Annotated in this window: 52 protein-coding genes and 1 riboswitch (1 of these 53 cut by a window edge); of the genes, 35 read left to right on the plus strand and 17 right to left on the minus strand. The window is 65.0% G+C overall.

Going from position 1 to position 57,671, the window contains the following annotated elements; translation table 11 throughout:
• The 3 genes in view from ACIGGF_RS14870 to ACIGGF_RS14880 are tightly spaced (at most 2 nt apart) and all read left to right on the plus strand, a layout consistent with a single transcriptional unit that may run on beyond the window.
• Positions 1–104 carry the 3' end of a type VII secretion target gene (locus tag ACIGGF_RS14870; protein WP_397522030.1) on the plus strand. It extends 202 nt beyond the left edge of the window, so 104 of the gene's 306 nt are visible here — the last part of the coding sequence; the start codon falls outside the window, past its left edge; its stop codon occupies positions 102–104.
• On the plus strand, positions 101–2,122 hold the full coding sequence (locus ACIGGF_RS14875; protein WP_397522031.1) for a hypothetical protein: 2,022 nt from the start codon (positions 101–103) through the stop codon (positions 2,120–2,122). Before ACIGGF_RS14870 ends, ACIGGF_RS14875 begins: the two co-directional genes overlap by 4 nt.
• A gap of 2 nt (positions 2,123–2,124) precedes the next feature.
• Positions 2,125–2,397 (plus strand): hypothetical protein, encoded by a 273-nt coding sequence (locus ACIGGF_RS14880; RefSeq protein WP_397522032.1) that lies wholly within the window; start codon positions 2,125–2,127, stop codon positions 2,395–2,397.
• Positions 2,398–2,419: 22 nt separating this feature from the next.
• Here the strand turns inward: ACIGGF_RS14880 and ACIGGF_RS14885 are convergent, their stop codons facing one another.
• Positions 2,420–3,280: a dienelactone hydrolase family protein gene (locus ACIGGF_RS14885; protein WP_397522033.1), complete on the minus strand. Its 861-nt coding sequence runs from the start codon at positions 3,278–3,280 to the stop codon at positions 2,420–2,422.
• Between the two features lie 99 nt (positions 3,281–3,379).
• Here ACIGGF_RS14885 and glmS point away from each other — a divergent pair, with 99 nt between their 5' ends.
• From glmS to tsaD, 8 genes are all read left to right on the plus strand, one after another.
• Positions 3,380–5,242 (plus strand): glutamine--fructose-6-phosphate transaminase (isomerizing), encoded by a 1,863-nt coding sequence (glmS, locus tag ACIGGF_RS14890; protein WP_397522034.1) that lies wholly within the window; start codon positions 3,380–3,382, stop codon positions 5,240–5,242.
• A gap of 8 nt (positions 5,243–5,250) precedes the next feature.
• The gene (locus ACIGGF_RS14895) at positions 5,251–6,693 is read left to right on the plus strand and encodes an NAD(P)H-hydrate dehydratase (RefSeq protein ID WP_397522035.1); all 1,443 of its coding nucleotides are present in this window, start codon (positions 5,251–5,253) and stop codon (positions 6,691–6,693) included.
• Between the two features lie 89 nt (positions 6,694–6,782).
• Positions 6,783–7,955 (plus strand): alanine racemase, encoded by a 1,173-nt coding sequence (gene alr / locus ACIGGF_RS14900; RefSeq protein ID WP_397522036.1) that lies wholly within the window; start codon positions 6,783–6,785, stop codon positions 7,953–7,955.
• 3 nt (positions 7,956–7,958) lie between these two features.
• Positions 7,959–8,978: an alpha/beta fold hydrolase gene (locus tag ACIGGF_RS14905; protein WP_397522037.1), complete on the plus strand. Its 1,020-nt coding sequence runs from the start codon at positions 7,959–7,961 to the stop codon at positions 8,976–8,978.
• Positions 8,971–9,507 (plus strand): tRNA (adenosine(37)-N6)-threonylcarbamoyltransferase complex ATPase subunit type 1 TsaE, encoded by a 537-nt coding sequence (gene tsaE / locus ACIGGF_RS14910; RefSeq protein WP_397522038.1) that lies wholly within the window; start codon positions 8,971–8,973, stop codon positions 9,505–9,507. The genes ACIGGF_RS14905 and tsaE overlap by 8 nt, the downstream gene beginning before the upstream one ends.
• A gap of 68 nt (positions 9,508–9,575) precedes the next feature.
• Entirely contained in the window at positions 9,576–10,244 is a 669-nt protein-coding gene (gene tsaB, locus ACIGGF_RS14915; protein ID WP_397522039.1) for a tRNA (adenosine(37)-N6)-threonylcarbamoyltransferase complex dimerization subunit type 1 TsaB, read from the plus strand.
• A complete protein-coding gene (gene rimI / locus ACIGGF_RS14920; RefSeq protein WP_397522040.1) occupies positions 10,241–10,732 on the plus strand; it encodes a ribosomal protein S18-alanine N-acetyltransferase in 492 nt (163 codons plus the stop codon). The genes tsaB and rimI overlap by 4 nt, the downstream gene beginning before the upstream one ends.
• The gene (gene tsaD, locus ACIGGF_RS14925; protein WP_397522041.1) at positions 10,729–11,763 is read left to right on the plus strand and encodes a tRNA (adenosine(37)-N6)-threonylcarbamoyltransferase complex transferase subunit TsaD; all 1,035 of its coding nucleotides are present in this window, start codon (positions 10,729–10,731) and stop codon (positions 11,761–11,763) included. The genes rimI and tsaD overlap by 4 nt, the downstream gene beginning before the upstream one ends.
• On the opposite strand, the gene ACIGGF_RS14930 is transcribed toward tsaD, so the two are convergent.
• Positions 11,748–13,388 (minus strand): Hsp70 family protein, encoded by a 1,641-nt coding sequence (locus ACIGGF_RS14930; protein WP_397522042.1) that lies wholly within the window; start codon positions 13,386–13,388, stop codon positions 11,748–11,750. The two genes, tsaD and ACIGGF_RS14930, sit on opposite strands and share 16 nt — an antisense overlap.
• A 551-nt stretch (positions 13,389–13,939) precedes the next feature.
• Between ACIGGF_RS14930 and groES the strand changes: the two genes are divergently transcribed.
• Together groES and groL are read left to right on the plus strand one after the other, a co-directional pair.
• The gene (gene groES, locus ACIGGF_RS14935) at positions 13,940–14,239 is read left to right on the plus strand and encodes a co-chaperone GroES (RefSeq protein ID WP_008718149.1); all 300 of its coding nucleotides are present in this window, start codon (positions 13,940–13,942) and stop codon (positions 14,237–14,239) included.
• 97 nt (positions 14,240–14,336) lie between these two features.
• Positions 14,337–15,950 carry a chaperonin GroEL gene (groL, locus tag ACIGGF_RS14940; RefSeq protein WP_397522043.1) on the plus strand — a complete coding sequence of 538 codons (1,614 nt, stop codon included), beginning with the start codon at positions 14,337–14,339 and terminating at the stop codon, positions 15,948–15,950.
• A gap of 80 nt (positions 15,951–16,030) precedes the next feature.
• Here groL and ACIGGF_RS14945 read toward each other — a convergent pair whose 3' ends face one another.
• Entirely contained in the window at positions 16,031–16,324 is a 294-nt protein-coding gene (locus tag ACIGGF_RS14945; RefSeq protein ID WP_027496361.1) for a WhiB family transcriptional regulator, read from the minus strand.
• A gap of 655 nt (positions 16,325–16,979) precedes the next feature.
• Here ACIGGF_RS14945 and ACIGGF_RS14950 point away from each other — a divergent pair.
• From ACIGGF_RS14950 to ACIGGF_RS14960, 3 genes are all read left to right on the plus strand, one after another.
• Positions 16,980–17,804 carry a hypothetical protein gene (locus ACIGGF_RS14950; protein WP_397522044.1) on the plus strand — a complete coding sequence of 275 codons (825 nt, stop codon included), beginning with the start codon at positions 16,980–16,982 and terminating at the stop codon, positions 17,802–17,804.
• A gap of 136 nt (positions 17,805–17,940) precedes the next feature.
• Positions 17,941–18,519: a sigma-70 family RNA polymerase sigma factor gene (locus ACIGGF_RS14955; protein WP_032376740.1), complete on the plus strand. Its 579-nt coding sequence runs from the start codon at positions 17,941–17,943 to the stop codon at positions 18,517–18,519.
• Positions 18,512–19,528, plus strand: coding sequence for an anti-sigma-D factor RsdA (locus ACIGGF_RS14960; RefSeq protein ID WP_397522045.1), 1,017 nt, complete (start codon positions 18,512–18,514; stop codon positions 19,526–19,528). Before ACIGGF_RS14955 ends, ACIGGF_RS14960 begins: the two co-directional genes overlap by 8 nt.
• Before the next feature lie 84 nt (positions 19,529–19,612).
• Here ACIGGF_RS14960 and ACIGGF_RS14965 read toward each other — a convergent pair whose 3' ends face one another.
• Positions 19,613–20,017: a DUF5319 domain-containing protein gene (locus tag ACIGGF_RS14965; RefSeq protein WP_397522046.1), complete on the minus strand. Its 405-nt coding sequence runs from the start codon at positions 20,015–20,017 to the stop codon at positions 19,613–19,615.
• A gap of 299 nt (positions 20,018–20,316) precedes the next feature.
• Between ACIGGF_RS14965 and guaB the strand changes: the two genes are divergently transcribed.
• The 4 genes from guaB to guaA all read left to right on the plus strand — a co-directional run bounded on the left by guaB (position 20,317) and on the right by guaA (position 26,596).
• Entirely contained in the window at positions 20,317–21,840 is a 1,524-nt protein-coding gene (gene guaB / locus ACIGGF_RS14970) for an IMP dehydrogenase (protein ID WP_397522047.1), read from the plus strand.
• 56 nt (positions 21,841–21,896) lie between these two features.
• The gene (locus ACIGGF_RS14975; RefSeq protein WP_397522048.1) at positions 21,897–23,036 is read left to right on the plus strand and encodes a GuaB3 family IMP dehydrogenase-related protein; all 1,140 of its coding nucleotides are present in this window, start codon (positions 21,897–21,899) and stop codon (positions 23,034–23,036) included.
• 185 nt (positions 23,037–23,221) lie between these two features.
• Entirely contained in the window at positions 23,222–24,976 is a 1,755-nt protein-coding gene (locus ACIGGF_RS14980; RefSeq protein WP_397522049.1) for an FAD-dependent oxidoreductase, read from the plus strand.
• 30 nt (positions 24,977–25,006) lie between these two features.
• Positions 25,007–26,596 carry a glutamine-hydrolyzing GMP synthase gene (gene guaA, locus ACIGGF_RS14985; protein WP_397522050.1) on the plus strand — a complete coding sequence of 530 codons (1,590 nt, stop codon included), beginning with the start codon at positions 25,007–25,009 and terminating at the stop codon, positions 26,594–26,596.
• Positions 26,597–26,619: 23 nt separating this feature from the next.
• On the opposite strand, the gene ACIGGF_RS14990 is transcribed toward guaA, so the two are convergent.
• A complete protein-coding gene (locus tag ACIGGF_RS14990; protein ID WP_397522051.1) occupies positions 26,620–26,880 on the minus strand; it encodes a hypothetical protein in 261 nt (86 codons plus the stop codon).
• Entirely contained in the window at positions 26,877–28,274 is a 1,398-nt protein-coding gene (locus tag ACIGGF_RS14995) for a PspC domain-containing protein (RefSeq protein ID WP_397522052.1), read from the minus strand. The genes ACIGGF_RS14990 and ACIGGF_RS14995 overlap by 4 nt, the downstream gene beginning before the upstream one ends.
• A gap of 148 nt (positions 28,275–28,422) precedes the next feature.
• Here ACIGGF_RS14995 and ACIGGF_RS15000 point away from each other — a divergent pair, with 148 nt between their 5' ends.
• On the plus strand, positions 28,423–29,886 hold the full coding sequence (locus tag ACIGGF_RS15000) for a PspC domain-containing protein (RefSeq protein WP_397522053.1): 1,464 nt from the start codon (positions 28,423–28,425) through the stop codon (positions 29,884–29,886).
• Entirely contained in the window at positions 29,883–30,530 is a 648-nt protein-coding gene (locus ACIGGF_RS15005; RefSeq protein ID WP_317801141.1) for a response regulator transcription factor, read from the plus strand. The genes ACIGGF_RS15000 and ACIGGF_RS15005 overlap by 4 nt, the downstream gene beginning before the upstream one ends.
• Positions 30,531–30,535: 5 nt before the next feature.
• Here the strand turns inward: ACIGGF_RS15005 and ACIGGF_RS15010 are convergent, their stop codons facing one another.
• Positions 30,536–30,910: an HNH endonuclease gene (locus tag ACIGGF_RS15010; RefSeq protein WP_397522054.1), complete on the minus strand. Its 375-nt coding sequence runs from the start codon at positions 30,908–30,910 to the stop codon at positions 30,536–30,538.
• A gap of 172 nt (positions 30,911–31,082) precedes the next feature.
• Here ACIGGF_RS15010 and ACIGGF_RS15015 point away from each other — a divergent pair, with 172 nt between their 5' ends.
• Positions 31,083–32,090, plus strand: a complete 1,008-nt coding sequence (locus tag ACIGGF_RS15015; RefSeq protein WP_397522055.1) for a MerR family transcriptional regulator — start codon at positions 31,083–31,085, stop codon at positions 32,088–32,090.
• A gap of 20 nt (positions 32,091–32,110) precedes the next feature.
• Here the strand turns inward: ACIGGF_RS15015 and ACIGGF_RS15020 are convergent, their stop codons facing one another.
• Entirely contained in the window at positions 32,111–33,340 is a 1,230-nt protein-coding gene (locus ACIGGF_RS15020) for a serine/threonine-protein kinase (RefSeq protein WP_397522056.1), read from the minus strand.
• A 199-nt stretch (positions 33,341–33,539) separates the two neighbouring features.
• Between ACIGGF_RS15020 and ACIGGF_RS15025 the strand changes: the two genes are divergently transcribed.
• From ACIGGF_RS15025 to ACIGGF_RS15040, 4 genes are read left to right on the plus strand one after another with little or no spacing between them, the layout of a single operon-like run.
• A complete protein-coding gene (locus tag ACIGGF_RS15025) occupies positions 33,540–34,358 on the plus strand; it encodes a hypothetical protein (RefSeq protein WP_397522057.1) in 819 nt (272 codons plus the stop codon).
• The gene (locus ACIGGF_RS15030; protein WP_397522104.1) at positions 34,355–35,944 is read left to right on the plus strand and encodes a DNA polymerase Y family protein; all 1,590 of its coding nucleotides are present in this window, start codon (positions 34,355–34,357) and stop codon (positions 35,942–35,944) included. The genes ACIGGF_RS15025 and ACIGGF_RS15030 overlap by 4 nt, the downstream gene beginning before the upstream one ends.
• Positions 35,945–35,966: 22 nt before the next feature.
• On the plus strand, positions 35,967–36,725 hold the full coding sequence (locus ACIGGF_RS15035; protein WP_397522058.1) for an alpha/beta fold hydrolase: 759 nt from the start codon (positions 35,967–35,969) through the stop codon (positions 36,723–36,725).
• Between the two features lie 9 nt (positions 36,726–36,734).
• Complete coding sequence (locus tag ACIGGF_RS15040) at positions 36,735–37,244, plus strand: hypothetical protein (protein WP_397522059.1); 510 nt, start codon at positions 36,735–36,737, stop codon at positions 37,242–37,244.
• Positions 37,245–37,258: 14 nt separating this feature from the next.
• On the opposite strand, the gene ACIGGF_RS15045 is transcribed toward ACIGGF_RS15040, so the two are convergent.
• On the minus strand, positions 37,259–38,233 hold the full coding sequence (locus ACIGGF_RS15045; RefSeq protein ID WP_397522060.1) for an ArsR/SmtB family transcription factor: 975 nt from the start codon (positions 38,231–38,233) through the stop codon (positions 37,259–37,261).
• 55 nt (positions 38,234–38,288) lie between these two features.
• Between ACIGGF_RS15045 and ACIGGF_RS15050 the strand changes: the two genes are divergently transcribed.
• Positions 38,289–39,053: a class I SAM-dependent methyltransferase gene (locus ACIGGF_RS15050; protein ID WP_397522061.1), complete on the plus strand. Its 765-nt coding sequence runs from the start codon at positions 38,289–38,291 to the stop codon at positions 39,051–39,053.
• An 8-nt stretch (positions 39,054–39,061) separates the two neighbouring features.
• Here ACIGGF_RS15050 and ACIGGF_RS15055 read toward each other — a convergent pair whose 3' ends face one another.
• Both ACIGGF_RS15055 and ACIGGF_RS15060 read right to left on the minus strand, forming a co-directional pair.
• On the minus strand, positions 39,062–41,062 hold the full coding sequence (locus ACIGGF_RS15055) for an SDR family oxidoreductase (RefSeq protein WP_397522062.1): 2,001 nt from the start codon (positions 41,060–41,062) through the stop codon (positions 39,062–39,064).
• Positions 41,063–41,096: 34 nt separating this feature from the next.
• Entirely contained in the window at positions 41,097–43,226 is a 2,130-nt protein-coding gene (locus ACIGGF_RS15060) for an MMPL family transporter (RefSeq protein ID WP_397522063.1), read from the minus strand.
• 123 nt (positions 43,227–43,349) lie between these two features.
• On the opposite strand from ACIGGF_RS15060, the gene ACIGGF_RS15065 reads away from it, so the two are divergent.
• On the plus strand, positions 43,350–46,625 hold the full coding sequence (locus ACIGGF_RS15065; protein WP_397522064.1) for an error-prone DNA polymerase: 3,276 nt from the start codon (positions 43,350–43,352) through the stop codon (positions 46,623–46,625).
• Between the two features lie 23 nt (positions 46,626–46,648).
• The gene (locus tag ACIGGF_RS15070) at positions 46,649–47,149 is read left to right on the plus strand and encodes a metallophosphoesterase family protein (RefSeq protein WP_397522105.1); all 501 of its coding nucleotides are present in this window, start codon (positions 46,649–46,651) and stop codon (positions 47,147–47,149) included.
• A gap of 15 nt (positions 47,150–47,164) precedes the next feature.
• Here ACIGGF_RS15070 and ACIGGF_RS15075 read toward each other — a convergent pair whose 3' ends face one another.
• Positions 47,165–47,890, minus strand: a complete 726-nt coding sequence (locus ACIGGF_RS15075; protein WP_397522065.1) for an SDR family NAD(P)-dependent oxidoreductase — start codon at positions 47,888–47,890, stop codon at positions 47,165–47,167.
• A gap of 75 nt (positions 47,891–47,965) precedes the next feature.
• Between ACIGGF_RS15075 and ACIGGF_RS15080 the strand changes: the two genes are divergently transcribed.
• The gene (locus ACIGGF_RS15080) at positions 47,966–48,805 is read left to right on the plus strand and encodes a helix-turn-helix transcriptional regulator (RefSeq protein WP_397522066.1); all 840 of its coding nucleotides are present in this window, start codon (positions 47,966–47,968) and stop codon (positions 48,803–48,805) included.
• A gap of 115 nt (positions 48,806–48,920) precedes the next feature.
• Complete coding sequence (locus tag ACIGGF_RS15085) at positions 48,921–49,850, plus strand: SDR family oxidoreductase (RefSeq protein ID WP_397522067.1); 930 nt, start codon at positions 48,921–48,923, stop codon at positions 49,848–49,850.
• Between the two features lie 33 nt (positions 49,851–49,883).
• On the opposite strand, the gene ACIGGF_RS15090 is transcribed toward ACIGGF_RS15085, so the two are convergent.
• The 3 genes from ACIGGF_RS15090 to ACIGGF_RS15100 all read right to left on the minus strand — a co-directional run bounded on the left by ACIGGF_RS15090 (position 49,884) and on the right by ACIGGF_RS15100 (position 52,708).
• Complete coding sequence (locus ACIGGF_RS15090; RefSeq protein ID WP_397522068.1) at positions 49,884–50,828, minus strand: HAMP domain-containing protein; 945 nt, start codon at positions 50,826–50,828, stop codon at positions 49,884–49,886.
• A 163-nt stretch (positions 50,829–50,991) separates the two neighbouring features.
• Positions 50,992–51,546 carry a DUF6764 family protein gene (locus ACIGGF_RS15095; protein ID WP_397522069.1) on the minus strand — a complete coding sequence of 185 codons (555 nt, stop codon included), beginning with the start codon at positions 51,544–51,546 and terminating at the stop codon, positions 50,992–50,994.
• A gap of 697 nt (positions 51,547–52,243) precedes the next feature.
• Positions 52,244–52,708 carry a tRNA (cytidine(34)-2'-O)-methyltransferase gene (locus ACIGGF_RS15100; RefSeq protein ID WP_397522070.1) on the minus strand — a complete coding sequence of 155 codons (465 nt, stop codon included), beginning with the start codon at positions 52,706–52,708 and terminating at the stop codon, positions 52,244–52,246.
• Positions 52,709–52,741: 33 nt separating this feature from the next.
• Here ACIGGF_RS15100 and ACIGGF_RS15105 point away from each other — a divergent pair, with 33 nt between their 5' ends.
• The 3 genes from ACIGGF_RS15105 (at position 52,742) to ACIGGF_RS15115 (ending at position 54,612) form a co-directional block, all read left to right on the plus strand.
• Positions 52,742–53,350, plus strand: coding sequence for a pentapeptide repeat-containing protein (locus ACIGGF_RS15105; RefSeq protein ID WP_397522071.1), 609 nt, complete (start codon positions 52,742–52,744; stop codon positions 53,348–53,350).
• Positions 53,351–53,419: 69 nt separating this feature from the next.
• Positions 53,420–54,286 carry a bifunctional methylenetetrahydrofolate dehydrogenase/methenyltetrahydrofolate cyclohydrolase gene (locus ACIGGF_RS15110; RefSeq protein WP_397522072.1) on the plus strand — a complete coding sequence of 289 codons (867 nt, stop codon included), beginning with the start codon at positions 53,420–53,422 and terminating at the stop codon, positions 54,284–54,286.
• 11 nt (positions 54,287–54,297) lie between these two features.
• Complete coding sequence (locus ACIGGF_RS15115) at positions 54,298–54,612, plus strand: DUF3017 domain-containing protein (RefSeq protein ID WP_397522073.1); 315 nt, start codon at positions 54,298–54,300, stop codon at positions 54,610–54,612.
• Positions 54,613–54,650: 38 nt separating this feature from the next.
• On the opposite strand, the gene ACIGGF_RS15120 is transcribed toward ACIGGF_RS15115, so the two are convergent.
• Together ACIGGF_RS15120 and ACIGGF_RS15125 are read right to left on the minus strand one after the other, a co-directional pair.
• Complete coding sequence (locus ACIGGF_RS15120) at positions 54,651–55,796, minus strand: homoserine O-acetyltransferase (protein ID WP_397522074.1); 1,146 nt, start codon at positions 55,794–55,796, stop codon at positions 54,651–54,653.
• Entirely contained in the window at positions 55,793–57,142 is a 1,350-nt protein-coding gene (locus tag ACIGGF_RS15125) for a bifunctional o-acetylhomoserine/o-acetylserine sulfhydrylase (RefSeq protein ID WP_397522075.1), read from the minus strand. The genes ACIGGF_RS15120 and ACIGGF_RS15125 overlap by 4 nt, the downstream gene beginning before the upstream one ends.
• A gap of 201 nt (positions 57,143–57,343) precedes the next feature.
• Positions 57,344–57,467: riboswitch (SAM riboswitch) on the minus strand.
• Between the last annotated feature and the right edge of the window lie 204 nt (positions 57,468–57,671).

A 57,671-nucleotide genomic window follows, 5' to 3' on the forward strand; every position in this document is an offset into this window, starting at 1 on the left:
GGAAGTCCTCGGTCGAGGACGTCGCCGTTGCCCTCACCTCTGCGATGAACGACTACGAACGTCAGGACGACGCTGCGTCACACGCACTCGAGTTGCGTCGATGACTCCACTTCCCGCTTCGCTGAGTCAGGATTCGTCTATCGACGAGATCCTGGATGCGTACGCGACCGGGCTACTGCACTTCGAGCGATTCCTGCCACTCGTTGCGCGGGTGCCGGGTGGCGAGGGTTTTCCGGAGTACGAGCAGGTGCGCGCGAGGTACGAAGAACAGCGTGGGTTGAACCTCGGCGCGCTCGGCGACGATGCCGATGCAGTGGAAGCGTTGTGTGCGGTACTTCGCGATCATCTCGAAGAACACATTCAGCTGCGCAGAGTTCTGCAGATCCGATGGCACGGCGAGGCAGGCGACGCCGTGCAGACCTATCTCTCGGCCGACCAGGTCGCAGCGTCCGAGTTCCTGGCAACGGTCGAGGACTGCCACCAGTCGATGTCGGCTGCCGTCGATGTTCTTCGCGACGCCGTCACCGACAAGGCCGAACTGTTCGGCGCACTCGACATCCATGCCGTGGAGGGTCGAACCGTCGACGAAATCGACGCGATTCTGCTCGCGTCGGGAATCGAGTGTGTTCCCATCGATCGCGAGTCGGTGTTTCCTCGGCTGGCACCGGCCTTCGGGGACCTGGCGCAGCAGGCTCGCGGTGGAGACGTATCGGACGAGTTCGCAGCTCGAGTGGGTGAGCGATGCAGGAACTGGATCCGCGACCAGTTCCTCCCGAGTATGAAGGCCACCTGCGACGCTGTGCTCGACGCGTGCACGGCGACGGACACGGCCGTGCGAGAGATCCTGGCGTTGATGGTCGACGTCGTGCGCAGCGTGCACAACCCGCCGTTCGGCGATCTCGACGAGGACAGGTGGGCAATCACGCCCAGCGCAGCGGCTGCCGAACCGTGGGCGGTATCCGACTGCCCGCCGACAACGTCCCCGGCGACGTCCCCGGCAGTGGCATCGGGTTCTACGGCTGCGGCAGCCATTCCGGCACCGATAATCGCGGAGCGAAATTCCGACGGGCCCGTGGCTGCGGGAGGTATCGACTCGCTCGGTCCACGTAACACCGACGACGCATCCGGCGTCCGGCCCGGTGAACTCTCCGGACTCGTGGATCGCGTGGTCGCGGAAATCGTGGAGCGAGTGGACGAAGCCCTGGGTGGTGCGGTCCCGGACAACGCGGGTGCTGGCGACCGCAGCGCCGATGACCGCAGTACCGATGACCGCAGTACCGATGACCGCAGTACCGATGACCGCCGTACCGATGACCGCAGTACCTACAAAGACAGTGCCGACGACGACGCGGGTCCGTCCCCGGCAGAACTTCCGGGCGGATCAGCGGTGCAGGATGATCCCGCTGTTCCGCCGAGTGAGTCGGTGCCGTCGGAGCAGTCGGAGCAGTCGTCACCGGCCGTCCCACCGGCAGCCGGGGCCACCGGCGAGCGCGGCCATCTCGAAGCCGAGCTCGATGGGCACAGCGCCCGGATCGCGCTCGAACACGATGGTGCGGTAACGCTCCGGCTCGACACCCCTGGGCTCGGAACACGCTTGTTCGAGTTGAGAATCGGACCGTCCGGCCTACCCGAGATCGTCGAGACACCCGGTGCCGCACAAAGTGTGGACGCACCCGAGCCGTCGATGACCGCGTCGGGACCTGTGCTGCCGGCCGAGCCGCCACCCCCACCGCCACCTGCGCCGGCCGAGCCTGCGCCGCCACCGACACCTGTGTCGGCCGAGCCGGCACCAGCACCGGAACCGCCACCCACCGAGCCAACACCGAGCGGTGAGTCGACCGACGCGATTCCGGACGACGCGATTCCGGACGATGCGCAGCCGCCGTGCGTGCCGGAATCGCTCGTGCCTGAATCGCCCGTGCCTGAATCACCCGTGCCTGAATCACCCGTGCTGGAATCACCCGTGGACGAGTCGGCCGCCCGTCAGAGTTCGGACGAGGAAGCGGCCGGACATGATCCGTCTGCAGAGCAGCATCCGATGTCGGCAGATCGCCCGGGTCCTGGTGTCGAAGCACCCGTTTCGCGCTCCGGTGCCGGCCTGAGTGAGGCCGGGACACTGTGACAGTGGAGAGCGTGTGGCGGCGCGAGCTGCATCGGATACGCGATGAGCACCGGCAGGCCATGGCGCGTGCGGCCGTGGCCATGAGGCAGGCTCAGGTTGCAGCGCCGGTGTCGGGCCGACGTGACTCGGACTCGGCCGCGCAGTCGGACGATTCGCAGTCGGAAGAGGAGCCCGGTCGAGGCTCGGTGTTGCAGCCCGCTCACCTGGACCGGAGAAAGCCTGTACCGCACGTCGTCACCGAGCCGGAGGAACGGCCCCGATCCTGGCTGGTCTGACGTAGGGCGACGTAGAGCAGAATCAGCCTCGACCGAGCAGGGCCTTGATCGACGCGGAGGCCTTGGGCTTGGGCTGGGCGTCGAGCGGTGCGTGCGGATCGACGGCTCTGGTCCCGTCGATCTCACCTGCCGTCCCGGCCAGCTCCTCGTAGTCGGAGTCTCCCGTCAGGTGGAAGAGCAGAAATGCGGTGAGCACCGCTCGGGTGCGCTGCTGGGTCTTGCGATCGGGCTTGTTGATGCCCAAGGCGCCGAGGAGCCGCCTGCCTTCGACGAATCCGTCCGCGGTCGAGCCGTCGACGCGACGCAGGACTGATGGGCCGTGCCAGGCCTGGGCGAGAGCCAGAGAATTATCGGTGAGCGAATCGGCATTCGAGTTGTCTCCGACGACGAGCCCGGGCACGTCCAGTCCTGCGGCGGCGTCCTCGGATGACGGTGCCGTCGGGGCGGGAAACAGTGCGGCGACGGCCTTGATGTCCGATCGCGAGGAGGCAGCGAGTACTGCGGTCCCGGCACCCATCGCGTGGCCTGCAGTGGCGAGTTTCTCGGGATGCACGCTGATGTTGCCCGGTCCCAGCCGTACGCCGGTCATGACGTCCAGCACAGTGCCGAGGTCGGCCGCGAGTCCGCGGTGCGAGGGTACGAGGCCTCGCTCGGTGTCCGGCGCCGCAACGACGATTCCCCAGGACGCCAAGTGCTTCAGTGTGTCGGTGTAATGGTCGGGGCGAAGCATCCAGCCGTGTGCGAAGGCCACGCCGGGCAGGCCGAAGCCCTCGGCCGGTGTGTAGACGACGCCAGGTTGTCCGGCCAGGGCAAGGTTGCCTCGGAGCACCTTGTGCGGGCCACGCTTGGAGAGAGCAGATGCCAGCTTCTTCGGTTTCGCCACGAGAGATGACGCTACCGAACGTGGGCCGGTGACGCGTACGGGGACACGACGACCCGAGCGAATGGGTCGTCCGCGCCTTGCCGAGTACCCTGAACCACCATGTGCGGAATCGTGGGTTATGTCGGCCACCGCCCAGCTCTGGGTGTGGTGGTCGAGGCGCTTCGGCGTATGGAATATCGGGGTTACGACTCTGCGGGAATCGCGATCCTCGACGGCGCGGGTTCGACAGCCGTCGAGCGCAAGGCCGGCCGTTTGGCGAATCTCGAGGCCGAACTGGACGACATCGGCACGGAGACGTTCGTCGGCACAACGGGCATGGGCCACACCCGCTGGGCGACGCATGGCCGTCCCACAGACCGCAACGCTCACCCGCATCGAGACGCGTCCGGAACCGTCGCGGTGGTACACAACGGCATCATCGAGAACTTCGGTCCGCTGCGTGCGGAGCTCGAAGCCGACGGTGTCGAGTTCCTGTCCGACACCGACACCGAGGTAGCGGTCCATCTCGTGTCCCGCGCGTACGCGCAGGGTTCGACCGCGGGTGATTTCGTGGCCAGCGCGAAAGCAGTACTCCGCCGCCTCGAGGGTGCGTTCACCCTGGTGTTCACCCATTCCGATCACGCCGACACGATCGTCGCGGCGCGCCGGTCCACACCATTGGTGTTGGGCGTCGGAGACGGCGAGATGTTCCTCGGTTCCGATGTCGCCGCATTCATCGAGCACACGCGCGATGCCGTCGAACTCGGCCAGGATCAGGTTGTCGTCATCACCGCCGGCGGATACGAGATCAGTGACTTCGAGGGCAACGAGGCGCAGGGGCGTCCGTTCCGAATCGATTGGGATCTGGCGGCCGCCGAGAAGGGCGGTCACGACTACTTCATGCTCAAGGAGATCCAGGAACAGCCGGCCGCCGTGGCCGATACGTTGCTCGGTCATTTCGACAACGGTCGAATCGTGCTCGACGAGCAGCGGCTGTCCGATCAGGAACTGCGCGACGTCGACAAAGTCTTCGTCGTGGCCTGCGGTAGCGCGTACCACTCAGGTCTGCTCGCCAAGTACGCGATCGAGCACTGGACCAGGCTGCCGGTGGAAGTGGAGCTGGCCAGCGAATTCCGCTATCGCGACCCTGTCTTGGACCGATCGACCCTGGTCGTCGCCATCTCGCAGTCGGGGGAGACCGCCGACACTCTCGAGGCCGTGCGGCACGCCAAGGATCAGAAGGCGCGAGTCCTCGCCGTCTGCAACACCAATGGCTCGCAGATTCCGCGCGAAGCCGACGCCGTCCTGTACACCCGGGCGGGTCCGGAGATCGGCGTCGCGTCGACCAAGGCATTCCTCGCGCAGGTGACTGCGAACTACCTGGTCGGTCTCGCTCTGGCACAGGCGCGCGGCACGAAGTACCCCGACGAGGTTGCCCGTGAGTTCGCCGAACTCGAAGCCATGCCCGATTTGGTGCAACGGGTGCTCGAGACGGTCGAGCCGGTCCGAGCGCTCGCGCGAGAGCTGTCGACTTCGTCGACCATCCTGTTCCTCGGCCGACACGTCGGATATCCCGTTGCCCTCGAAGGCGCGCTCAAGCTCAAAGAGCTTGCGTACATGCATGCGGAGGGCTTCGCGGCGGGCGAGCTCAAGCACGGCCCGATCGCACTGATCGAGGACGGTGTCCCGGTGATCATCGTGATGCCCTCGCCGAAGGGGCGCGCGGTGCTGCACTCGAAGATGCTGAGCAACATTCGTGAGATCCAGGCGCGCGGTGCTCGCACCGTCGTCATCGCGGAGGAAGGTGACGAGGCAGTACGGCCTTTCGCCGACAACTTGATCGAGATTCCGGCTGCCTCGACGCTGTTACAACCGTTGCTCTCGACGATCCCGCTGCAGGTGTTCGCGGCCGAGGTTGCTCAGGCCCGTGGCTACGACGTGGACAAGCCGCGCAACCTGGCCAAGTCCGTCACCGTCGAGTAGGCCTCGGTATGCGCGGCTACTACACACCTGAGCAGATTCGCAAAGCCGAAGTGCCGCTGCTGAAGTCCCTGCCGAACGGCGTTCTCATGCGCCGCGCCGCCTACGGATTGGCTGCCGTCGTGGCGGCCGAACTCGCGGAGCGTACGGGTGGCGTGATGGGACGGCGCGTCACAATTCTGGTGGGCACGGGCGACAACGGCGGCGACGGTCTGTGGGCCGGGGCATACTTGCGTCGACGGGGAGTCTCGGTGTCTGCGCTCCTGTTCGACCCGGCGCGTGCGCATCCGGAAGGGCTTGCAGCACTGCGTGCGTCGGGCGGTCGAGTGGTGACCGAGTGCGGACCTGCCGACATCGTGGTCGACGCCATCGTGGGGATTTCCGGTAAAGGTCCGCTACGGCCCGATGCCGCTGCGGTGGTCGAGCGAATCACCGCGCCCATCGTGGCCGTCGACGTTCCGAGCGGAGTCGATGCCGAAACCGGTGCCGCACCGGGACCGGCGGTGACGGCCGATGTGACCGTCACCTTCGGTGCCCGCAAGCCCGTGCACGTTCTCGCCGTACCTCGTTGTGGCCGAATCGAACCGATCGACATCGGGTTGACGCTGACGGATCCGGCAGTCCGATCGTTCGAGCCGCGCGACGTGGGGGAGCTCTGGCCGATTCCGACAGCGACGGACGACAAGTATTCGCAGGGTGTCGTGGGCATCCTGGCCGGAAGCGACACGTACCCCGGTGCGGCACTGCTCTGCGTGCGAGCCGCGGTGGCGGCCACCTCCGGAATGGTTCGCTATGTGGGAAGTGCTGGTGCAGAGGTGGTTTCGCACTGCCCCGAGGTGGTCACCGCCCCCGATCTCGACGCCGCTGGGAGAGTGCAAGCGTGGGTGGTCGGTCCCGGTTTCGGGACCGGCGAGCAGTCGGAGGGCGTCGTACGCAGGGTCCTGGAATCGGACCTTCCGGTCGTCGTCGATGCAGATGCGTTGACGATCCTCGCGCGTCATCCCCACTGGGCCACCGGACGGACCGCGCCTACTCTGTTGACCCCGCATGCAGGCGAATTCGCCCGGTTGACCGGATCGGAGCTGGGGCCGGATCGGGTGGGAGCGGTGCGCGATCTCGCCGCACGCTGGGGTGTGACGGTGCTGCTCAAGGGACGCGCGACGGTCATCGCCGATGCCGACGGCACCACTTTCGTCAGCGACGCGGGGGGATCGGCCGCATCGACCGCCGGATCCGGTGACGTTCTCTCCGGCATCCTCGGAGCCTTGCTCGCGTCGGGAATGGCTCCCTCCACTGCGGCCGCCTGCGGGACCCGGGTGCACGCGCTGGCCGCAGCCCACGCTGCACACGGTGCCGGCGGGGAGTTCGCAGCACCTGTCTCGGCGAGTCCGCTGTGCGCGTCCATCTCGGATGCCATCCGTACCGTGCGCTCACTCACAGAGGTAGCCGGATAGTTCGAGCCCCACTCCGGGCACCGAGTGTGTCAGGAGTTGTGGCACCCTGATCCGTCGTTTTGCCGCCGCGGATGGCACTATCGAATGTTGTGAGTAACGGCGGTGGTGACGAGAGGATCGATTCGGGCGCGGTGGCGTCCGTCGACCTCGACGCGGTCGGCCACAACGTTCGTCTGTTGCGCCAGTTCGCAGGCGATGCTGCCGTGATGGCGGTGCTGAAGGCCGACGGGTACAACCACGGTGCCGTCGAGGTCGCACACGCAGCTGTGGAAGCAGGAGTGCAGGAACTCGGCGTCACGACCATCGGCGAGGCCCTCGAACTGCGGGCCGCGGGGATCGGCGTTCCGGTGCTGGCGTGGTTGCACCGAACCGATTCCGATTACGACGCCGCGATCGCCGCCCAGGTGGGTATCGGGGTGTCCACTGCCGCGCAGCTCGACGCCGTGGTGGCAGCGGCTCGTCGAGTCGGTCGCACGGCCGACCTCTCGCTCAAGATCGATACCGGGCTCAATCGCAACGGCGTTGCGGAAGAAGAACTCGACGTCGTTCTCGACGCGACTGCGGCCGCCGTCGCAGAGGGCGTTGTTCACCTGACCGGCATGTTCTCGCACCTGGCCTGCTCCGACGAACCGGAGCACCCGGCCAACGACGCACAGGCCGACCGACTTCGTGACGCCGTGCATCGCGCCACCCGACGCGGCGCGCCTCCCGCCGTCGTTCATCTGTCCAACTCGGCTGCCACGTTGACCAGACCCGATCTTCGATTCGACATGGTCCGTCCGGGTATTGCCCTGTACGGTTTGTCGCCCGTACCGCAGTTGGGGAAGTTCGGCCTGCGCCCGGTGATGACCGTGTCGGCTCAGGTGACGAACATCAAGAAGGTGAGCGAAGGGGAGTCCGTGTCCTATGGATACACCTGGACCGCCCCGGCCGACACCGTGGTTGCACTCATTGCTCTCGGATACGCCGACGGTGTGGTGCGCCGACTCAGCGGGCAGTTCGAGGTGACGATCGCAGGTCGGCGGTTTCCGTCAGTGGGCAGAGTCTGCATGGACCAATTCGTCATCGACCTCGGCGGCGACGGCTCGGGTGTCGCGCTCGGCGACGAGGCACTACTGTTCGGGCCAGGGGACAGGGGAGAGGCGCACGCCCAGGATTGGGCAGATGCGCTCGACACGATCAGCTACGAGGTCGTCACCGGCATTCGTGGACGTGTGCGACGACGGTTCGTCGGCGCGCGCTCAGGGGAGGCGACGGAATAGACCATGCTCGGACTGCTGGAAAGTATTGCAATCGTGGTGCGCGAGACGGCGTTTCGATCCAACAAGGATCCGCTGGCCACCGAGAACCTCGATCTCATGAACGCCGACCGCGGCAGTATCGTCACCGCCGACGACGGGGTGCCCCTGGCGGTGCGCGAAGTCGGCCCGAGTGACGCCGAGCTGACCGTGATCTTCGTGCACGGTTACTGTCTGCGCACGTCTTCCTGGCACTTTCAACGTCGTGTACTCGAACAGCAGTGGGGTTCGAGGGTGCGGATGGTCTTCTACGACCAGCGCGGTCACGGTCGCTCGGGGGTGCCGAGTCCGGACAGTTGCACCATCGGCCAACTCGGCCTCGATCTCGACGCAGTGATCCGCTCGGTGGTGCCCAAGGGGCGCATCGTCCTCGTCGGTCACTCGATGGGCGGCATGTCGATTCTGTCCATGGCGCGGCAACGGTCGGACGTGCTCCGTCAACGAGTCATCGGCGCGGTTCTCATTTCGACGACAGCGGCCGGTCTGGCGCAATCCGGCGTCGGTCGCAGTCTGCAGAATCCGGCAGTCGACGCCTTTCGCCTGGCTGTTCGGACCTCACCCGGTTTCGTCCAGTTCGGCCGCGGAGCCGTGCGCGCTCTCATCTCACCGATACTGCGCGCGGCGTCGTACGGGACCCGGGTTTCTCCACGGCTGGTGGCGTTCTCCCAATCCATGATCGACGACACATCCGTCGTCACGATCGTCAATTTCCTCGAGACCCTGGAGCTGCACGACGAGTCGGAGGCCCTTGCAGAATTCGAGAACATCCCGGTGTCGGTGGTGTGCGGCGACGAGGATTGGATCATCCCGTTCGCCAGTTCCGAGGCGTTGGCGGCGGCTCTCCCGCGATCGGAGATGGTGCGCGTCCGGCAGGGCGGACATCTGGTTCAACTCGAGTTTCCGGAGCAGGTCAACGGGGCGATACTGCGACTGGTGGACCGGGCGGCGGAAGCCTCGGGCAAAAAGCGGCGGTGGGGTGTTGTCTGACGTGCCGCTCGCCTTGCCGGCAGACGCCGAGTTGGCCACTGCCGCAGATACTGCCGAGTTCGGCGCACGGCTGGCGAACGTTCTGGTGGCGGGCGATCTGGTGATCCTCGACGGTCCGTTGGGCGCAGGAAAGACGGCAATGACCAAGGGTATTGCGGCAGGACTCGGCGTGCAGGGCCGGGTGACGTCGCCTACGTTCGTCATTGCCCGCGAGCATCGACCCGGGCCGCGTCCCCACGGTTTACCGCCGGTTGCGCTCGTGCACGTCGATGCCTATCGGCTCGGAATGACGGGACAGTCCGCCCTCGACGAACTCGATGCGCTGGACCTCGACACCGACCTCACCGATGCGGTGGTCGTGGTCGAGTGGGGTGAGGGATTGGTCGAGAAGCTGACGGACGGACACGTCTCTGTTCGGTTGATGCGCGATCCGGAATCGGATGTTCGACGCGTGACCGCTCGTCGTATCGGCGGTGCCCCGGCCGTCCCGCTGTCCGGACCCGACCCCGACATGCGCGGAGTGTCGTAGCGAAGTCGGCACTTGCGCGCACCACGGGAGTGCGTGCGCGAACGCGCGGACGCGTAACCTGAACCCTCGTGCTTGTACTTGCCGTCGACACCTCGACCCCCGCCGTCACCGCAGGTGTGGTGCGCCTGGCGGAGGGTGCCGGTGACCCGATCGAGACTCTGGCCACGCGAATTCGGGTGGATGCGCGATCGCACGCGGAGATCCTGACGCCCAATATCCTGGAGTGTCTCACCGACGCCCACATCACCGCGGCCGATCTCGATGCCGTCGTCGTAGGCGTGGGCCCCGGTCCCTACACCGGACTGCGAGTGGGCATGGCGACGGCCGCCGCGTTCGGTGATGCACTCGGCGTACCGGTCCACGGGGTCTGCAGCCTCGACGCCATCGCGGCCGATGTCGCAGAGCCCGGATCCCTTCTGGTGGTGACCGATGCACGTCGTCGCGAAATCTATTGGGCACGGTACGAAGCCGGAGTGCGCACCGCGGGTCCCGACGTTCTCGCCCCCGCCGAACTCGACCACCTCGGTGTCGATGCTATAGCCGGTTCCGCTCCACACGCCGCGCAATTCGATCTTCCGGTTCGCGATGTTCAGGCACCGTCGCCGGCCGGTCTGCTCCGGGTTGCGGTGGCCGACATCGCGAGCGGAATCCCCCCGGGTCCGCTCGTCCCGCTGTACCTGCGCCGCCCCGACGCCAAGACGCTCGACGAGCGCGCCGCAGCGAAGGCTCGGCAATGACCGCGTCGATCGAGCCCATGACCGCGCAGGATGCTCCCCGGTGCGCGTACCTCGAGACCGTTCTCTTCGAGGGCGACGACCCGTGGTCCGCGGATGCATTCATCGCGGAACTCGCTGCACCGCACAATCATTACGTGACCGCGCGGGAAGACGGTGAGGTCGTAGGCTATGCAGGCATCTCTCTGCTGGGCAAACCGAGTCGGGGTGCGTTCGTGGTCGGTGAATCCGAGGTGCACACCATAGGAGTGGACCCGACTCATCATCGCCGCGGTATCGGCGGTCGGCTGCTCGGCGAATTGCTTCGCGCCGCCGACGAGCACGGAGGACCGGTCTTTCTCGAGGTTCGCACCGACAACGAGCCTGCCATCGAGTTGTATCGACGCGAAGGATTCGAGATCGTGGGCACCAGAGCGAAGTACTACCAGCCGAGTGGAGCCGACGCCTTCACCATGCGTCGGCCCGTACGAACCGAAGGATCCGCCCGATGATCGTCATGGGTATCGAGAGTTCCTGCGACGAAACCGGGGTCGGAATCGTCCGGTGGAACGACGGACAGTGCGAGCTGTTGGCGGACGAGGTGGCATCGAGTGTCGACGAGCATGCGCGCTACGGCGGAGTGGTGCCCGAGGTGGCGTCACGGGCGCACCTCGAAGCCATCGTTCCGACCATGCGGCGCGCGCTGGCGGCCGCGGACATCGATCGTCCCGACGCCGTCGCGGTGACGATCGGGCCGGGATTGGCCGGCGCACTACTGGTCGGGGTCGCTGCGGCCAAGGCCTATGCCGCAGCCTGGGGTGTGCCCTTCTATGCGGTGAACCATCTCGGTGGACACGTCGCGGTCGACACGCTCGAACACGGTCCTATGCCGTCGTGTGTTGCCCTGTTGGTGTCCGGCGGACACACGCATCTACTGCACGTCGACAACCTCTCGAAGCCGATCGCCGAGCTCGGTACGACGGTCGACGACGCTGCGGGCGAGGCCTTCGACAAGGTGGCGAGACTACTCGGATTGGGGTATCCGGGCGGACCCGCTCTGGATAATGCTGCGCGGCTGGGTGATCCGACCGCAATCGCGTTTCCCCGCGGAATGACCGGCCCGCGCGACGCCCGGTACGACTTCTCGTTCTCCGGAGTCAAAACCGCGGTCGCCAGATTCGTCGAGGCCAGGCAACGCGCCGGAGATGCTGTGCCGGTGGCGGATATCGCTGCATCGTTCCAGGAGTCCGTCGCCGATGTACTGACGATGAAAGCCGTTCGTGCGGCAACCGACGTCGATGTCGACACGATCGTCCTGGGCGGGGGTGCGACCGCCAACTCGCGCATTCGATCGTTGATCGAAAGTCGTTGTACCGAGCAAGGTTTGACATTGAGGATCCCGAAGCCGCGGCTGTGTACGGACAACGGAGTCATGATCGCAGCTCTGGGCGCCCACCTCGTCGCAGGCGGGGCTGTGCCGTCCGCGCTCACCGCCGTGACCGACCCCGGGCTGTCGGTCGCGACCAGTCAGGTGCCCGGCTGAGGGGTCTGTGTCACGGACCCCGCGGGCTCTGTCATCGACTCGGTGGATGAGCGTGGCGCGGTGGTCAGGCCCGACTCCTCGGGCGTCGAAACCGGCGGAGACCACACCGTGGGCGGCGCAGTCAGCTCCGGCGTCGGTGCCGAAGCGCCGGTGTCGGTGGTCGGAATGCTGATCGACTCGGTCGGTACCGGGGTGTACTCGGGGGTCGATTCGGGGGTCGGTTCGGGCGTCGGTTGGGTGCTGATCGGGGCGGACTCGCTGGGCTCCGGAGAACTCTCCGGCTCGGATGGCGGGGTAGGAACCGTGGTTGCTGCGGGAGGCGGTTCCAGTGAGGGTCCGGGCCTGTCGCCGGGAGATGGAACGACCGATGTGGGGTCGATCGGCCACTCGATCGACGGCAGATCGGGTGCCGGACGCAGCGTCGGCGTGGTGGTCGGCGGGGCGGAGGAGGTCACCCGCGCCGACGATCCGGTGGAATCGAACGAGGTCGGGGGTGCGTCCGAACGCTCCCCGGTAGTACGTCCCGGCGTCGGTGACTGGTTTCCGGTCGCGACACCCTCTGCGACAGGCAGATCGACATCGGTTGCTGTGTCGGCAGCGGACTCCGCGACACTCCCGACCGGTGAGACACCGGGGTCGTCGGCAGGGGTCATCGTCTGCACGCCGTAGGCGAGCACCAACCCACCCGCCACGACGGCGGCGGCGATGGCACCGGAGTATCGACTCACCCGGCGTGCGGTGGTGTGCGTCGCCGGCACGAGGCGGTAGGCGTAAGCGTCCGACGAAGCGGCGACAGTGGCCACCCCGACGGCCAGAACGGCATCGGGCTCCGGTAGTCGTATCACCGGAACCTGGAACCGGTCACCGAGCGTGGCGGCCAGCAGGGGGATCTGCGCTCCGCCGCCGATCACGACGATGGCCTCGGGTTGCTCGGCACTGTCACCGAACACCCCACGAGCGAACTGAGCTGCCGTATCGAAGATCGGTGTCGCGGCTGTATCGAAGGCATCTCGAGTGACAGTCAGTGGTAGTCCGGTGTAACGCTCGATCCGGACATCGTCCTCGCGGGTGAGCTGCTCCTTGATCGATCGGTAGCGCGCCGACCCGATTCCGCGGTCGTCTCGAATGTCGTCTCGAAGGTTGTCGCGGGTCATGTCCTGGACGAGATTCTTGACGAGCGAATCCAGTGCGTTGCCGCTGACGACGTCGGACCGGCCCTGCGCCGACACCGTTCCGGTGGTTCGGTCGGTGACAGTGACCGACAGGCCGGACGCTCCGAGGTCGATCAGGGCGATCGAGTCGTAGCCGTCGACCAGGCCGGTCGTGGTCAGGTGCGCGAGGGCGGCTGCCGACTCGGGCACCAGTCGGACCTCGCGTGTGGTGTGCATGAATGCGCTGCGGATTTCTGCAGCGTGGTCCTCGGAGCGGTACGTGACGGCTATCGCGTCGGGAGACCTGTGTCCGGGAATCATCGATGTCATGAGTTCGATGGCGGAGGTGACGAGGTCGCCCATATCGGCGTTGGCTTGGCGATCGGCCGAAACGGTGCGGTATTCCACCGTGCGACTGCCGTCGAAGTCGACAGTGACGAGGGCAGCGCACACGACTTCGGACCCGGTGGACACTCCGACTCCTACCCGCATTGTGCACCTCCCGCCCCTGATTGCCTGTCCGGTTCGACCGTTCTCTCGTCACATGTCGCGACAATGCTGTCGATCGTTATCGTTCGGACAGCCCCGTTATCGTAACGTTACTTGCCGCTCGTACGCGAACGCTATATTCCTTACCGTTGGATATAGGGCAGGCGCTGAGGTCCTTCTACCTGGTATTTCATCGAAAACGAACGCAGGGCGAAATGCATCGGAATAGGCGGTGGAATTCGGGCGTTTCGGGTCCTGAATTCTTCCTTCATCGATTGATTCGATACCGAGAAACCGATGTGGCCCTACCTCAGCGGACCGGCCGAATCGGCGCTGTTCCGAATCTGGCGAACCCAGCCCTTGAGTGCTGGCACTCTCGTGTATAGAGTGCTAGTTGGCATCGAGCGAGTCCCGGCACCCGCGACGACGGGAACGAGTTCGAGCCGTGTTTGTCAGGACCGCACGAGAAGTACTTACACACAGCTGTCCGGGGATCCGACCCCGGGCGCGTACCCCATAACTTTGGAGGGCTCAACGTGGCGAGCGTGAAAATCAAGCCGCTCGAGGACAAGATCCTCGTCCAGGCCAACGAGGCCGAGACGACGACCGCCTCCGGTCTGGTCATCCCCGACACAGCCAAGGAGAAGCCCCAGGAAGGCACCGTCGTCGCCGTCGGCGAAGGCCGTGTCACTGAAAAGGGCAACCGCATCCCGGTCGACGTCAAAGAAGGTGACACCGTCATCTACAGCAAGTACGGCGGCACCGAGATCAAGTACGCCGGCGAGGAGTACTTGATTCTGTCCGCACGCGACGTGCTGGCAGTCATCGCCAAGTAGGCCACAACGCACCCCGCCCCGGAAGCCGATCTCGTGTCGGTCCCGGGGCGGTGTGCGTTCGATCGAGTTTCTTTACTCGAAGGAGTAACACCGAAACATGGCAAAGCAAATCCAATTCAACGAGGAAGCGCGCCGATCACTCGAGCGCGGCGTCGACAAGCTTGCCGACGCAGTCAAGGTCACTCTCGGACCGCGAGGACGTCACGTCGTTCTGGCCAAGGCCTTCGGCGGACCCACCGTCACCAACGACGGTGTGTCGATCGCTCGTGAGATCGACCTCGAGGATCCATTCGAAAATCTGGGCGCACAGCTGGTCAAGAGTGTCGCCACCAAGACCAACGACGTCGCAGGAGATGGAACCACCACCGCGACCGTCCTTGCGCAGGCTCTCGTGCGGGGCGGACTGAAGAACATCGCTGCCGGTGCGAACCCGATCGCACTGGGTGTCGGGATCTCCAAGGCCGCAGACAAGGTCGCCGAAGCTCTGCTCGCCGCCGCTACTCCGGTCGAGGGCAAGCAGGCCATCGCTCAGGTCGCGACCGTGTCCTCACGCGATCCCGAGATCGGCGAACTCGTCGGTGAGGCGCTCACTCGCGTCGGAGCCGACGGCGTCGTCACTGTCGAAGAGTCTTCGACGTTGCTCACGGAACTGTCGGTCACCGAAGGCGTGCAGTTCGACAAGGGCTACCTCTCGCCGTACTTCGTCACCGATGTCGATACGCAGGAAGCCGTTCTCGAAGATGCGTACGTCCTGCTGTACCGCGAGAAGATCACTTCGCTTCCGGACTTCCTTCCCCTCCTGGAGAAGGTGGCCGAGAGCGGCAAGCCGTTGCTCATCCTCGCCGAGGACACCGAGGGCGAAGTACTTTCGACGCTCGTCGTCAACTCGATCCGCAAGACCATCAAGGCCGTTGCTGTCAAGGCACCGTTCTTCGGTGACCGCCGTAAGGCATTCCTGGACGACCTCGCCGTCGTGACGGCCGGACAGGTCATCACTGCCGATGTCGGTCTGAGCCTGAAGGAAGCCGGACTCGAGCTCCTCGGGCGCGCCCGCCGCGTGGTCGTCACCAAGGACGACACGACCATCGTCGACGGTGCCGGTTCTCAGGAGGACATCGATGCTCGCGTCGGCCAGTTGCGACGCGAGATCGAGAACACCGAGTCCGAGTGGGATCGCGAGAAGCTCGAAGAGCGTCTGGCGAAGCTCTCCGGCGGCATCGCCGTCATCAAGGTCGGCGCAGCCACCGAGACCGAGCTCAAGGAACGCAAGTTCCGTGTCGACGACGCAGTGGCAGCAGCCAAGGCAGCCGTCGAGGAGGGCATCGTCCCCGGCGGCGGCTCCGGTCTGACACAGGCAGCGTTGTCGTTGGCCGACGATCTGGGCCTGACCGGCGACGAAGCGACCGGTGTCGCCGTGGTGCGCAACGCGCTGAACGCGCCGCTGTTCTGGATCGCCACCAACGCCGGCATCGATGGTTCCGTCGTTGTCAGCAAGGTCGCCGAGTTGCCGAAGGGCCACGGATTCAACGCCGCGACCTTGACGTACGGCGACCTGCTGGCAGACGGCGTCGTCGATCCGGTGAAGGTGACCCGTTCCGCTGTCGTCAATGCCGCATCCGTGGCACGGATGATCCTGACGACCGAGAGCTCGATCGTGGAGAAGCCGGAAGAGGCCGTAGAGCCTGCTGCCGGTCACGGTCACGCTCACTGACGTTCGGTACTACGACGAAGCCCCCAACCCGTGTCGGGTTGGGGGCTTCGTTGTGTCTGCAGTCGTGAGGAGCGCGCTGATTACACCGCGATACGGCGACGGTTGTGACGAGCATGGAGCTCTCGCTCGGTTTCGGACATCCCGCCCCAGATGCCGTACGGCTCGCTGACGTTGAGTGCGTGCGTGCGGCACTGTGCGAGGACGGGGCAGCTGCGGCACATTTCCTTGGCTCGCATTTCGCGCTGCGCCCGTGCGCGGCCCCGCTCGCCGTCCGGGTGGAAGAACATGGACGAGTCGACCCCACGGCAGAGGCCGTGCATCTGCCAATCCCAAATATCGGCGTTCGGCCCAGGGAGGTGATTCGGCTGCGGCATGGAAACTCCTAGGGTGAAGTGGCTTCTCGGATTCGTGATCCGAATGCCGACAACGTTATGTGCGTCGAGGAAATCGAGTCAATAGTTCTCCATCGTGGGCAAATGCATAGTTACGAGGCCAAGAATTAACACGCGCGATATTTACTTGGACCTCACCGCGTGCGTGTCCTTCCTGTTGAAGAATTCGCCGACAGGAGGGACGATAGGTGGGGCTTTACCTGGTCTGCCGCCGCGTGACCGCTGCATTTCGGTGCGGTGCACTACCACTTCGTGAGACGAGCGATCTTGGTTTCTGCTGCTCAGCGGGTTGTGGTGGTACCAACGACCCGTCCGCTGCGGTCGGTTCGATCGGCGTCACCGGTGGGGGCGTGACGGACGAAGTTGCGCGAAGACTGTCTCGCTTCCGGCGTGATTCGGGTCGGTGGATCACGCGGTGACCGCACACTTTTCGCTACACGATTCGCCGGTTCGCTACGCCGTTTAACCTATTCGCCACACAATGTTCAGACCGTCGTTTCCTGGACGGACTTCTTTCACATTGTTAATTCCTTGATAACTGCAATTCGGACGGGAACGCCGGACCGCATCCGGTAGCGAGAGTCAGTTGTCCGGGCGATCGGTCGGAGGCGTTCGAGCAAGGCTCTACCCTTGGGTTGTGCCACCAGAGCTGAGCTCGCGCAGCGGAGGGTCCTCCGCGCTTTTCGACGTCGCCTTCGGCTCCGCCCCGGGCCGATTCCCGCTCCCCGCGGCGTCCGATCCGTACGAGAGCTGGTACCGCAGTGTGGCGTTGGCCGGCCAAGGTCGATACAGCGCGGCAGACGTCGAGCTGCGTCGCTACCGGCCGGGTAGCTCGGAGCTGGGATCGTTGCACGCATCGACCAGAGCCTCATGGCTACGCCAAGTCGGTCGACACGAACGGGCTCGCCGTTTCGACGGCGCGGCAGTCGTTCTCATCGGGTTGACGGGGCCTGCGCGGTCGACGGCCACGGCCGAGGCGCGCAGCGACGCACTCGTCGGTTTGGCCGCCGATGCGTTGGGCACCGGGCGGTTCGGCTTGGCGCAGACCCTCCTCGCTCGAGGCGAGGAGCACCGGAAGGGGCCTGACTGCGGGGAGCTGTGGCGTCCGGCCTTGCGGGCCGCATGGGTGGCCGCGGAACTGGCAATGATGCGCGGTGACGGGCCGACAGCCCTCCGACACGCCGAATCCGCATCAGCTCTGGCCAACGATGCCGATTCGTTACGACACCGCATCAAGACGGACCTCGTACTGGCGGCGGCACTGAGCTGCGCGGGGCAGACCGAGCGCGCGCACGACGCGGCGCGTCAGGTGGCCGGCGCTGCGGCGATGCATGGTCTGCTGCCGTTGCGCTGGGCCGCGACAATGCTGTGCGAAGGAACCGGAAACGTCGACGCCGGGATGATCGGATCCGTCGATCTGGCGGCCGTGATCGATCGTCGGGGTGGTTCGTCGGTCGACTGACCAGGACTGCGGTGCAACACGGACCGAGTGGTTCGGTTGGTGCGGGGTGGTGTCGCTATCCTTGGTCACGTTCCACCACCACGTGGAAGCGCTCCCAGGCGGGTGCGTACCTGTAACGCGGGGAAAATAGTCGACGATGAACACAGCGGGTGAGGAGTTGGACTCTTTCGTCGTTGCCGCAGCGCAAGGCGATCGACTGGCTCTGTCCCGGGTCTTGGAATTCATCCGACCACTTGTAGTCCGGTACTGCCGGGCTCGAGTCGGTTCGGCTGAGCGTGGTCAGCTATCGGCCGACGACGTGGCGCAGGAGGTCTGTTTGGCAGTGATGACCGCCTTGCCGCGTTACCAGGACCAAGGTCGTCCGTTCATGGCATTCGTGTACGGCATCGCGGCTCACAAAGTCGCCGATGCCCATCGCAGCGCCTCGCGTAACAAATCGGACCCGGCCGCCGAAGTACCAGATGTCGTGTCGATGGAACACGGACCGGAGCAACGAGCTCTCGAATCCGAGTCGAGTCGTCAGATGACTGCACTGCTGGACACCTTGCCCGCTAAGCACCGCGAAATTCTGGTGCTCCGACTCATCGTCGGATTGTCGGCCGAGGAAACAGCGGCGGCAGTCGGCAGCACTGCAGGCGCTATCCGCGTGGCTCAGCACCGAGCTATCGCAAAACTGAAGAACGAAGTTGTGAGAGCAGGTGAAATGTATGGCTAGGGACAATGGTCACGGTGGCTCCGGTGAGACCCCGCGTCGCGGTATCTCGCGAATCGGTGAGCACGTGAACCCCACTGGACCGAAGCAGAACGATCCCTATGCCGACATCGGTGCAGACGGTGGTCCGGTGGACCTCGTCGCCGTACGGCGTGACGATGCGTTCATCGACGCGATCAGCGGTGACGGACCGATCGCTACCGATGACGCGGACGAGTACCAACTGGCCCTTCTCCTCGCCAACTGGCGAGCAGACGTGGTGACGCCGGCGATGCCCGCCGGCCCCTCGCTCGAGGTCGTCGTGGCCTCGGTGGAACGCGAGAAGCTCGCCGCCGACATGGCCCGATCGAGTTCGGCCAACCGTGGTGGACGAATGCGTTTGTTGCGTCCCATCGCCGGTGCCGCAGCCGCGATCGCCGTCGTGATGGGTGGTCTGGTGGTCATCTCGTACAACTCGACACCGGACGACCCGCTGTGGAGCGTCAAGTCCGTCGTATTCTCCGAGCAGGCCGATTCGACTGTGGCGCAGATCGATACGACGTCCAAGCTGCAAGAGGCCGAAGAGCTCATCTCGTCGGGCGACACCACTGCCGCACGCGCACTGTTGGACGGCGCGTCGAACAGCAGTTCCGCTGTGCTCGACGACAGCCAGCGCGCCGAACTCGACCAATGGCTGGCCCGACTGATGCAGGAACTACAGGCCCTGACGGTGCCTGCGACTGTTCTGCCCCCGGCTCCGATTCTTCCGGCTCCGGTCCCCAGCCCGGAAGTCCTCGCACCGCAGGCTCCGGTGGACTCGGTCACGCCCGATGTAACGGGCGTACCGACAACTCCGGCTCCGACAACGACCGCGCCCGAGGTTCCGCCCACCACGACGACTCCGAGTCCCACAACGACCACGGATATCACACCGACGGTGCTCGATGAGCCCGATCAGCCGACTGCAACTGCCGGCGGTAGCACCTCGTCGGAGAACCGCGACCGCATGTCGGTTCCCTCCGGCGGAAGCTGACAGCGTTCTTCCATCCAGCTCCAACAACGAAGAAGCCCGACACGATTCTCGTGTCGGGCTTCTTCGTTGTGCAGTGTCGGTGAGTCAGCTGTCGAATCCGTCGCCGTGCATGGCGTCGTTCATGGACGCATCAGCGAAGCCGCGGCAGTAGTCCCAGGTCACGTACGCATGGGGAACCGGGTCGTACGCCGGCTCGTGGGGTCGAACTGTGCCGTCGACCAGCAGCTGCAACAGGTTTGCGCGAAGCATGTCCCAGTCGTGGTAGTGGTCCTGCTGGCAATCCTCGCAGCACACCACCAAGCCGCGGATGCCACGGTGGCCGAGTAGTGCTTCGTAGACCGCAAGGTCCGCCAGGTCTTCCTCGACGGCCAGCCTCTCCTGAGGATCCAGGGGCTGGCCCGGCTCGATGGCGTCGAGGGCGGCCGACGGGTCGGCTGGGTCTCCGGCGAAGGGGTCCGGGGGTAAACCGGGAGGCAGTTGATCGCGCACGCCTCCACGGTACGCAGGATTGGGTGGTCTGCGCCAGCCGTTCGAATGCGACATGCCGGACGCGGATGCTGACCGCTGTCACCGATTGCCGAGATTTCCGGGCCCCGGGCAGGCCGTAGTGGGAGGCATTCGCACTGGTTGTGCCCTAGCCGATACCATGGTTCACGGCGCTGAACAGATGAGTGCAAGTGCCGAAACTCCATCCGTTCTCCAATCCCGCACAGCGGTGCGCCTGCGAGCTTTCACCGGCCGCACGTCGCGCCGAAGTGCAACCAGGCTCTAGGGAGGGCCAGATTCGCATGAGTAGTCCCGGAGCCCACGTCCGCACAGGCGGCGACGATCCCAACAAGGTCGCGATGCTCGGCCTCACGTTCGACGACGTCCTGCTGCTGCCGGCCGCTTCGGATCTGATACCCAGCTCGGTCGACACGTCCAGCCAGATCACTCGCGAGATTCGCTTGCGGGTGCCGCTGGTCAGCTCCGCCATGGACACCGTCACCGAAGCGCGGATGGCCATCGCGATGGCGCGCGCCGGCGGCATGGGGGTGCTGCACCGCAACCTGTCGCTGCAGGATCAGGCGTCGCAGGTGGAGACCGTCAAGCGCTCCGAAGCCGGCATGGTCACCGACCCGGTCACGTGCAAGCCCACCGATTCGTTGGCCGAGGTCGACGCCATGTGTGCGCGCTTCCGTATCTCGGGATTGCCCGTCACCGACGAGACCGGCGCGCTCGTCGGCATCATCACCAACCGCGACATGCGCTTCGAGGTCGATCAGAACCGCCGCGTCGCCGATGTCATGACCAAGGCACCGCTCATCACCGCGCAGGAGGGCGTCACCGCCGAGGCGGCCCTCGGCCTGCTGCGTCGCCACAAGATCGAGAAGCTTCCGATCGTGGACGGCAAAGGCGCACTCACCGGTTTGATCACGGTCAAGGACTTCGTCAAGACCGAGCAGCATCCCAATGCGACCAAGGACCGTGACGGACGTTTGCTCGTCGGTGCCGCGGTGGGCGTCGGACAGGACGCGTGGGCTCGTTCGATGGCGTTGACCGACGCCGGCGTCGACGTCGTCATCGTCGACACCGCGCACGGCCACAATGCGCAGGTGCTCGAGATGGTCAGCAAGCTCAAGGCCGAGGTCGGCGATCGAGTTCAGGTCGTCGGCGGAAACGTCGCCACCCGCGCAGGTGCACTGGCTCTCGTCGAGGCGGGTGCGGATGCCGTGAAGGTCGGCGTCGGCCCGGGATCCATCTGCACCACCCGAGTGGTCGCAGGCGTCGGTGCCCCGCAGATCACTGCCATCCTCGAAGCCGTCGCCGCATGCAAGCCGCACGGCGTTCCGGTCATCGCCGACGGCGGGATGCAGTTCTCCGGTGACATCGCGAAGGCGCTCGCAGCCGGTGCGTCGACCGCCATGCTCGGATCGTTGCTGGCCGGAACGGCCGAGTCTCCCGGAGAGCTGATTCTCGTGGGCGGCAAGCAGTTCAAGAGTTACCGCGGCATGGGTTCTCTCGGTGCGATGCAGGGACGCGGGGGAGCCAAGTCGTTCTCCAAGGACCGCTACTTCCAGGACGACGTGTTGGCCGAGGACAAGTTGGTGCCCGAGGGCATCGAAGGTCGCGTCCCGTACCGCGGACCGCTGAATCAGGTCATTCACCAGCTCACCGGTGGTCTGCGAGCGGCGATGGGCTACACCGGATCCAATTCGATCGAAGACCTGCAGCAGGCTCAGTTCGTGCAGATCACTGCGGCCGGGCTCAAGGAGAGCCATCCGCACGACATCACGATGACCGCAGAGGCTCCGAACTACACCACCCGATAGTCGAATCGGCTGAACTCGGCCGACTCGATTCGCTCTCGAAGTAGAAAGGTGCGCGCGTGCGCGACCTCGTTGAAATCGGCATGGGCAGAGAAGCCCGCCGCACCTACCAGCTCGACGACGTGGACATCGTGCCGTCCCGTCGTACTCGGTCGTCGAAGGAGGTGTCGACGGCCTGGCAGCTCGACGCATACCGGTTCGACATCCCAGTGCTCGCACATCCGACGGATGCCCTGGTCTCGCCCGCGTTCGCGATCGAGCTGGGTCGTCAGGGCGGACTCGGAGTCGTCAACGGTGAGGGATTGTGGGCGCGCCACGCCGACGTACAGGCCAAGTTGGATCAGCTCATCCACATCGCCGAGACCGATCTCGATCCGGATGCGCCCATCGCATTTCTGCAGGAGCTGCACGCAGCACCGCTGCAGCCGGATCTGCTGGCCGCCGCCGTCGGCCAGGTACGTGATTCCGGCGTGACCGTCGCAGTGCGAGTGAGCCCGCAGAATGCTCGTGCGTTGACGCCTGGCCTGGTCGCGGCAGGACTGGATCTGTTGGTCATCCAGGGCACCATCATCTCGGCCGAGCATGTGGCGCACGGCGACGAGGAGCCGCTCAACCTCAAGACGTTCATCGCCGAGCTCGACGTTCCCGTCATTGCCGGCGGCGTCAGCGACCACCGCACCGCGCTGCACCTGATGCGCACCGGCGCGGCCGGCGTCATCGTCGGTTACGGCTCCGTCGAAGGTGGCACGACCACCGGGGAGGTGCTCGGTATCGGCGTTCCGATGGCCACCGCGATCGCCGACGCAGCGGCAGCGCGTCGGGATTACCTGGACGAGACCGGCGGACGCTACGTGCACGTGATCGCCGACGGGGACATCACCACGTCCGGGGCGTTGGCGAAGGCCATCGCGTGTGGTGCCGATGCTGCGGTTCTCGGCGCTCCGTTGGCCGTCGCGGCCGAGGCACCCGGTGGCGGCTGGTACTGGCCGTCCGCAGCGGCGCATCCGTCGATGCCGCGTGGCACGCTGTTGCCGATGTCGGCCGGGGAGCGTCCGAGCCTCGATCACGTGCTGCACGGACCCTCGCGCGAGTCGTACGGTTCGATCAACCTCGTCGGTGGGCTGCGCCGGTCGATGGCAAAGTCCGGATACTCCGATCTCAAGGAATTCCAGAAGGTGGGCCTGAACGTCAGGGCCTGACGCCTTTTGTTCCACCGGGGCGCGTACTCCTTTCACCAGGGGTGCGCGCCCTTTGTGTTGCATGTCGTCCACGTAAGTCGACCCTGGGTTGGTGATACCTCCCGTAACAGCTAGAATCGGTTGTGGCGGTAGTCACATGGGGGTGTGCATACTGTTCGACAGCATCGGATGTAGCGGAGGTCACCATGGGTTCAGCTGTTCGCGCCACGGATTACGACGTTCTGATCGTCGGATCCGGCTTCGGCGGAAGTGTCACCGCGCTGCGGCTGGTCGAGAAGGGATACCGCGTCGGCATCCTCGAGGCCGGGCAACGCTTCGAGGACAAGGACTTCGCGAAGAACAGCTGGGATCTCAAGCGCTTCCTATGGGCACCGAAGTTGGGCCTGTACGGAATTCAGCGGGTACACCTGTTGCGCGACTGCCTCATCCTCGCCGGTGCCGGAGTGGGCGGCGGATCGCTGAACTACGCCAATACCCTTTACAAGCCACAAGCTCCGTTCTTCGAGGACAAGCAGTGGGCCCACATCACCGACTGGAGCAGTGAGCTCTCTCCGTTCTACGATCAGGCCACCCGCATGCTGGGCGTGGTCCGCAACCCGCACATGACGCCGGCCGACGAGGTGATGAAGTCGGTGGCAGAGGACATGGGCGTTGCCGACACCTTCATTCAGACGCCGGTCGGCGTCTTCTTCGGTGACGAGCCCGGCAAGACCGTCCCGGACCCGTATTTCGGCGGTGCAGGTCCCGAGCGCACCGGATGCATCGAATGCGGCGAGTGCATGACCGGTTGTCGCCACGGAGCCAAGAACACCCTGCTGAAGAACTACCTCGGCCTGGCCGAACGTGCCGGAGCCGAGATCATCCCGATGACGACGGTCACCGGCCTGGTTCCCCGTTCCGACGGCACCTGGGACGTCGACACCGAGCGCACCGGTGCTCGGCTCCGCAAGGGCAAGAAGACGTACAGCGCAGCCAATGTCGTGTTGGCCGCAGGTACCTGGGGCACCCAGAATTTGCTGCACAAGATGAAAGACACGGGCGCGCTGCCCAAGCTGTCGGACACTCTCGGCGAACTGACTCGCACCAACTCCGAGTCGATCGTCGGAGCGGCCAAGCTGGCGGTCGATCCGGACGTGGATCTCACGCGCGGAGTCGCCATCACGTCCTCGTTCCACCCCAGCCCCAACACTCACATCGAACCGTGCCGTTACGGCAAGGGCTCCAACGCGATGGGCATGCTGCAGACCCTGATGACCGACGGCGGAGGCAAGATCCCGCGTTGGCTCAAGTTCGTGTTCGCGCTCATCGCGCACCCGGTTCAGTTCGTCCGCGTCGTCAACGTTCGGCGCTGGAGCGAGCGCACGATCATCGCGCTGGTGATGCAGAACCTGGACAACTCGATCACCACGTTCACCAAGCGTGGGCCGTTCGGTCGCAAGATATCCAGTAAGCAGGGCCACGGTGAGCCGAACCCGACGTGGATTCCCGAGGGCAACGACGCCACCCGGCGCATCGCCAAGAAGATCGGCGGCGTCGCGGGCGGCACCTGGGGAGAGCTGTTCAACATCCCGCTCACCGCACACTTCCTCGGCGGCTGCGCCATCGCATCGGATTCGGCGCACGGCGTCATCGATCCTTACCACCGCGTCCACGGATACCCGACGCTCAGTGTGGTCGACGGGGCTGCCGTGTCGGCCAACCTCGGAGTCAACCCGTCGCTGACCATCAGCGCGCAGGCCGAGCGTTCCGCAGCGCTGTGGCCGAACAAGGGCGAGCTGGATCTTCGTCCGGCACAGGGGCTGCCGTACCAGCGTCTCGACCCGATCGCCCCGAACTCCCCGGTCGTTCCGGTGGACGCTCCGGGTGGTCTGCGACTGCCGATCGTCGAGATCCGGTCGGGTTCCTCGGCGATGCCCGTCGCGCATTCGGGTGTTGCGTAAGCGCTACGACAGTCCCACTAGACTGACCCGGTGACCGACTCCTCTGCACACGATCCCGCACACGCACGCCCGGTTCTCGTCGTCGACTTCGGCGCCCAGTACGCGCAGTTGATCGCCCGCCGTGTGCGCGAGGCCAACGTGTACTCCGAGGTGATCTCGCATACCGCGACCGCCGAGGAGATCGCGGCGAAGGACCCTGTCGCGCTTGTGCTTTCCGGTGGGCCCTCCAGTGTCTACGCCGAGGGCGCGCCCGAGCTCGACTCCGCGCTGCTCGACCTCGGTGTCCCCGTGTTCGGCATCTGCTACGGATTCCAGGCCATGGCTCAGGCCCTCGGCGGAACCGTCGAACACACCGGAACGCGGGAGTACGGTCGCACCCAACTCAGCGTGGACGGCGGTCGTCTGCACGACGGCCTGCCCGCCACACAGCCGGTCTGGATGAGCCACGGCGACGCTGTCACCGCGGCCCCGGAAGGTTTCACCGTCACCGCCACCAGCGCGGGTGCACCGGTTGCCGCCTTCGAGAACGAGGACAAGCGCATGGCGGGCGTGCAGTATCACCCCGAGGTTCTGCACTCCCCGCACGGGCAGCAGGTGCTCAGCCGGTTTCTGCACGAGACGGCGGGTATCGCCCCGGACTGGACTGCAGCCAACATCGCCGACGCTCTGATAGACGCAGTGCAGGAACAGGTGGGGCCCACGGGCAAGGCCATCTGTGGCCTCTCGGGAGGCGTCGACTCCGCGGTGGCGGCGGCACTGGTGCAACGGGCGATCGGCGACCGTCTGACCTGTGTGTTCGTCGACCACGGACTGCTGCGCGCCGGCGAGCGTGAGCAGGTGCAGCAGGATTTCGTCGCCGCGACGGGTGCCAAGTTGGTGACCGTCGATGCGGTCGACACCTTCCTCGGCGCGCTCGAGGGCGTCTCCGACCCGGAAGAGAAGCGCAAGATCATCGGCCGTGAGTTCATTCGGAGCTTCGAGGGTGCCGTGGCCGAGGTGCTGGGCGAGAACGCCGAGCACGGCGACGCGGTCGAGTTCCTGGTGCAGGGCACGTTGTATCCGGATGTCGTCGAGTCCGGTGGCGGGTCCGGTACCGCGAACATCAAGAGCCACCACAACGTCGGCGGACTTCCGGACGATCTGCAGTTCGCCCTCGTCGAGCCGCTTCGTGCACTGTTCAAGGACGAGGTGCGTGCGGTCGGACGCGAACTGGGATTGCCCGAGGAGATCGTCGGCAGGCAGCCGTTCCCCGGACCCGGTCTGGCGATCCGCATCGTCGGTGAAATCACTCGCGACCGTCTGGCCACGTTGCGCCACGCCGATTCGATTGTCCGAGAAGAACTTACGGTCGCAGGCTTGGATCAGCAGATCTGGCAGTGCCCGGTGGTGCTGTTGGCCGACGTGCGCAGTGTCGGCGTGCAGGGTGACGGCCGTACCTACGGCCACCCGATCGTGCTGCGTCCGGTCTCGAGCGAGGACGCGATGACCGCGGACTGGACTCGTTTGCCCTACGACGTGCTCGAAACGATCTCGACTCGGGTGACCAACGAGGTTCCGGAGGTCAACCGAGTCGTTCTCGACGTCACGAGCAAGCCGCCGGGCACCATCGAGTGGGAGTAGCGCCCGTCAGGGAGTAGCTTTCGTCAGCTCTTTCGGCTGGGGCCCAGTAGTAGTGCGAAGCCCACGACCACTGCGGCGACAACGAACACCCAGCGGAACTGGACGTCGCCCAGTGCCGCTATCGCTTCCTGGCCTATGAGGGCCGCGACCGAAACGACCATGGCGGCCAGCCCGGCGAGGAGCAGCAGCGCCGAGGGGCCGCGTCGGCTCGAGTTCTGCTTCTCGGTGTCGGAATCGCTGTCGCTGTAGTCGTGGCCGATGCGGTCGGTCTTGTGCTTCTTCACTTCTGGTGCACCACCTTCAGGTCGCCGAGGAACACATTGCCTTCGATGGTGAGCACCGGTGCGTCGGGGGCAGCGGCAGATCCGACCTGTATTCCGGAGTTGCCGCAATCGGTCGAGCCCATGAAGGCCTCGCATGTGGTGTCGATTTTCATCGTGTTCGGCACCGTCACGACGGCCTGCCCGAAGGCAACGTCGATTTCCATACTGTCATTCTCGGTGAGCGTCAGGCTGGTGAGGTCCAGGTCCAGCTCGCCGGCTCCGATCTCGTACTTGGGAGCGAGTTCGGCAGCGGTGAGCGGGGCGATGCGCTGTGTTCCCGACGCACCGTTGCCCATGTCCATCGGACCGACCGCTGACGCCAGGACGACGAAGCCGGCCAGGGGTGCTGCGACCACCAGCAATCCGTAGCCCTTGCGCAGGAACGCGCCGAGCACGAGTCCCACGGAGATGACGGCGAGAGCGACGGCTCCGACGCGGCCCGCCGAGGCCCAGTCCCCGCCGGTGGCGGCACCTACCGCCGCGGTGATGCCTGCAGCGAGCAGGGCCAGGCCGAGAAAGCTTGCCGTCCAACGTGATCGGCGCTTGCGTTCGATCGCCGCAGGCGGGAATGTGCCTGCCGGCTCGGGAAGATCCCAGGCGAACGGTGCCACGCCGAGCGGATCCCACGACGGGGGCGTCATGGTCGGCATGTCGGTCCGCGTGTCGGTCGGCTTCTCGGCCGGTGTCGCGGTGGATGCGTTCGCCTTGCTCAGGTTCACGGTCTGCGCGTCGGCGTCGGTGTGCTCGATGGGCTTCGGTGTCGGAACGTAGCTCTTCGGCAGAGTCGTGTACGGGGTGTAGCGCTCCTGCTGGAACTGTGGCGGACGATATTGCGCGGCCGTCCACTGCTCGGCCGACGTGCTGGGAGAGCCGAAAGGCATGGGGGCGTAGCGGTTACGGGAGAACTCCGCCGTCCGCATGTATGGCGGCGGCTCCGGACACCGCTGGTGCAGCAACCACAGTCCACCGAGCATCGCCACCAGCGAGATCAGCCCCGAACCGCCGAGTCCGACGCCTACCGGGCCGATCGTCGACACCGCGATGACCAATGCCACCGCCACGACCACCATCTTCGTCGTCGAATCGGAGCTGTTGCCGCGCCCGACGAGCGACTCCGCACCCGAGGCCGTGTCTCCGGCGCGGTTGAGCACCAGCCACGCCGCCAGATACAGCACGATGCCGGTACCGCCGAACAAGGTGGAGACGACGAACGCGATCCGAATCAGAACGGGGTCGACGTCGTAGCGATAGCCGATACCGGCTGCAACACCTGCCACATGCCCGCGTTGCGGCAAGCGGTGCGGACGGGTGCGCCACATCTGCTGAAGTTGATCCGAAACGGTCGCGTTGCTCATGTCAACCATCGTGGCGGCCTCGACCACGAAACACATCAGGGATACCCCTGATCTTCATCCCCGAAATCGCGTCCACCTCGATAGATCCGCACAACATCAGGGCGAACCCTGATGCAACGACCACCGTATCCGTGCCAGGATCGAAGGCGTGCACCCTGTCGACAATCCACCCGTTGACGCCGCCCGGACCACACCGTCCCCGGCAGGCGACGCGACGGCTACCCATGCCACGTCGACCACTGTCCCCGTCGCTCCTGCTTTTCCTGTCGCTTCTGCAGGCTCCGCTCCTGCTTCCTATGTCGCTTCTGCAGGCTCCGCTCCTGCTTCCTATGTCGCTTCTGCAGGCTCCGCTCCTGCTTCCTATGTCGCTTCTGCAGGCTCCGCTCCTGCCCCCTTCCAACGCCGCGGCGGCGGTCGCATCGTCGGCGGCGTGGCAGGCGGGCTCGCCGACCATCTCGGCGTCGACGTGTTCAAGGTTCGGGTGGCGTTCGCGTTGCTTGCCGCGTCCGCCGGTGCCGGTATCGCCGCATACGGATTGATCTGGATGTTCACGCCCGCGGGTGAGGACACAGCGCACCCGAGTGCGGCCGAACGCCAGCGGGCGCTCGGCTTGGCCGCTATCGGTCTCGGCCTTGCAGTCGGGCTCGCCTGGCTGCTCAGCGGTACCGCTGCATCGGTCATCGTGCCGGTCATCGTCGTGGTGATCGGTGCCGCCCTGGTCTGGCGCGAGTTCGACTCCGAAGGACCGCGAACAGCTTTGGGGCTGCCCAAGCATCCGACCGTATTGAGTTGGGCGAGGGTCGTCGGCGGAGCGACGTTGATCGTGCTCGGCCTCGCCGTGGTGGTGCTCGCCCGCGTCGACCTGGCCGCGCTGCGTTCGTCCCTGCTGGCGGTGGTGGTCACCCTCGTCGGTGTCGGACTGTTGACGGTTCCCATCTGGTTGCGCACCTGGCGCGCGCTCGGTGCCGAGCGATCTGCTCGCATCCGCAACGACGAACGCGAGGAAATCGCGTCGCACCTGCACGATTCGGTGCTGCAGACCTTGGCCCTGATCCAGAAGCAGTCCGATCAGCCGCAGGAGGTGATGAGGTTGGCGCGCGGGCAGGAGCGTGAACTGCGCAAATGGCTGTTCGACGGCGGCGACACCGACAACTCCAGCTTGGCCGATGCGCTCAAGACCATCTCCGGTGAGGTCGAGGATCAACACGGCGTGACGGTTCGACCCATCACTGTCGGCGACGTGCACCTACTGCCTGACGACGTCGAGTCGGGCCTGTCCCGCGAGAGCTTCACCGCTCTGCTGGGTGCCACCCGAGAAGCTTTGGTCAACGCGGCCAAGCATTCCGGCGAGACCAACATCGATCTGTTCGCCGAGACCGAACCGGAACAGGTCAGCGTGTTCGTCCGCGATCGCGGTACCGGGTTCGACGAATCCGAGGTACCCGAGGATCGCCGGGGCCTGGCGAAGTCCATTCGGGGACGCATCGAGCGCCGAGGTGGCACGGTGCAGGTACGGTCGACCGTCGGCAAGGGAACCGAAGTACGAATTTTCATGCCCCGCAACGTCACCACCGAATCGTCCGAATCCAGCCACCAGGAGCAGCCGACGTGACCGAACCCTTCCGCGTTTTTCTGGTCGACGACCATGCGGTGTTCCGTTCCGGTGTGCGAGCCGAACTCGCGCGCGAGGCGGACATCGACGTCGTCGGGGAAGCCGGAGGCGTCGCCGAGGCGGTGTCGGGCATCGAATCGACGAAGCCGGACGTGGTGTTGCTCGATGTGCACATGCCCGACGGCGGCGGCGTGGCCGTGTTGAACCGCATCTCCGAGGGACCGGTATGTCTCGCCCTGAGTGTGTCCGACGCCGCCGAGGACGTCATCGCCGTCATCCGTGCCGGGGCGAGAGGATACGTCACCAAGACGATCTCCGGCTCGGAGCTCGCCGACGGTGTTCGACGCGTCGCCGGGGGAGATGCCGTCTTCAGCCCCCGTCTGGCCGGGTTCGTCCTCGATTCGTTCACCGGTCGCAGCGCTGCCCCGGAGCCCCCGCTGGATCCGGAGCTCGATTCGCTGACGCCTCGTGAGCTGGAGGTGTTGCGGTTGTTGGCGCGCGGGTACACATATCGTGAGATCGCAGAAGATCTGTTCATCTCCGTCAAGACCGTCGAGACGCATGCATCGAACGTTCTCCGAAAGACCCAGCAGTCCAACAGGAATGCGCTCACACGATGGGCGCACAAGCGTCGAATCGACTAGGTGACCTACGTGGATCGGAGAAGTGTCGCCAGGATCGTGGCGTGACGGAGCAGGAACGTGTGCTCGTCGAGCTTCTTGCGTCTGAGCCACCCGGTCACTTCGCTGTTGTGTTTGCTGGCGTTGCAGGAGGGACAGGCCGGAACGACGTTGTCGAGTGTGTACCGACCGCCGCGAGAGACCGGCGTGATGCAGTCGCGTTGCAGCGGCACACTCTTCGCTCGGCAGTAGGCGCAGCCTCCCCAGGCGTCGAGAAGTTCGGCCCACTGGGAGGCGGTGAGGTCGTTGTCCACTCGGGCGAGCCGTCGTCGCCGTCGTTTCGTGTAGCGCGCCCGCGTTGCCTTCGGCAGCGCAGCGGCGGGGAGCTTGCGGCGATGGTGCACAACGGTGACGATACTTCGGCCGCGGCAGCACTTCCGTGTTTTGTCTCCGCGTGCCGAATCCACCGTTGCAGAACGTCGCCGGAGGATGAGCATGGCACACGACATGGGCTACACCCGGGGCCGGGCATACAGTGCTTGACCTTCGACCAACCCGAAGCCTCAGGATTTCATCATGACTGATTCGGCAGAAGAATTCCTGACCATCGGTGTGTTCGCTCGTTCGAGCGGGCTGACCCCCAGCGCCCTGCGGTTCTACGACGATTGTGCCTTGCTCGTCCCGGCGTTCATCGACGCCAAGTCCGGCTATCGCTATTACACCCGAGCACAAGCGAAGCGGGCCAGCATCATCCGACAACTGCGCGAAATCGGCATGCCGCTCGACAAGGTGGTCGCCGCCCTCGACGGCGACGGAGCCGCGGCCGTCGAGATCGTGGATCGACATGTCGACGAGCTCGCTGCTCGCGCGCGGGCAGCAGCCGAGGCCGCAGTATCCATCCGCCGGATGTTCGACCAAACATACTGCACAGCAACGGTATCTGCCGCCGAGTTCGCATCGGCGGTGGAGCAGGTCGCGTCTGCGGCCGGAACGAGCGAGGAGTTTCCGGTACTGCGGGGCGTGTTGGTCGAGGTGGACGGTGGCACTGTCACTCTCACCGCGACGGATCGATATCGACTCTCCACCCGCAGCCTCGTTGCCCAGAGCTCACCCGGTGCATCCTGGTCGCGCATTGCAGCGGTCGGCTCTCTCGGGGCTCTACCCGCGTCGGGCACCCTCGTGCTGACGGCAACCGACGACGCGATGGTGCTCGAGTGCGAAGGCGTCCAGCGCACCGTGGATCTCGTCGACGGCGACTTCCCCGACTGGCGAACGATCATCGACGGTCTGGCTCCGACCGCGACGAGGGTTGTGGTGCAACGAGATTTCGTTCCCCTCGACAGCGGCACACTACGGATCGACGCCGGCCCGGGCGGCCTGAAAGTCGAGGGTGGTGCCGTCCCCGCACGGGTCACCGGTTCCGAGATGACGGTGTTCTTCGACGCGGCCGTCCTGCAGGCTGCCGTCGCATCGGCCGTCGGACCGGATGTGATGCTCGATATCGCCGCTCCGGACCATCCGATGCTGGTGCGGTCGGCAGTCGACGGCGCTCTGACGACTCTGGTGATGCCGGTTCTCGGCTGATCGAGTACGAAACCGACGAATCACATCACAAGCAGGATCACCAGAACGAGAAGAACCACTGCGGCGAGCACGAGTGCGGCCAGGATGGCGGTCGATGGAATCGACGTTCGGTCGCCGATGACGTCCTCGATGCGCATCAGGACGTCGTCGATCGGGTTCTTCTTCTTTTTCGGCAGATCGAACGGCGGTGGCGAGTACGTCGACGGGACCGGATTGGCTTGGCTCTCACCGGGTTGCACGGCCGGTAGGCCCGCGATGGTTCTTCCGAATTCCCTCGACGGACGGCGAGATTCGGACACCGGTGTCGAGCGTCGAGCCCATGCCGGCACCACACCGTCAGCAGACGTCAGGGGGACCCCGCGTAGCTGAGCGATGGTGCCGCGCTTGCTGATCGCAGCGACGATGATCTCGTCGCGGGCCTGGGCCATGGTGGGACGCCGAGCGGGATCGGGTTCGAGCATGTGCAGCAGCGGTCCGGTGAGATCTCCGCTGCGGGTGGGAGAGATGATCTGCCCCTTGGCAACTCGATGCAGCAGCGCGATCGAATCGTGATCGATGTCGAACGGAGGTCTGCCTTCGATGGCGGTGTACAGCGTCGCGCCGAGAGAGAACACGTCGCTGGCTGCGGTGGGATCCTGTCCGCGGGCAACCTCTGGAGCGAAATATGCAGGGGTACCAGTGATCACGCTGTCGTCGGATGCTTCGACGTCCCCTTTGGCGCGAGAGATACCGAAATCGCTGATCTTGACGATGCCCAGATCCTTGCCGCGATCGGCGATCAGGATGTTGCCCGGCTTGATGTCGCGGTGCACGATTCCCGCCTCGTGCGCCTCGGTGAGGGCATCGGCGATCTGCGCCCCGATCTGAGCGACCTCGAACGGGGGCAGTGAATCGGTGCTGCCGAGCGCCTGCGCGAGACTGCGCGAGGACAGGTATTCCATGATCAGCCACGGCTCGCCGTCGACGAGAGCAACGTCGTGCATCCCGATGGCGTGGGGGCTGGAGAGGCGGGCGGCGATGCGACCCTCGCGCATGGCCCGATTACGTACCTCGACGGCTTGCTGAGGGCTCAGCTCGGTGGTGGACGTGACCTGTTTGACGGCCACCTGACGGTGCAGAAGCGTGTCGGTGGCAAGCCATACTGCGCCCATTCCGCCGCCGCCGAGCTTGCCGGCGAGGCGGTACCTGCCGGCCAGGAGGTAGTCGGGTCCGACTCCTCGTCGAACACGCTGCTGATCGGTCACGCCCACAGGTTAGTTGACGATGCCGCGGTGTGCCCGCAGCCGCAGAACGTAAGCCTCCACCAGCGGCTTCGGCACCGCCTTGACGAGTTGCCGTCCGAGCGGCTTTACTGGGTGCAGATCGAAATTGTGTTCGAATACGCCACTTCCCGCGTTCGACGAACACCGATCTTCGGGCTCGATTTTCTACACCGTGAAGGGGAGTGACATGACTGTATCGGGAGCCTCTGTCACGCCGGATGTGCTCGACGGGTTGTCGCTGCCGGAGCGGGTCGCCTTGCTGCGTAGCCGGATGGCTGCCGTGCCTTCCCGGGGCGAGACGGCATCGGTGCGGATCGAGAATTCGGACCCCGATCCCGTTCGCTCCGATGTCGGCGAGGCTGAGCCGATACGTGCGGTCCGTCAGCGGGACGTTCTTCCGGTGCCCTCCGCACTGATCGACGTGCTGCCGCACGGTGGACTGGTGCGTGGAACGGTGGCCTCGGTGTCCGGTGCCGGCTCGCTGCTGATCGGTTTGGTGGCTGCAGTGACCGGTGCCGGTGGGCATGTCGCCGTCATCGGGCAGCCTCGTTTCGGACTTCTCGCTGCGGTGGAGATGGGCGCACAGCTGAGCAAGCTGGCCCTGATTCCGGATCCGGGCCCCGATCCGGTGGAAGTGGCGGCAATCCTGCTCGACGGTGTCGACCTCGTGGTGCTCGGTCTCGGTGGACAGTCGGTATCACCCACTCGGGCCAGAGCAGTGGTGGCCAGGGCGCGGAGCAAAGGTTCGACGCTGCTGGTGACCGATGGGCACTGGGACGGGGCAGAGCTACGGCTGGACGCGTCGGTGCACGGCTACGACGGCCTCGGTACGGGCCGGGAGCTGGGCCGCGGTCGGCTCCGCGGCGTCCGATTGTCGGTGTGCGCGCGTGGGAGGGCGATGCGTCCCCGCACCGTTCGACTCGATCTGCGTGCAGAGAACGGACGCATCGAATGGCACGCCGAACAGCACGAGCAGAATCCACTGTCGATCGCGGTCTCGACATGAGCGCCGCTCCGTCGACTCGGGTCCTGTCCAGCCGTGTTCTCGCTCTGTGGTGTCCTGATTGGCCTGCGGTTGCAGCAGCTGCCCAGGCCGATCTGCCTGCGACGCAGCCGGTGGTCGTCACCTCCGCCAATCGGGTCGTCGCGTGCTCGGCGACGGCACGTACGTCGGGTATCAAACGTGGCCTACGGCGCCGGGAAGCCCAGGCGCGGTGCCCGGATGTGCATGTCGCTCTGGCCGACACCGATCGTGATGCGCGATTGTTCGAGCCCGTGGTCTCGGCCGTCGCCGCCATCGCGCCGGGAGTCGAAGTGCTGCGACCGGGGCTGCTGGTCCTCTCGGCCCGCGGTGTCGGACGGTATTTCGGTACCGAGCATCGGGCCGCGGAACGGTTGATCGACCAAGCGTCGGCTGCCGGTGTGGAATGCCAGATCGGCATCGCCGACGAATTGTCCACTGCGGTCGTTGCGGCGCGGTATGCACAGGTGGTTCCCCGCGGCGGGGGTGCCGGATTTCTCGCTCCGTTACCGGTGGCAGAACTCGCGGCCGAACCGAGTATGTCCGCTGCCGATCGCGGTGAGCTGGTGGACCTGTTGCGACGCTTGGGTTTACGGACCATCGGCGACTTCGCTGCGCTGACGCCGGGTGACGTTGGGTCGCGGTTCGGTACCGACGCGGTGTTGGCGCATCGCACTGCTCGGGGCGAGCCCGAACGCCCGCCGTCGGCTCGGGCGCTACCGCCGGACCTCGATGTCGAGTATCGGTGCGATCCGCCGATCGATCGAGTCGACGCCGCTGCATTCGCCGGTCGAGGGTTGGCCGAACAACTGCACACCAAGCTCGCCGCTGCTGCCGTTGCCTGTACTCGGCTGCTGGTGCACGCCGGTACCGGTAACGGTGAGAATTTGTCGCGGATATGGCGCTGCGCCGAGCCGTTGACACCGGAGGGAACAGCAGATCGGGTGCGGTGGCAACTCGACGGCTGGCTCACCGGGCGCAGCGAGAACAAGCCGACGTCCGCGATCACCGTTCTGCGGCTCGAGCCGATCGAGGTGGTGGCAGCAGGTGAGCTGCAACTGGGATTGTGGGGCAGTGTCGGCGACGAGGACGACAGGGCGCGTCGGGCATTGGTGCGGGTTCAGGGTTTGCTCGGTGGTGAATCGGTGCTGGGCGGTGTTCTCAGCGGCGGACGCGGGCCCGCCGAACGGATAACGCTGCGCCCACTCGGCGACGAACTGGTACCGATGTCCGATCCATCCCATCCCTGGCCCGGACGATTACCCGAGCCTGCTCCGGCGGCGGTGATCGAGACACGTCCGACGGTGACACTGATGAACCGAACGGGTACAGGAATCGGCGTCACCGACCGCGGGGTGTTCGACGCCCCACCGACTCGATTGCGCTGGGGCACCAAAGAATGGGAACTGACGGGATTGGCCGGGCCGTGGCCGGTGGACGAGCGATGGTGGGACAGCGGCAGCGCATCGACGGGTCCGACGGCCCGGGCCCAGGTGGTACTCGACGACGAAAGAGCCCTGCTCCTCGTGTTCGACGAAGGTCGGTGGCGGGTGGAGGGAATCTACGAATAGTGGCACCGCTACATTCGAGCGAATGCAGATGATGTCGGAGACGGTCGACCTCGGTGGCGTCGCTATCGCGTATCGCTCGTTCGCCCCGCTGGAACACCACAGTTCGACGCCAGTGCTTCTGGTGCACGGCATGGGCGGGGACAGTGGCACCTGGGATCGCTTCGCTCGTGCGCTGACTGCTCGAGGTCGCCGGGTGATCACCGTCGATCTGCGCGGTCATGGCAAGAGCGCCCACACATCCACGTACGAGTTCGACTCGTTCGGCGATGACCTCCTTGCCCTGATCGATCACCTCGGTCTCACGGAAGTCGATCTCGTCGGACATTCTTTGGGTGGATATGCGGTCTCGCTCGTCGCGCAACACCGACCGCAGCTCGTCCGACGCCTGGTTCTCGAAGAGCTCCCGATACCGATCAGGCCGGGCGACGCGCCGCCGACCTTGACCGGCCGGTTGCCGTCGGCCACCGAGCTCTGGCACGCCGCCACGAGCGTTGTTCTGCACCCCCGTGCGGTACTCGCATTCGACAGATCGATGACCGCCACTGCCCTCGAGCAGTTTCGTCGGCCGAATCCGCGGTGGTGGAAGTCGTTGGCCGACATCACTGCTCCGACGTTGATCCTTCGCGGAGGTCCCGGCGGCATGGTCGATCCGGTTCGGCTCGACGCGATGGTTGCCGAGATCTCGACCTGCCGCGTCGAGGCGTTCCGTACCGGTCACAGCATCCATCGCGACGGCTACTCGGCGTTCGAGGCGGCTGTTCTTCCGTACCTGACGCAGTAATCTGCACTCATGTATCTGAGCGTGCTCGATCGAAAGCTGGTGGCGTGGTCGGCACTGTTCGTCGTCTCGCAGGCCAACATCGCTCGGCTCCTCGGCCCGTCCGCCCCGAAAGTGCTTGCTGTGCAGACGGCATGGTCGGAGCAGCGCTACCGGAATATTCTCGCGAGCATGGACGAGACCGAAATCGCCAGATTCCGCAGCCACTACTTTCCCGACTTCGTCCATCCCGCGATCTATGCCATCGCACTGCGAGCCGGCGCCCGCAGCCTGGCAGAGAAGACGCCGCTGAGCCCTGCGGCGACGACGGCATTGGCCGTCGCACCCGTGGTCTCCGCCGCCGGTGACTACATCGAGAACATCGTCGGACTGACATTGGTCGACAACCGTGAACAGATCACCGACACCGTCGTCCGCGCCACCACCGTGGTCAGTACCGTCAAGTGGTTACTGGCGATCGGCTCACTGGCGTACCTGAGTCAGGGGTTTCTGCGAGTGTGGGCACAGGATCTGTTGCGCTGAATCTCGCGCCGGCCCTACCTCTGCCGTCCGACCAACTCGTCCCCGAGAGGCGTGCGTACGTACAGCACCGATCGTCCCTGTCTGACGCGGCGCACCGCCGCCGCTTCGCGCAGAACGCGAAGATGCTGGCTCGCCGCGCTGGGTGAGACGCCCAGTGCGGCAGCGAGTTCCCCGGTGGTGGTGGGCATGTCGAGCAGCGTGAGAATCGTGGCACGTTGTGTGCCGAGAAGATTCGTCAGTGCTCGGTTCGGAACCGACCGCGCCAGGTTCCACAATGCGCCGTCCCACACTGCGCCGCGCCCGCGGGCCGGATACACCAGCGACGGAGCCCGTGTCGGGCTGATCTGAGTGATCGCGCCGTGTACGAACACCGACGGAATCAGTGGAAGTCCCCGTCCGTCGACGTCGACCCACACCTGGTCCTCGAGCCGATCGACCCACAGCACACCGTCATCCCATCGAACTCGGGAATCGAGGTGCTCGAACATCTTTCGTGCCCCGAAGTGCGAGAGCTGTTGTGCTCGGTAGTCCACATCACCGTCCAGGACCGCACGGATCCGGGCCCAGTCGGGTCGGAGGCAAGTGGCCCAATACTGCGAAAGCGCCTGAACCGTGCGGGTGCGCACCGCTCGGGCCGGGCCGGCGAGGATCGAGGGAACATCGGCGGAGAAGGCGGCAGCGATATCGCGTCGCATCTCCACTGCCCGTGTCGCCGCGACAACGGCGATCTCGTCGTCGAGGGCCGGGGATGCGGTGGACGGACGGGGAGCGAGGAAGTCCGGGATTCTGCCGTCGGGAGAGACCAACGCCGTCAGCATCTCGGTGTCACACTGCTGCCATGCCGCCAGCACGCGTCGTCGCCACGGCTCGTGCAGACGGTGGCGATTCGGCGAGGTCCAGGCACGCAGGCTCAGGACCGTCTCGAACAGCGGCGAGACGGTCAGCGAGGTATCCGCCAGGTCGGCGGCTCGAAGATGAAGTGCGAGCATGTAGTCCCACACTAAATGGTGGCGACCGATAGCCCTGCTCGATGTACTGATCCACATGCCCATCGACTTCGACGATCCAGCCAACAGCGACACCTATTCCGGCCGCGAGGCCGACCCTTCTTGGGTTGCCGCGATGACCAGTATCGTCGATCCGGTCGGCGCGAACGTCGTCGATCTCGGGTGCGGCGGTGGTACCTATGCGCGTGCATGGCGCACGCTGGGAGCGCACGTCACAGCTGTCGATTCGAGTGCACCGATTCTGGAGTCCGCCCGCCGATCGTCGCCCACGGCCATCGCGTTCGAGTGTGCACCGGCCGAGCACACCGGCCTCACCGATGGCCGAGCAGATATCGTGTTCGCCCGCGCTCTGGTCCATCATCTGCCCGATGTCTTCGGCTTGGCAACAGAGATGTTCCGGCTTCTGCGTTCGGGTGGGATCGCGATAGTCCAGGATCGAACGAGCCAGGACGCGATACGGCGAGGATCGCCCACGAACCCGCGCGGATATCTCTTCGACGCCTTTCCCTGGTTGACGGAGATCGAGTCTCGGCGGCGACCCGACGTCGATGAGGTAAAGGCCGCCTTCACACGGGCAGGATTCAACGACGTTGTGACGCAACCACTCTGGGAAACGCGTCGACGCTACGGAAACCGCGAGCAGTACCTGACAGAGATTGCCGGCAGAACTGGGCGCTCCATTCTGCACGAACTCTCCGACGGCGAACTCGCGGAGCTGATCGAATATGTGCGTGATCGCCTGGCCCCCGGCGAGTTGATCGAACGCGATCGCTGGACTCTGTGGACCGCCGCGGCCCCATGACGCGCCGGTCACCAACTGGTGCCGGGTACCAATCTGCCGACGCGTCGGATCACTTTGCCGATGCGTGCGGTCGGAGTCTTCGGATTGTACGGTCGAACTCGATAGGGCAGTTTCCCGTCCTCTATCGGTACCGGCATTTCGCCTTTGGCGGCAGCGGTTTCGGCGAACTTTCGGTAGTGCTGATGCATGGTGCGGTCTTTGCCCTTGGGGCTGAAGATGGCACCGAACTGTCCGAGTGTTCCCAACGGTGTATCGATGCGTTTGGGCTTGTCGCTCAGTGCGCGGATCACCATCGCAGCGGCCTTTTCCGGAGAGAACACGGGGCCCACGTTCTTGTCGCCCGTCGGGGTGATCATCGGGGTGTCCACCAGCGGCATGTGGATGGTGGTGTAGGTGATTCCGTCCGAGAGTGTTTCTGCAGCAGCAACATCGGTGAAGCCGTCGAGTGCTGCCTTGCTGGCCACGTAGGCCGAGAAGCGTGGAGGGTGTCCCAGTACCGCGGCGCTGGAGATGTTGACGACGTGTCCGAACTGGCGTTCGCGCAGGTGCGGTAGCAGCGCCAGCACCAATCGAATCGCTCCGAAGTAATTGACGGCCATGGTGCGTTCGTAATCGTGCAGCCGATCAGTGGACCGGTAGAGCGAACGTCGGATGGATCGACCGGCACTGTTGACCAGCATGTCGACGTGACCGTGTTCGCTCAGAACGGTTTTGACGGTCTGGTCCACCGATTCGCTGTCGGTCACGTCGCACGGGTAACCGTAGGCGGTACCGCCCGATTCGCGGATGTGCTCGACCACCTCGTCGAGCTGATCCTGACCGCGTGCCAGAAGAATGACTACTGCGCCCTTGCGTGCCGCCGCCTCGGCACTGGCTCGGCCGATACCGGAGGATCCACCGGTGATGATGATGTGACGACCGAACAGTGGCCCCCGTGGGTCGTTTCGGCGGTTGCGCTGAGGATCGAAGTTCTTCTGCCAGTACGTCCACACCCGATCCGCATACGTGCGTAGTGGCGGCGGCGTAATGGAGCTGCCCTGCAACGCTTTCTGGGTCGCTGCCGACTCGAACACCGAGGGAAGTGTCAGGTGATCGAGCATCACCGGTGGGACGCCGACATCGCGCAGGGCGGCGTTGCGCTGCTTCAGTACCGCTCCGGACTTGGGGGAGACAACCGGGGCAACCAATGCTCCGGGCACGTCGACCACTCTCGCTCGAGATCCGGCGGCCGACGAGAACGCGGAGTACACCTCGGCCATGGACTGCGGGCTCGTGTTCACCAAGTGGAAGACGCTGTGCGGTGCAGTGTCTCGGTGCACGAGTTCGACGATGGCATCGGCGACGTAGTCGACCGGTACCAGGTTGGTGTTGCCCATTTTCGGCACGGTAATAGGTATCACCGAGGGCAGCTTGGCGAGTTGCGCGAAGAACGGAAAGAAGTAGTACGGGCCGTCGATCTTGTCGATGGCTCCGGTCTCCGAATGCCCGATGATCGCAGCGGGCCGGTAGACCCGCCAGTCCACGGCGCTGCCGCGGACCAGCTTCTCGGCCTCGAACTTGGTGCGATGGTAGGCCGTCGGAAAATTCTGTCCGAGGTCGAAATCGTTCTCGGAAAACCTTCCTCGGTAGTCGCCGGCAACGGCGATCGACGAGATGTGGTGCAACCGTGCGCCGGTCTTCGCGGCCAGGCCGATAACCGAGGCGGTTCCGGCTACATTGGTCGGTGCCTGTTCGTCGCCTGCGGTCAGGTCGTAGACGGCCCCGAGGTGGAGTATGTGATCTATGTCGGGCGGCACGTCGGAGAGTCCCAGCTCGGGCTCGGCGAGATCTCCGATCAACGGACGAATCCGGTCGCCGCCGTCGAGCTGCTGTGCCTGTCGCTCGAGACGAGCAACCGAGCTCGGACGCACCAACACGTGGATCGCGGCATTCGCATCACGCTCCAGCAGTCGGGGTAGGACGTTCTTCCCGAGAAACCCGGTACCGCCGGTCACGATGTAGTTCGCCATGCGAGCCGACCTTACTCCGAAGTAAGTTCTCGGGCTAGTGGCCGATTCCCGCCTTGTCGTGCACTTTCTTCATCCATGCCGGTGCCCACCAGTTGGCCTCACCCATGAGTTTGACCAAGGACGGAACCAGCAGCATCCGGATGATGGTGGCGTCGATGATCAGGGCGAGAATGACGCCGAAGCCGAGGAACTTCATGATCGACAGACCCGAGATGGTGAATGCCCCGGTGACGACGATCAGTATCAACGCAGCCGCGGTGACGATACGTCCGGTGCGCTGAGCGCCGAAGACGACGGCTTCTTCGGTGCTGGCTCCCGCCGCGCGAGCTTCGACCATGCGCGACATCAGGAACACTTCGTAGTCGGTCGACAAGCCGAAGATGACCGCGAGGATGAGGACTACGAACGTCGATTCGAGTGGTCCTGGGGTGACGCCGATCAGTCCTGCCCCGTGGCCTTCCTGGAACACCCACGTCAGGGCGCCGAATGTCGCGCCCAAGCTCAGTCCGGCCATCAGTACGGCCTTGATCGGCAACACGATCGAGCCGAACGCAAGGAACAGCAATACCAGCGTCGAGACGACCATGATCGCGATCATCACCGGTAGCCACTTGGCGATGGCGGCGTTTCCGTCGTCGATGTTGGCGCGTCCGCCGCCGACGAGGATTTCGGTACCGTCGGGCGGGGCGATCGAGCGCAACGACGACACTGCGTCGGATTGGGACTCGGCCTCGGTCAGCTCACCGGCCGGCTCGCTGTACGAGGCTCGCAGGGTCACGAAATCGTCTGCCGAGCCGAGGAATTCGGCGCGAGCGATACCGGGTGTCGATTCCACAGCCGAGGTCAATGCGGCGATGGGTGCGCCCTGAGGCTTGACGCCGTCCAGGCCACGAAGAACGATCGTGGCACCATCGCCCGTCGACTCGAAGTCGGTGCCGAGTGTCTCGAACGCCATGCGCGCCGGATTGTCTTTCGGCAACGCCGTGTAATCGACCTCGCCGAGCGAGACCTTCAGGATCGGGGTGGCGATGATCAGCAACCCGGCGACGATGACGGCTGCGACGATTCCTGGATGCTTCATCACACGCGTGACGACTCCACCCCAGAACTTGTGCGCGCGTGCATCACTGCGATCGGACGCGGTACGCGACCAGGTCCAGGAATTGATGTGGGTGCCGAGAATCGCGAGCAGAGCCGGAACGACGGTCAGTGACAGGGCGGCGGCGCTCGCCACCGCGGCCATGGCTCCGAATCCGAGGGACCGGATCACCGCCTGAGGAAAGACGAGCATGCCTGCGAACGCGCAGATCAACAGCAGTCCCGAGAAGACGACGGTTTTGCCTGCGGTGGCGACGGTGCGGACGGTCGCGTCCATCGGCGTCGACCCACTGCGTAGTTCCTCGCGGAACCTGCTGACGATGAACAATCCGTAGTCGATGGCCAGACCCAGCCCCAACAGCGACGCGACGTTGATCGAGAACGAGCTGACTTCGGTGAACTCGGTGAGGACGCGCAGAATCGCCAATGAGCTGAACACGCTCAGGATGCCGACGAACACCGGAACCGCGGCGGCGATCACGCCGCCGAAGATGAAGATCAGCAGTAGCAGTGTGATGGGAACAGCGATGAGCTCCGAGCGGACGAGGTCGCTTTCGAGGGTCTCGCTGAGAGAGACTCCGACCACTGACGCACCGGCGAACTGTGATTCGATTCCGGGCACTTCGAGCTGGGGCGGGAGTTCGCCGAAGGTATTGAACGTGACGCCCGAATTCGCCCCGAGGGAGATTGTGACCAGTGCCTTGGTTCGATCCTTCGAGACCAGGAATTCCTTGCTGACCGGGTCCGCCGTCCAGTACGAATTGACGTTGCCCAGGGTGTAGCGCCCGGTGAACTGGTCGAGCGTCGCCTGTACTCGGGGCCCGATGTCGTCGATCGACTCGCCGTCGGGTGCGGTGTAGATCGCCACGATGTCCGGGGTCGGCTGGCCGATGCCCTGCACCAGCCGCGCTACCTCGGACGACTCACTGCCGGCGTCGGCGTAGCCGCCCTCGCTCAGCTTGGAGAAGACGCTCAGTCCCAACACCCCGCCGATGGCGACGACGGCCACGACGACTGCGAGCACCCATCGTTTGTGCGATACGACGAACGAGGCCCAACGGGTCATGATGGTGCTCCGGCTCTGTGGAAGGTGTCAGTGGCGACTCGACTGTAGTTGCTCCGTGTCGGACCTTCATGTTCTCATTAGAACAAGTGTTCGATGATGCAGTGTGCGTGTGGGGAGGGTTCGATGGGTTGGAACGACGGACCACCCACGTGGTCGGAGATGGAACGCGTCCTGTCCGGTCGTCCCAAGCCTGCGGCCGAGGGCGACGGCGGCGACAGCCCGGCGTGGTCGCGCAAGAGGGACGTCTACGACCGCACCATCGACAAGCCCGCGATGTCCACGACGCCGTATGCAGAGTTGCATGCGCACTCCGCGTTCAGCTTTCTCGACGGCGCCTCGCAGCCGGAGGAGATGGTCGAAGAAGCGGTACGCCTCGGCCTCGAATCCATCGCCATCACCGATCACGACGGCTTCTACGGAGTCGTGCGCTTCGCCGAGGCGGCCAGAGCGCTCGGCATCGGAACCGTGTTCGGTGCCGAACTGTCGCTCGACACCGATAGATCCAGGGCCGGAGCGACCGACCCCGACGGCACACATCTGTTGGTGCTCGCTCGCGGTCAAGAAGGATATCGACGGCTCTCGCGTCGGATCGCCGCCGCGCACCTGGCCGGTGGGGTCAAAGGCAAGCCGCAGTACGACATCGACGAGCTCACCGAAGCGGCCGGTGGTCACTGGCAGATTCTCACCGGTTGCCGAAAAGGCCATGTCAGGCAGGCGCTCTCGCGCGGCGGTCCGGAGGCCGCCGAGGCCGCACTGCGCACTCTCGTCGATCGCTTCGGTCCGGACCGCGTCACCGTCGAACTCACCCGGCACGGAATCGCGGACGACGACGAGCGCAACGATGCGCTTGCGGCACTGGCTGGCAGATACGGTCTCGAGACGATCGCAACCACGGCTGCGCACTACGCGAGTCCGCGCAGCAGAAGGCTGGCCATGGCGATGGCCGCTGTACGTGCGCGGAGCAGCCTGGACGAGGCCGCCGGTTGGATGGCACCGACGGGCGGCGAACATCTACGGTCCGGGGCGGAGATGGCGGAACTGTTCCGTCACTATCCGGGCGCGGTGCGCGGTGCCGTCGAACTCGGTCGTGAGTGTTCGTTCGATCTGACGTTGATCGCGCCGCGCCTGCCGCCGTTCGATGTGCCCGACGGCTACACCGAGATCAGCTATCTACGCCGACTCACGTTCGAGGGAGCCGCCCGACGGTACGGCCCGCAATCGGCGAACCCGGCGGCCTACTCTCAGCTCGAGTACGAACTCGACATCATTGCGCGGCTCGAATTCCCCGGCTACTTCTTGGTGGTCCACGACATCGTCCACTTCTGCAAGACACACGACATCCTCTGTCAGGGAAGAGGTTCGGCGGCGAACTCCGCCGTCTGCTACGCCATCGGGATCACCAATGTCGATCCGGTGGCCAACAAGCTGCTGTTCGAGCGGTTCCTCGCGCCCGAACGCGACGGCCCACCCGACATCGATATCGACATCGAATCCGATCGTCGAGAAGAGGCGATTCAGCACGTCTACGCCAAGTACGGCCGCACCCATGCCGCTCAGGTGGCCAACGTCATCACCTACCGCGGCAAGTCGTCGGTGCGAGACATGGCCCGTGCGCTCGGCTTCTCACAGGGACAACAGGACGCGTGGAGCAAGCAGATCACCCGCTGGTCCGGAATCGGTGATCAGGAAGGCGACGGAATTCCCGAGTCCGTTCTCGAACTCGCACGTCAGATCGAAGGCTTTCCACGGCACCTGGGCATTCACTCCGGTGGCATGGTGATCTGTGATCGACCGATCGCCGACGTCTGTCCGGTGGAATGGGCAACCATGGAGAATCGCAGTGTGCTCCAGTGGGACAAGGACGATTGTGCCGCAGTGGGTTTGGTGAAGTTCGACATGCTCGGTCTGGGCATGCTCTCGGCATTGCACTACATGATCGATCTGATCTCCGAACACAAAAGAATCGTCATCGATCTCGCTTCGATCGACCTGTCCGAGCCCGAGGTGTACGAGATGCTTCAACGAGCCGATTCGGTGGGAGTGTTCCAGGTCGAATCGCGCGCGCAGATGGCCACGTTGCCACGACTGAAGCCGCGAAACTTCTACGATCTGGTGGTCGAGGTCGCATTGATCCGTCCCGGCCCGATCCAGGGTGGTTCGGTACACCCGTACATCAAGCGCCGCAACGGACTCGAACCGGTGATCTTCGAGCATCCCTCGCTGAAGAAGGCTCTCGATCGAACTCTCGGGGTGCCGCTGTTCCAGGAACAGTTGATGCAGATGGCCATCGATGTCGCCGGTTTCAGTGCCGCAGACGCCGACCAATTGCGTCGTGCCATGGGATCGAAACGATCGCCGGAGAAGATGGAGTTGCTGCGTGGGCGTTTTTACGACGGGATGCGCACTCTGCACGGCATCACCGGTGAGGCAGCCGACCGCATCTACGAAAAGCTTTCGGCGTTCGCCAATTTCGGCTTTCCCGAGAGTCATTCGCAGAGCTTCGCCTCGTTGGTCTTCTACTCGTCGTGGTTCAAGTTGCACCATCCGGCTGCGTTCTGCGCAGGCTTGTTGCGTGCCCAGCCGATGGGCTTCTACTCACCTCAATCTTTGGTCGCCGATGCCAGACGGCACGGGGTGCTGGTGCACGGTGCCGATGTGAACGCCAGTCTCGGCCATGCGAATCTCGAGGGAGACGGCCTCGAGATTCGCATGGGGTTGGCCGATGTGAAGTTCATCGGCACCACGCTGGCCCAGAAGATCGTCGATGCCCGAAACTCGCACGGGCAGTACACCTCGTTCCTGGATCTGACGGGTCGCGTCGAACTGTCGGTGGCGCAGGCGGAAGCACTGGCCACGGCCGGCGCACTGGGGTGTTTCGGAATCACGCGTCGAGAGGCATTGTGGGCTGCCGGCGCGGCGGCAGGGGAGCGGCCCGGTCTGCTCCCCGGCATCGGTGCCTCGACGAAAGCGCCTGCGCTGCCGGGTATGACGGACCTCGATCTGGCGTCGGCCGATGTCTGGGCAACCGGGGTCTCCCCCAATTCCTATCCCACCCAGTTCTTTCGAGATCGGCTCGAATCTCTCGGGGTGGTTCCCGCGAATCGGTTGCTGCAGATCCCTGACGGAGACAGAGTCCTCGTCGGCGGTGCGGTGACGCATCGCCAGCGGCCGGCCACTGCCGGAGGTGTCACGTTCATCAACCTCGAGGACGAAACCGGCATGGTCAACGTCGTGTGCTCGGTCGGGTTGTGGGCCAAGTACCGCAAGCTGGCGATCACCGCCCCGGCTTTGCTGATTCGAGGCAAGGTACAGAACGCAGAGGGTGCGGTGACCGTGGTGGCCGATCATCTGCAGCTGATGGATCTGCGTGTTGCGTCCAGATCGAGGGATTTCCGATGAGGAACGACGTGCACAATCGAGTGGTGAAGTTGCTGCTGATTGCCGATACTCATCTTCCGAAGCGGGCACGTGACCTGCCCGACGAGGTGTGGACTGCCGTCGACGACGCCGATGTGGTGATCCACGCAGGCGATTGGGTGAACCTGGCCGCCTACGAGGAGCTCTCGCATAGATCGCGTCGGCTGGTCGCGTGCTGGGGCAACAACGACGGCGAGGAGCTCCGAGAGTTGATGCCCGAACGCGCCGACGTCGTCCTGGCTGGGGTGCGATTCTCCGTGGTCCACGAGACGGGTTCCGCGACGGGCCGGGAGAAACGGATGGCGGCGGCGTACCCGGACACGGACGTACTCGTCTTCGGTCACAGTCACATTCCATGGGACACGGTGGCAGACAACGGCCTACGACTTCTCAACCCGGGATCGCCGACGGATCGGCGTCGCCAGCCGTTCTGCACGTACATGACGGCCGTTGCCGAGAACGGGGAACTGACCGACGTCGAGCTGCATCGCATCGCCTCTCGATAGTGGCGACCGAAGTACTCACATTCCGCCGGCCACCCTGATGACGGTTCCCGTGGCATACCGCGCATCGTCGGACAAGAGCCAGGAGACAGCCCCAGCGATCTCGTCCGGCACACCGGGGCGGCCGATCGGGATGCTCGACGCCATTCTCTGTGGTCGTTGCCGATCTCGGTGAAAGTCGGTCTCGATGATCCCGGGTGCCACCGCATTGACGCGGATGTTCTGCGCCGCAACCTCTTTGGACAGTCCCACGGTCAGTGTATCGACCGCTGCCTTCGCTGCCGCGTAATGAACGTACATACCGGGGCTCCCCAGGGTCGCTGCAGCGGAGGAGATGTTGACGATCGAGCCACCTGATTCGGTCATCGCCGCGACCGCATACTTGCAGCAGGTGATCACCCCGATCAAGTTGACATCGAGGTCTGCTCTGATCGTCTCGATGTCGTTGTCCGCCAGCCTGCCGACTGCGCGTGCCGAACCGGCGTTGTTCACCACGCCGCTGATGATGCCGATTTCCGCCGCGGCACCGAACAGATCGATCACCGCCTGCTCGTCGGTGGTGTCCGCGCGCACTGCCATCACTGTTCGACCGGACCTCGACAGCTCGGTTGCCACTGCTTGCGCGGCAGAGGCATCGGAGCGATAGCCGATCACCACATCGTGTCCGTCGGCCACCAGTCGCCGGGACACCGCGGCGCCGATTCCGCGACTTCCACCGGTGACGACGGTCAGGGGAGCGTTCATCGTTCGACCATAGTCGTCGAGCTCAGGGCACAATTGCGAGAAGACAACCGTGTTCGATCGGGGAGGAGCTCCAGAGTGATCGATCGCCCGGAGTTGGCAGCGTTTCTGCGGCAGCGGCGAGAGTCGTTGCAGCCCGAAGACATCGGCCTTCCGCGGGGGCAGCGCCGACGAACGCAGGGCCTTCGGCGCGAGGAGGTTGCCGAACTGTGTCATATGTCGACCGACTACTACGCCCGTCTCGAACGCGGATCAGGTCCTGCTCCGTCGGAGCAGATGATCGCGTCGATCGCGCAGGGTCTGCATCTGTCGCTGGACGAGCGCGATCACGTGTTTCGCCTCGCTGGACATGCGCCTCCAGCGCGCGGAACGTCGAGCGACCACATCAGCCCAGGTCTACTGCGGATTCTGGACCGACTGAACGACACACCCGCCGAGATCGTCTCCGAGCTCGGCGAAACGCTGCGTCAAACATCGCTGGGAGTTGCACTGACCGGTGATGCGTCGTTGCGCACCGGGCCGAACCGGAGTCTGGGATATCGCTGGTTCACCGACCCCACTGTCCGGCAGGCGTACCCGTCGGACGAGCGCGATGTGCTGTCCCGGCTGTACGCGTCGGGTCTGCGCGAGATCGTCACCCTTCGCGGACCCGATTCGACCGCAGCCCATCTGTCGGCCGAGCTGCAGCAGGTCAGCGAGGAGTTCCGAAGCCTATGGGAGAAGCGCGAAGTGGGCGTTCGCCCACCCGAGATCAAACGGTTCCTGCACCCGACGGTAGGCCTGCTGCAATTGAACTGCCAAACCCTCCTCGATCCAGAGCAAGCGCATCGGTTGTTGGTGTACACGGCAGTCCCGGGCAGCGAGAGTCACGCCAAACTGGAACTGCTCGCGGTGGTGGGAACCCAGGTTCTGACCTGATTCACGGTGCCGGTCGTATCAGTGGATCGGTAGGTCCTGGATAAGCCCGACGCGTTCGTCGAACATGGGTTCTGCACGTGAAAACGCATGATCACCCACAACCGAGGAGCATCACATGGGCCGCATCACCGACTTATCGATCCCCGACCTGACGGGAAAGCGCGCCGTCGTCACGGGAGCCAGCGACGGGATCGGAACCGTCATCGCGACTCGGCTCGCTCGCGCCGGAGCAGAAGTGGTCATGCCGGTGCGCTCTGCCGGCAAAGGGGAGCGTGCCGCGGAGTCGATCCGTACCGCTGTTCCCGGCGCGCAGATCACCACCCGGACGTTGGACCTGTCGTCGCTGGATTCGGTGGCGACGCTGACGAGCGAATTGATCTCGGAAGGGCGACCGATCGACGTCCTCGTCAACAACGCCGGGGTCATGCAGCCACCCGAGCGTCAGGTCACGCAGGACGGGTTCGAGCTGCAATTCGGTACCAACCACCTCGGACACTTCGCGCTCACTCTGGGTCTGCTGCCGCTTCTCCGAGCCGGCGGCGCTCGAGTGACCCATCAGACGAGCATCGCGGCGCGATCGGGGAACATCAATTGGGACGACCTGAACTGGGAGCGCTCCTACGACGTCATGAAGGCGTACAGCCAATCGAAGATTGCCGTGGCACTGTTCGCGCGCGAACTCGACGCCCGCAGCAGGGCCGGTGGGTGGGGAATCACCTCCAACGTGGCCCATCCTGGAATCTCACCGACCAATCTGCTTGCAGCCCAGCCAGGTCTGGGGCGCCCGAAGGATTCTGCGGGGAGACGGCTCATCGGCGTACTTGCCCGCATCGGAATCGCGGGAACGGTGGACAGTGCCGCGCAACCGGCCGTGATCGCGGCCGCAGGTAGCGTCTCGCGTGGTGATCAGTTCGTCGGCCCTACCCGGATGATCGGCGGACCGCCCGCCGAGCTCGAACTTTGGAAGCCTTTGCGGAGCATGGATGACGCACAACGACTGTGGACAGAATCCGAAAAGCTGACCGGCGTGCAGCTTCCGTCCTGACGTGATCGTTGTCCGACCTCGCCGATTTCCCTGTCACTGAGCTGTCGGTGCCGGCTCTCGGGCTTGGTCGACGAGGTCGTGCACCAAGCCGATGATGACGTCCATCTGAGCGATGACCTCGACTCGCAACCGATCTTGCCCGTCTTCGGGCATGGTCGGTGCGTCGGGACGGTCGAGCGACATCAGCAAGTCGATGTTGGTGCGCAACGCGGTCAGCGGCTCCATCAGTTCGGCACCGGCGTCGACGATCAGCTGCCCTTGCCTGGCTCGGGACCGAGACAGGGAGGCCAACATCTCGTTGAAGCTGTTGGCGAGTGACGCGAGTTCGTCGTCTCCGTTGACATCGATGGGCTCGAAGTCTCCGGTTCTGGCAACTCGTTCGGTGCCTGCGCGGAGGCGGGTGACGGGTCTGAGGCCGGTGCGGGCCACAGCGGTACCGGCGACGCCGGCCAGCGCGACGAGAAATCCTCCGACGAGAACGAGAGCCAGTGTGAGTTTGGCCAGTAGACGGGACGCTCCACCGAGCGATTCGGCCACCATGATGGTTTCTCCGGAGGCGGTGCGCTGGGCGGATATGTAGTAGCCGCGTACCTCGCGCAGCGACCGATCCGCGCTGCCGTCCACGACCGATTGCTCGGGGGCATCCAGAACGCCGTCGGGGTTCGTGAAGGGGTCGGCACAGTTGGAGGAGGTCATCAATTCTCCGCCGGTAGCTATCAGTGCGACCTTGGCCGTGGATTCCTCGGTCGCGAAACCGAACAGGTAGGGCGACGCACCCGACGCTGCGCTGGCCATCAAGGCGTCGCTGTTGCGTCCGACGCGGTCGATGACCTGTGAACGCAGGGCCTGCTCCGCGACGAGATAGATCGCCAGAGCGCTGACCGCGACGGCGAGGGCCGCCACACTCATCGTCAACACTCGGATCCGTCCGTGCAACGACAGCGCCCTGGGGCGCGGCGTCACACGTGAATTGCTCATTTTTCGAGTATGCCGGTCGAGGCGTGAGAGTCCATCCGCAGGTAGCCCTACGATCCGAGCGACAGATCAGGGCACGTCGTCCACATCGGCGGAGCCGACTACCTCGAATCGAACTCTCGGGTAGTCGGCTCCGAACGACAGGGCGATTACCGCGCCCCCGCAATCAGCTACCGAGGACGCAGAACTGGCCGCTGGAGAGATTCAGAGCTAGGGACAGGGGCCCGACGCAATCGACGCCTCCGGCTTCCGAGGTGGCACCGGATCCCCAACCCGCGACGGCAAGCGTCGTCTGGCCGGCGTCGGCCCACGAGTGTGCGATGCCGCCGCCGAGCGCGAGTGCGTAGGCCGTGCCCGCGTTCTTGCTCGCTCCGAGGGCGACGCCGAATCCGTTGGCGAAGGTGGTCGTCGATCCGGGACCGTCGTTGACGCTGACCGCGGTGCCGCTGTCGACAGCACCGGCGGTGGCCCGGCCGGTGCCCTCCGAGGTGGCCCCGCAGCTCGCGGTGCCGTCGACCTGGATGTCGTTGGCCGAGGGCGGTGACACGCAGTTGACGGGGGCGGCCGACGCGGTGCCGGCACCCACGAGTGCAGCGGCGGTCATGCCCGAGCCGAGGGCGAATATTGCTGCGGTGCGGGCAATTCGACTACCGAATCGACTCGACGTGCGCGTGGAGGAGGAGTAGGAGAAAGAACGGCGGGGCTGGGAAACAGAGAACAACAGAAAGCTCCTTCACGAGCGAAACGGGTCGATGCGGCACACCGTACCCCGCTCGAGTCGTTCACGGCAGCAAGCCGCTCAGGTTTGTGTAACGGCGACGCTGACATCCGAGAACGAATCGTCGGGGAAGACCGGTTTTGCGGACTCAGTCCGGAGCTGTCGCGACCGAGGGCGTACGGCGCTGCGCTGCTCGTGTGTGCAGTGGATACGCCGAATCCAATTCCAAGACAGCATCTTTCGTGGTTCGGATCAGTGTCGACCGTCATGCCCCACTCGACATGGTGCGCGGCCAGGACGCACGCGCCGACGCCGGTGGATCGCAAGGAAATCGTTACCGGAAGGCGGTGGATCGTCGCCGGATGGAGCGCGGTGCAGAAGGCGGCAACGGCGGGTGCCGAGGGACGACAGGTTCGCCACCCTTGCCGGAGAAGATAGTTGCTGTCGAGCCGGCGGGGCGAACTGCGACAGTTCGGTGTCACAGAAGAAGTGCGCGTCGGGCCGATTCAATTTGTCAACGGTCACAATTGTTTTCGGGTTCACGACCGAGTGGACCGACCCGACCGGTCGGCTGGGCAACCGCCAGTCCCCGTCCGGGACGGCTCCGGTGACGAGCCGAGTGCGTGGTGAATCGGTCTGTTGTTCTGCAGATGCAATGTGCGGCAAGTCAGGGCTTCGAGCGCACTCGAAGGCGAACCGGTCAGACGCTGCCTTCGTATCCGTGTTGGCGCCATGCCTCGTACATCGTCACCGCCGCGGCGTTGGCGAGGTTGAGTGATCGACGTCCAGGAATCATCGGTATGCGGAGGAGATCGCTCACGTGCGGGTCTTCTAGGACCTCGTCGGGGAGTCCGGTGGGTTCCGGTCCGAAGAGAAGAACGTCGCCGGGCTCGTAGGCGACGTCGGCGTAGGAGCGTGTTGCGTGGGCGGTGTACGCGAATACCCGTTTGGGTGCCAGCGCCGACCAGGCCGACGGCAGGTCCCGGTGCACAGTGACGGAGGCCAGATCGTGGTAGTCCAAGCCGGCACGTTTCAGCTTGGGCTCGGACATGTCGAAGCCGAGCGGACCCACCAGGTGCAGCTCGCATCCGGTACCGGCGACCAGGCGAATCGCATTGCCGGTGTTCTGCGGGATTCGGGGCTCGAAGAACATCAGTCGAAACACCCGGTTCACTCTGCCACCACGAACCGGAGAAGTATGGGGCAGGTGGACGACGAGCAGACCATCGGTGAAGATTTTTCCGACACTCGACTGGACGGGCAGGAGTGGAAGGGCAGGCAATTCGTTCGGTGCACCTTTCGTGATGCCGACATGAGTGGAGTTCAAACCGACTCGGTGGTGTTCACCGAATGCGACTTCACCGGCACCGACCTGACCGAATCGATTCACACGAACTCTGCCTTCCGCTCGTGTACTTTCACTCGGACCAATCTGCAGCACAGCACGTTTCGTCACTCGACCATGATGGGCTCGGTATTCGTCGACAGCCGGATGCGGCCCGCGATCTACGACGAGGTGGACTTCACCCTTGCGGCGCTGGGAAACGTCGACCTACGCGGCCTCGACCTCACCGGTTGTCGGATGAGAGAGGCGAACCTCATGTCTGCAGATTTCCGGAAGGCCGTCGTGTGCTCGGTGGATTTCGTGGGTGCCCGCACCGTCGACGCCAAGTTCGACGAGGCCGATCTGCGCGGAGCCATGGTCGATTCGTCGTTGTGGGTCAGCGCAAGCGTGCGAGGTGCCAAGATCGAGCTGATGCAGGCCGTGGCGTACGCGGGAGCGAACGGTCTAGTTGTGGAGGGCTGAAGTGCGGGGCCCGACCCGGTCATCGGACCGGCGCGGCGCAGCCGACCTCGAGCCTGGAACAATGGCCGGGTGACTGCAACGATTCTCGATGGCAAAGCGACCCGTGACGAGATATTCGTCGATCTCACCGCCCGCGTGACCGCGCTGCGTGAGAAGGGCATAACCCCAGGACTGGCCACCGTCTTGGTAGGCGATGACCCGGGTTCTGCGGCATACGTCCGGGGCAAGCACAACGACTGCGCCAAGGTGGGTATCACCTCCATCCGTCGCGATCTGCCTGCCGACATCACCCAGTCGGACCTCGAAGCAGTCATCGACGAACTCAATGCCAACCCCGAATGCACCGGGTACATCGTGCAGCTGCCGCTGCCCAAGCATCTGGACGAGAATGCCGCTCTGGAGCGGATCGACCCGGACAAGGACGCAGACGGCCTCCATCCGATCAACCTGGGACGCTTGGTGCTTGGCAAGGACGCTGCACTTCCGTGCACGCCGCGCGGCATCGTGCATTTGTTGCGCCGCTACGACGTGGCTCTCGACGGCGCGAAGGCGGTCGTCATCGGCCGAGGAGTGACGGTCGGTCGACCCATCGGCCTCCTGCTCACCAGGCGTTCGGAAAATGCCACGGTCACGTTGTGCCACACCGGAACCCGCGACTTGGCCGCCGAGGTCTCCCGTGCCGACATCGTCGTAGCCGCGGCCGGAGTCCCGGGTCTGATCACCGCGGACATGGTCAAGCCCGGTGCTGCCGTACTCGATGTCGGCGTGACCCGCACCGAGGACGGATTGCGCGGAGACGTCGCCGACGACGTAGCCGAGGTGGCAGGTTTCCTCTCGCCCAATCCCGGTGGCGTCGGACCGCTGACACGAGCCTTCCTGCTCACCAACGTCGTCGAGCGCGCCGAGCGCGCCGAGCGCGCCGCGGCCGGGAACTGAGCGATCCGGGGATGACCGCTGCCGAGGACTCGCGAGAAGACGACCCGGGTTTCCGGGCAGCCGTAGCGCGCAACCTGCCGATCGTCGCGGTGTCGGTCGTCGTGCTGGCCGCTCTTGTTCTGGTGCTGGCCGATCGCTGGCGGCGCGGCGCGTTCATCTTCGGGTGTGCGGCCCTACTGGCCGCAGTGCTGCGCTTGTGTCTTCCGGAATCACGGGTCGGAACCCTGAGCGTGCGCAGTCGCGGCTTCGACGTGCTCGCGTTGGGGTTCGTCGGCGGAGCGATCGTGTTCCTGTCGTTGTCGATCGACCCGCTGGGAACCGACTGACCTCAGGGCTGGACCGCCCGGCCCGAACAGCAGCGGTGTCAGCGCCGTCCGAGGCGGGCGAGTTCCATGGTCTCGGCCAGCAGTTTCGCCACCGAATCGGCTTCGGTCAAAAAGCCGTCGTGGCCGTCGCGGGACTGAATCACTTCGAGTCCGCGGCAGTGGGGAAGTCCACGGGCAATCTCTTTCTGCAACCGCAGTGGGTAGAGACGATCCGAATCGACTCCGCCCACTATGGTCGGAACCGGCACCGACGCAAGAGCTTCGGTCACGCCGCCGCGGCCCCGGCCCACGTCGTGTCGGTTCATTGCCTCGGTGAGTAGCACATACGTCGCCGCATCGAATCGGTTGACCAACTTCGCAGCCTGGTGCTCGAGGTAGCTCTGTACCGAATATCTCCCGCCGGCCCACGGATTTTCGTCCTGCTGTGGGGAGTTGTCGAACCGAATGTCGAGTTCGCTCTCGGTGCGGTACGTCAGATGCGCGATGCGTCGCGCGATACCCAATCCGGCAGTCGGAGACGTTCCGGTGTCGTGGTAGTTGCCACCGAGCCAACCCGGATCCGCCTTGATCGCAGCGATCTGTGTGGTCTGCGTTCCGATCTGGTCGGCTGTGGCCCGGGCTCCGACGGCCAGAACCAAAGCCGCTGCCACTCGATCGGGATGACTGACGATCCATTCGAGAGTCCGCATGCCGCCCATGGAGCCACCGACAACGGCGGCGAAGCGCTCGATACCGAGGGCATCGGCGACTGCCACCTCCGCCGCGATCTGATCGCGGATGGAGATGTCCGGGAACGTCGAGCCATACGGCGTGCCGTCGGGCGAAATGCTGCTCGGTCCGGTGGTGCCGCCGCACCCGCCGAGCACGTTGGTTGCCACGACGCACCATTCATCGGTGTCGATGGGGCAGCCGGGACCGATCATTCCGTTCCACCATCCCGGCAGGGCGTGATCGGCGTCCGGCGGGCCGGACACGTGAGAGTCCCCGGTCAGGGCATGTTCGACGAGTACGACGTTGCTGCGGTCGGTAGCGAGTTCGCCCCACCGCTGCACCGCGACGGTCACCTGGGGGATTCGCGCACCGTTCTCGAGATCGAGACCACCGATGTCGATGGTGCCCAACCGCCCGTCCGGAGACGGGAGTACCGCCTCCGGACGAACGCCTGTGTCGCAGCTGTGGCTCAAGATGCCGCCGCGCTGAATCCGACCTCGAGATCGGCGATGATGTCGTCGATGCCTTCGATCCCCACGGCCAGGCGAACCAGACCAGGCGTCACTCCCGACGCCGCCTGCTCCTCGGGGGTCAGCTGGGAATGGGTGGTGGACGCGGGGTGGATGACGAGTGAGCGCACGTCTCCGATGTTAGCTACGTGGCTGTGCAGAGTGAGCGCGTTGACGAACTTCTTGCCCGCGTCCACTCCGCCCTTCAACTCGAACGCGACGATGGCACCTTGCCCCTTGGGCAACAACTCCTGGCCGCGCTGGTACCACGGCGACGATTCGAGTCCGGCGTAGTTGACCGAGAGGATGTCGTCGCGACCGGCGAGGAACTCGGCAACCTTCTGGGCATTCGCCACGTGTCGCTCGATCCGAAGGCTCAACGTCTCGATGCCCTGGCTGATGAGGAAGGCGTTGAACGGCGAGACCGCCGCGCCGATGTCACGCAACAACTGCACACGTGCCTTCAATGCGAATGCGGGAGCACCGAGATCGGCGAACACGACGCCGTGGTAGCTCGGATCGGCGGTGGTGAAGTTGGGGTGACGGCCCTGCGTCCAATCGAAAGTGCCGCCGTCGACGATGACGCCCGCGATGGCCGTTCCGTGTCCGCCGAGGTACTTCGTCGCGGAATGCACCACGATGTCGGCCCCGTGCTTCAACGGCTGCAGCAGGTACGGCGTCGCCACGGTGTTGTCCACGATCAGCGGAATGCCGTTCTCGTGGGCCACTGCCGAGATCCCCGGGATGTCGAGGATGTCGTTCTTCGGGTTCGAGATCGACTCGCCGTAGAACGCCTTGGTCGACGGAGTGATGGCGGCACGCCACTGCTCGAGATCATCGGGATCGTCGACGAACGAGACGGTGATACCCAACTTGGGGAGCGTGTAGTGGAACAGGTTGTACGTGCCGCCGTAGAGCCGCGGGCTCGACACGATGTGGTCGCCGGCCTCGGCGAGGTTGAGAATTGCGAACGTCTCGGCGGCCTGGCCCGACGCGAGCAACAGCGCTGCGACGCCGCCTTCGAGTGCAGCGATGCGCTGCTCGACGACGTCCTGGGTGGGGTTGATGATGCGGGTGTAGATATTGCCCGGCTCGGCGAGACCGAACAACGCGGCCGCGTGATCGGTGTTGTCGAACGTGTACGAGGTGGTCTGGTAGATCGGCAGTGCGCGAGCGTTGGTGGTGCCGTCCGGGGTCTGTCCCGAGTGAACCTGCTTGGTTTCGAAGCTCCAATTGTCCGAAGGATCGGTGAACGAATCCTCGGTGGGTGCTCCGGTGGCGTCGACGATGTCGGGGGTCGAATCGGTCATGGCTGGTGATACTCCGTTTTCTGAGGCGACGCTGCCTGAGACAAAACTGTCCGAGACAAGTCTGTTCGAGACGAATCGAATGTCGAATGTTGCTCGAGAAGTCGAGCGCTACGGGGCGTATCGGTACAGCGACACATGAGAGAACCTCCTGACAGGCCTCGACCCCGGGAGGTCGAAGTTTCAGTGGGTCCGCTTCCTGCGGACCCGCGCTTGTCGATTCGGCACTCGGCGTGCCGAACCGGCCTGGTCGTTCACCCGGGGCACCCCACCGCGGTTGGAGGGTTGCCGGCCAGCAAGCCGGGGCTCGATGCTGGCACTCATGACCTGGCGAATATCTTAGCGGGTGCGTACGTGCCGAAGGAACAAGGGCTCGTAGGGCGTCCGGCCGTGCTCGAGCAGATGCTCGGGTGAGGACAATCACCGCACTGTGGCTCGATTACTGGTGCCCAGAGGGAAGACAATGAATGGACTGGCCGTTGCTCTTTGTCGGTTGCGCTTCTGAATCGATTCGGCGAGCCGCCGATGCTCG

Source organism: Rhodococcus sp. NPDC078407 (assembly GCF_044542515.1).
Taxonomy (GTDB): Bacteria; Actinomycetota; Actinomycetes; order Mycobacteriales; family Mycobacteriaceae; genus Rhodococcoides.

Coding starts and splice junctions, on each gene's coding strand:
- ACIGGF_RS15015 (WP_397522055.1), top strand. CDS start 31,083: ATGACTGATTCGGCAGAAGAATTCCTGACCATCGGTGTGTTCGCTCGT.
- glmS (WP_397522034.1), top strand. CDS start 3,380: ATGTGCGGAATCGTGGGTTATGTCGGCCACCGCCCAGCTCTGGGTGTG.
- ACIGGF_RS15060 (WP_397522063.1), bottom strand. CDS start 43,226: ATGACCCGTTGGGCCTCGTTCGTCGTATCGCACAAACGATGGGTGCTC.
- tsaD (WP_397522041.1), top strand. CDS start 10,729: ATGATCGTCATGGGTATCGAGAGTTCCTGCGACGAAACCGGGGTCGGA.
- ACIGGF_RS14945 (WP_027496361.1), bottom strand. CDS start 16,324: ATGCCGCAGCCGAATCACCTCCCTGGGCCGAACGCCGATATTTGGGAT.
- ACIGGF_RS15065 (WP_397522064.1), top strand. CDS start 43,350: ATGGGTTGGAACGACGGACCACCCACGTGGTCGGAGATGGAACGCGTC.
- ACIGGF_RS15030 (WP_397522104.1), top strand. CDS start 34,355: ATGAGCGCCGCTCCGTCGACTCGGGTCCTGTCCAGCCGTGTTCTCGCT.
- ACIGGF_RS14960 (WP_397522045.1), top strand. CDS start 18,512: ATGGCTAGGGACAATGGTCACGGTGGCTCCGGTGAGACCCCGCGTCGC.
- groL (WP_397522043.1), top strand. CDS start 14,337: ATGGCAAAGCAAATCCAATTCAACGAGGAAGCGCGCCGATCACTCGAG.
- ACIGGF_RS15085 (WP_397522067.1), top strand. CDS start 48,921: ATGGGCCGCATCACCGACTTATCGATCCCCGACCTGACGGGAAAGCGC.
- ACIGGF_RS15025 (WP_397522057.1), top strand. CDS start 33,540: ATGACTGTATCGGGAGCCTCTGTCACGCCGGATGTGCTCGACGGGTTG.
- ACIGGF_RS14875 (WP_397522031.1), top strand. CDS start 101: ATGACTCCACTTCCCGCTTCGCTGAGTCAGGATTCGTCTATCGACGAG.
- ACIGGF_RS14895 (WP_397522035.1), top strand. CDS start 5,251: ATGCGCGGCTACTACACACCTGAGCAGATTCGCAAAGCCGAAGTGCCG.
- ACIGGF_RS15105 (WP_397522071.1), top strand. CDS start 52,742: ATGGGGCAGGTGGACGACGAGCAGACCATCGGTGAAGATTTTTCCGAC.
- ACIGGF_RS14995 (WP_397522052.1), bottom strand. CDS start 28,274: ATGAGCAACGCGACCGTTTCGGATCAACTTCAGCAGATGTGGCGCACC.
- ACIGGF_RS15090 (WP_397522068.1), bottom strand. CDS start 50,828: ATGAGCAATTCACGTGTGACGCCGCGCCCCAGGGCGCTGTCGTTGCAC.
- guaB (WP_397522047.1), top strand. CDS start 20,317: ATGAGTAGTCCCGGAGCCCACGTCCGCACAGGCGGCGACGATCCCAAC.
- ACIGGF_RS15055 (WP_397522062.1), bottom strand. CDS start 41,062: ATGGCGAACTACATCGTGACCGGCGGTACCGGGTTTCTCGGGAAGAAC.
- ACIGGF_RS15045 (WP_397522060.1), bottom strand. CDS start 38,233: ATGCTCGCACTTCATCTTCGAGCCGCCGACCTGGCGGATACCTCGCTG.
- ACIGGF_RS15035 (WP_397522058.1), top strand. CDS start 35,967: ATGCAGATGATGTCGGAGACGGTCGACCTCGGTGGCGTCGCTATCGCG.
- ACIGGF_RS14980 (WP_397522049.1), top strand. CDS start 23,222: ATGGGTTCAGCTGTTCGCGCCACGGATTACGACGTTCTGATCGTCGGA.
- ACIGGF_RS15050 (WP_397522061.1), top strand. CDS start 38,289: ATGCCCATCGACTTCGACGATCCAGCCAACAGCGACACCTATTCCGGC.
- ACIGGF_RS14955 (WP_032376740.1), top strand. CDS start 17,941: ATGAACACAGCGGGTGAGGAGTTGGACTCTTTCGTCGTTGCCGCAGCG.
- rimI (WP_397522040.1), top strand. CDS start 10,241: ATGACCGCGTCGATCGAGCCCATGACCGCGCAGGATGCTCCCCGGTGC.
- ACIGGF_RS15075 (WP_397522065.1), bottom strand. CDS start 47,890: ATGAACGCTCCCCTGACCGTCGTCACCGGTGGAAGTCGCGGAATCGGC.
- ACIGGF_RS15115 (WP_397522073.1), top strand. CDS start 54,298: ATGACCGCTGCCGAGGACTCGCGAGAAGACGACCCGGGTTTCCGGGCA.
- ACIGGF_RS15040 (WP_397522059.1), top strand. CDS start 36,735: ATGTATCTGAGCGTGCTCGATCGAAAGCTGGTGGCGTGGTCGGCACTG.
- ACIGGF_RS15125 (WP_397522075.1), bottom strand. CDS start 57,142: ATGACCGATTCGACCCCCGACATCGTCGACGCCACCGGAGCACCCACC.
- ACIGGF_RS14905 (WP_397522037.1), top strand. CDS start 7,959: ATGCTCGGACTGCTGGAAAGTATTGCAATCGTGGTGCGCGAGACGGCG.